The organism is Desulfopila sp. IMCC35006, assembly GCF_005116645.1.
Taxonomy (GTDB): Bacteria; Desulfobacterota; Desulfobulbia; order Desulfobulbales; family Desulfocapsaceae; genus Desulforhopalus_A.
In genome coordinates this window covers 1-57,671 of record NZ_SWCM01000003.1, presented here as the reverse complement: position 1 = coordinate 57,671, position 57,671 = coordinate 1, and the positions used below count along the sequence as shown (strand labels likewise).

General features: G+C 51.0%; 45 protein-coding genes and 2 pseudogenes. 33 read left to right on the top strand and 14 right to left on the bottom strand.

Annotated features, from left to right (window positions below):
• Window positions 1-47: 47 nt before the first annotated feature.
• The 20 genes and pseudogenes from FCL47_RS06505 to FCL47_RS06420 all read left to right on the top strand — a co-directional run bounded on the left by FCL47_RS06505 (window position 48) and on the right by FCL47_RS06420 (window position 23,049).
• On the top strand, window positions 48-1,484 hold the full coding sequence (locus FCL47_RS06505) for a sigma-54-dependent Fis family transcriptional regulator (protein WP_136812684.1): 1,437 nt from the start codon (window positions 48-50) through the stop codon (window positions 1,482-1,484).
• A 446-nt stretch (window positions 1,485-1,930) separates the two neighbouring features.
• Window positions 1,931-2,908 (top strand): CoA transferase subunit A, encoded by a 978-nt coding sequence (locus FCL47_RS06500; RefSeq protein WP_136812683.1) that lies wholly within the window; start codon window positions 1,931-1,933, stop codon window positions 2,906-2,908.
• A 24-nt stretch (window positions 2,909-2,932) separates the two neighbouring features.
• The gene (locus FCL47_RS06495; RefSeq protein ID WP_136812682.1) at window positions 2,933-3,694 is read left to right on the top strand and encodes a CoA-transferase subunit beta; all 762 of its coding nucleotides are present in this window, start codon (window positions 2,933-2,935) and stop codon (window positions 3,692-3,694) included.
• Window positions 3,695-3,914: 220 nt separating this feature from the next.
• A complete protein-coding gene (locus tag FCL47_RS06490; RefSeq protein ID WP_136812681.1) occupies window positions 3,915-5,072 on the top strand; it encodes an acyl-CoA dehydrogenase family protein in 1,158 nt (385 codons plus the stop codon).
• A 70-nt stretch (window positions 5,073-5,142) separates the two neighbouring features.
• Window positions 5,143-6,900 (top strand): carboxyl transferase domain-containing protein, encoded by a 1,758-nt coding sequence (locus tag FCL47_RS06485; RefSeq protein WP_136812680.1) that lies wholly within the window; start codon window positions 5,143-5,145, stop codon window positions 6,898-6,900.
• 166 nt (window positions 6,901-7,066) lie between these two features.
• Window positions 7,067-7,513 carry a PaaI family thioesterase gene (locus FCL47_RS06480; protein ID WP_136812679.1) on the top strand — a complete coding sequence of 149 codons (447 nt, stop codon included), beginning with the start codon at window positions 7,067-7,069 and terminating at the stop codon, window positions 7,511-7,513.
• A 103-nt stretch (window positions 7,514-7,616) separates the two neighbouring features.
• Window positions 7,617-8,387 carry an electron transfer flavoprotein subunit beta/FixA family protein gene (locus FCL47_RS06475; protein WP_136812678.1) on the top strand — a complete coding sequence of 257 codons (771 nt, stop codon included), beginning with the start codon at window positions 7,617-7,619 and terminating at the stop codon, window positions 8,385-8,387.
• A 10-nt stretch (window positions 8,388-8,397) separates the two neighbouring features.
• Complete coding sequence (locus FCL47_RS06470) at window positions 8,398-9,315, top strand: electron transfer flavoprotein subunit alpha/FixB family protein (protein WP_136812677.1); 918 nt, start codon at window positions 8,398-8,400, stop codon at window positions 9,313-9,315.
• A gap of 195 nt (window positions 9,316-9,510) precedes the next feature.
• The gene (locus FCL47_RS06465) at window positions 9,511-10,569 is read left to right on the top strand and encodes a TRAP transporter substrate-binding protein (protein WP_136812676.1); all 1,059 of its coding nucleotides are present in this window, start codon (window positions 9,511-9,513) and stop codon (window positions 10,567-10,569) included.
• Between the two features lie 66 nt (window positions 10,570-10,635).
• Window positions 10,636-11,145, top strand: coding sequence for a TRAP transporter small permease subunit (locus FCL47_RS06460; protein ID WP_136812675.1), 510 nt, complete (start codon window positions 10,636-10,638; stop codon window positions 11,143-11,145).
• Window positions 11,142-12,464 carry a TRAP transporter large permease subunit gene (locus FCL47_RS06455; RefSeq protein WP_136812674.1) on the top strand — a complete coding sequence of 441 codons (1,323 nt, stop codon included), beginning with the start codon at window positions 11,142-11,144 and terminating at the stop codon, window positions 12,462-12,464. The genes FCL47_RS06460 and FCL47_RS06455 overlap by 4 nt, the downstream gene beginning before the upstream one ends.
• 282 nt (window positions 12,465-12,746) lie before the next feature.
• Window positions 12,747-13,022 (top strand): annotated as a pseudogene (locus FCL47_RS25585) (PAS domain-containing protein); the annotation flags it as partial.
• 30 nt (window positions 13,023-13,052) lie between these two features.
• Window positions 13,053-13,457: pseudogene (locus tag FCL47_RS25580) on the top strand (PAS domain-containing protein); the annotation flags it as partial.
• Window positions 13,443-14,492, top strand: coding sequence for a sigma-54 interaction domain-containing protein (locus FCL47_RS25575; protein WP_370459543.1), 1,050 nt, complete (start codon window positions 13,443-13,445; stop codon window positions 14,490-14,492). The pseudogene FCL47_RS25580 and the gene FCL47_RS25575, both read left to right, overlap by 15 nt.
• Window positions 14,493-14,564: 72 nt before the next feature.
• The gene (locus FCL47_RS06445; protein WP_136812672.1) at window positions 14,565-14,834 is read left to right on the top strand and encodes a TIGR04076 family protein; all 270 of its coding nucleotides are present in this window, start codon (window positions 14,565-14,567) and stop codon (window positions 14,832-14,834) included.
• Window positions 14,835-15,297: 463 nt separating this feature from the next.
• Window positions 15,298-16,605 (top strand): 4-aminobutyrate--2-oxoglutarate transaminase, encoded by a 1,308-nt coding sequence (gene gabT / locus FCL47_RS06440; RefSeq protein WP_136812671.1) that lies wholly within the window; start codon window positions 15,298-15,300, stop codon window positions 16,603-16,605.
• 276 nt (window positions 16,606-16,881) lie between these two features.
• Entirely contained in the window at window positions 16,882-18,651 is a 1,770-nt protein-coding gene (locus FCL47_RS06435; protein ID WP_136812670.1) for an aldehyde ferredoxin oxidoreductase family protein, read from the top strand.
• A 167-nt stretch (window positions 18,652-18,818) separates the two neighbouring features.
• On the top strand, window positions 18,819-21,962 hold the full coding sequence (locus tag FCL47_RS06430; protein WP_136812669.1) for an NAD-glutamate dehydrogenase domain-containing protein: 3,144 nt from the start codon (window positions 18,819-18,821) through the stop codon (window positions 21,960-21,962).
• Between the two features lie 138 nt (window positions 21,963-22,100).
• Window positions 22,101-22,337, top strand: a complete 237-nt coding sequence (locus FCL47_RS06425; protein WP_136812668.1) for a hypothetical protein — start codon at window positions 22,101-22,103, stop codon at window positions 22,335-22,337.
• A 190-nt stretch (window positions 22,338-22,527) separates the two neighbouring features.
• A complete protein-coding gene (locus FCL47_RS06420; RefSeq protein WP_136812667.1) occupies window positions 22,528-23,049 on the top strand; it encodes a universal stress protein in 522 nt (173 codons plus the stop codon).
• A 137-nt stretch (window positions 23,050-23,186) separates the two neighbouring features.
• Here FCL47_RS06420 and FCL47_RS06415 read toward each other — a convergent pair whose 3' ends face one another.
• Window positions 23,187-23,990 (bottom strand): carbon-nitrogen hydrolase family protein, encoded by an 804-nt coding sequence (locus FCL47_RS06415; RefSeq protein ID WP_167496394.1) that lies wholly within the window; start codon window positions 23,988-23,990, stop codon window positions 23,187-23,189.
• 418 nt (window positions 23,991-24,408) lie between these two features.
• Between FCL47_RS06415 and FCL47_RS06410 the strand changes: the two genes are divergently transcribed.
• The 4 genes from FCL47_RS06410 to FCL47_RS06395 all read left to right on the top strand — a co-directional run bounded on the left by FCL47_RS06410 (window position 24,409) and on the right by FCL47_RS06395 (window position 33,299).
• Window positions 24,409-25,575, top strand: a complete 1,167-nt coding sequence (locus tag FCL47_RS06410) for a radical SAM protein (protein WP_205747240.1) — start codon at window positions 24,409-24,411, stop codon at window positions 25,573-25,575.
• Between the two features lie 208 nt (window positions 25,576-25,783).
• Window positions 25,784-30,250, top strand: a complete 4,467-nt coding sequence (gene gltB, locus FCL47_RS06405; RefSeq protein WP_136812665.1) for a glutamate synthase large subunit — start codon at window positions 25,784-25,786, stop codon at window positions 30,248-30,250.
• Window positions 30,251-30,259: 9 nt separating this feature from the next.
• Complete coding sequence (locus FCL47_RS06400) at window positions 30,260-31,675, top strand: FAD-dependent oxidoreductase (RefSeq protein ID WP_136812664.1); 1,416 nt, start codon at window positions 30,260-30,262, stop codon at window positions 31,673-31,675.
• A 295-nt stretch (window positions 31,676-31,970) separates the two neighbouring features.
• The gene (locus FCL47_RS06395) at window positions 31,971-33,299 is read left to right on the top strand and encodes a DUF945 family protein (protein ID WP_136812663.1); all 1,329 of its coding nucleotides are present in this window, start codon (window positions 31,971-31,973) and stop codon (window positions 33,297-33,299) included.
• A gap of 197 nt (window positions 33,300-33,496) precedes the next feature.
• On the opposite strand, the gene FCL47_RS06390 is transcribed toward FCL47_RS06395, so the two are convergent.
• The 9 genes from FCL47_RS06390 to FCL47_RS06350 form a co-directional block, all read right to left on the bottom strand.
• Window positions 33,497-34,708, bottom strand: a complete 1,212-nt coding sequence (locus FCL47_RS06390; RefSeq protein ID WP_136812662.1) for a saccharopine dehydrogenase family protein — start codon at window positions 34,706-34,708, stop codon at window positions 33,497-33,499.
• A gap of 91 nt (window positions 34,709-34,799) precedes the next feature.
• The gene (locus FCL47_RS06385) at window positions 34,800-35,858 is read right to left on the bottom strand and encodes a spermidine/putrescine ABC transporter substrate-binding protein (protein ID WP_136812661.1); all 1,059 of its coding nucleotides are present in this window, start codon (window positions 35,856-35,858) and stop codon (window positions 34,800-34,802) included.
• A 71-nt stretch (window positions 35,859-35,929) separates the two neighbouring features.
• Window positions 35,930-36,721 (bottom strand): ABC transporter permease, encoded by a 792-nt coding sequence (locus FCL47_RS06380; protein WP_136812660.1) that lies wholly within the window; start codon window positions 36,719-36,721, stop codon window positions 35,930-35,932.
• The gene (locus FCL47_RS06375; RefSeq protein ID WP_136812659.1) at window positions 36,718-37,626 is read right to left on the bottom strand and encodes an ABC transporter permease; all 909 of its coding nucleotides are present in this window, start codon (window positions 37,624-37,626) and stop codon (window positions 36,718-36,720) included. Before FCL47_RS06375 ends, FCL47_RS06380 begins: the two co-directional genes overlap by 4 nt.
• A 2-nt stretch (window positions 37,627-37,628) precedes the next feature.
• The gene (locus tag FCL47_RS06370) at window positions 37,629-38,666 is read right to left on the bottom strand and encodes an ABC transporter ATP-binding protein (RefSeq protein WP_136812658.1); all 1,038 of its coding nucleotides are present in this window, start codon (window positions 38,664-38,666) and stop codon (window positions 37,629-37,631) included.
• A gap of 328 nt (window positions 38,667-38,994) precedes the next feature.
• Window positions 38,995-39,234, bottom strand: coding sequence for a MoaD/ThiS family protein (locus FCL47_RS06365; protein WP_136812657.1), 240 nt, complete (start codon window positions 39,232-39,234; stop codon window positions 38,995-38,997).
• The gene (locus FCL47_RS06360; RefSeq protein ID WP_136812656.1) at window positions 39,231-40,973 is read right to left on the bottom strand and encodes an aldehyde ferredoxin oxidoreductase family protein; all 1,743 of its coding nucleotides are present in this window, start codon (window positions 40,971-40,973) and stop codon (window positions 39,231-39,233) included. Before FCL47_RS06360 ends, FCL47_RS06365 begins: the two co-directional genes overlap by 4 nt.
• A 74-nt stretch (window positions 40,974-41,047) precedes the next feature.
• Window positions 41,048-42,439, bottom strand: coding sequence for a putrescine aminotransferase (locus tag FCL47_RS06355; protein WP_136813035.1), 1,392 nt, complete (start codon window positions 42,437-42,439; stop codon window positions 41,048-41,050).
• Between the two features lie 186 nt (window positions 42,440-42,625).
• Complete coding sequence (locus FCL47_RS06350; protein WP_136812655.1) at window positions 42,626-43,234, bottom strand: TetR/AcrR family transcriptional regulator; 609 nt, start codon at window positions 43,232-43,234, stop codon at window positions 42,626-42,628.
• Between the two features lie 409 nt (window positions 43,235-43,643).
• Here FCL47_RS06350 and FCL47_RS06345 point away from each other — a divergent pair, with 409 nt between their 5' ends.
• Complete coding sequence (locus tag FCL47_RS06345) at window positions 43,644-45,395, top strand: sigma 54-interacting transcriptional regulator (RefSeq protein WP_136812654.1); 1,752 nt, start codon at window positions 43,644-43,646, stop codon at window positions 45,393-45,395.
• Window positions 45,396-45,671: 276 nt separating this feature from the next.
• On the opposite strand, the gene FCL47_RS06340 is transcribed toward FCL47_RS06345, so the two are convergent.
• Window positions 45,672-45,869 carry a hypothetical protein gene (locus FCL47_RS06340; protein WP_136812653.1) on the bottom strand — a complete coding sequence of 66 codons (198 nt, stop codon included), beginning with the start codon at window positions 45,867-45,869 and terminating at the stop codon, window positions 45,672-45,674.
• Window positions 45,870-46,683: 814 nt separating this feature from the next.
• Between FCL47_RS06340 and FCL47_RS06335 the strand changes: the two genes are divergently transcribed.
• Together FCL47_RS06335 and FCL47_RS06330 are read left to right on the top strand one after the other, a co-directional pair.
• Window positions 46,684-47,271, top strand: coding sequence for an acetate uptake transporter family protein (locus FCL47_RS06335; protein WP_136812652.1), 588 nt, complete (start codon window positions 46,684-46,686; stop codon window positions 47,269-47,271).
• A gap of 217 nt (window positions 47,272-47,488) precedes the next feature.
• The gene (locus FCL47_RS06330; protein WP_136812651.1) at window positions 47,489-48,091 is read left to right on the top strand and encodes an acetate uptake transporter family protein; all 603 of its coding nucleotides are present in this window, start codon (window positions 47,489-47,491) and stop codon (window positions 48,089-48,091) included.
• A 248-nt stretch (window positions 48,092-48,339) separates the two neighbouring features.
• Here the strand turns inward: FCL47_RS06330 and FCL47_RS24345 are convergent, their stop codons facing one another.
• Window positions 48,340-48,495 carry a hypothetical protein gene (locus FCL47_RS24345; RefSeq protein WP_153306354.1) on the bottom strand — a complete coding sequence of 52 codons (156 nt, stop codon included), beginning with the start codon at window positions 48,493-48,495 and terminating at the stop codon, window positions 48,340-48,342.
• A gap of 145 nt (window positions 48,496-48,640) precedes the next feature.
• Window positions 48,641-48,949 carry a hypothetical protein gene (locus FCL47_RS06325; RefSeq protein ID WP_136812650.1) on the bottom strand — a complete coding sequence of 103 codons (309 nt, stop codon included), beginning with the start codon at window positions 48,947-48,949 and terminating at the stop codon, window positions 48,641-48,643.
• A 615-nt stretch (window positions 48,950-49,564) separates the two neighbouring features.
• Here FCL47_RS06325 and gabT (FCL47_RS06320) point away from each other — a divergent pair.
• The 6 genes from gabT (FCL47_RS06320) to FCL47_RS06295 all read left to right on the top strand — a co-directional run bounded on the left by gabT (FCL47_RS06320) (window position 49,565) and on the right by FCL47_RS06295 (window position 57,109).
• Entirely contained in the window at window positions 49,565-50,872 is a 1,308-nt protein-coding gene (gabT, locus tag FCL47_RS06320) for a 4-aminobutyrate--2-oxoglutarate transaminase (protein ID WP_136812649.1), read from the top strand.
• A gap of 110 nt (window positions 50,873-50,982) precedes the next feature.
• Complete coding sequence (locus tag FCL47_RS06315) at window positions 50,983-52,752, top strand: aldehyde ferredoxin oxidoreductase family protein (RefSeq protein ID WP_136812648.1); 1,770 nt, start codon at window positions 50,983-50,985, stop codon at window positions 52,750-52,752.
• A gap of 66 nt (window positions 52,753-52,818) precedes the next feature.
• Entirely contained in the window at window positions 52,819-53,049 is a 231-nt protein-coding gene (locus FCL47_RS06310) for a hypothetical protein (protein ID WP_136812647.1), read from the top strand.
• Window positions 53,050-53,389: 340 nt separating this feature from the next.
• Window positions 53,390-54,823, top strand: coding sequence for an aminobutyraldehyde dehydrogenase (locus FCL47_RS06305; protein WP_136812646.1), 1,434 nt, complete (start codon window positions 53,390-53,392; stop codon window positions 54,821-54,823).
• Window positions 54,824-55,082: 259 nt separating this feature from the next.
• Window positions 55,083-56,504, top strand: coding sequence for an aldehyde dehydrogenase family protein (locus tag FCL47_RS06300; protein WP_136812645.1), 1,422 nt, complete (start codon window positions 55,083-55,085; stop codon window positions 56,502-56,504).
• A 152-nt stretch (window positions 56,505-56,656) separates the two neighbouring features.
• Window positions 56,657-57,109 carry a pyridoxamine 5'-phosphate oxidase family protein gene (locus FCL47_RS06295; protein ID WP_167496393.1) on the top strand — a complete coding sequence of 151 codons (453 nt, stop codon included), beginning with the start codon at window positions 56,657-56,659 and terminating at the stop codon, window positions 57,107-57,109.
• Between the two features lie 88 nt (window positions 57,110-57,197).
• Here FCL47_RS06295 and FCL47_RS06290 read toward each other — a convergent pair whose 3' ends face one another.
• A complete protein-coding gene (locus FCL47_RS06290; RefSeq protein WP_136812643.1) occupies window positions 57,198-57,581 on the bottom strand; it encodes a response regulator in 384 nt (127 codons plus the stop codon).
• Between the last annotated feature and the right edge of the window lie 90 nt (window positions 57,582-57,671).

Genomic DNA, 57,671 nt, shown 5'->3' with positions numbered 1-57,671 from the left:
TCAATCTGATGTCATTACAAATTGGTCTACCGAAATAAAGATGCGACATGGACGATAAGAACATGGACGATAAGCACAACGACGCCTATAAAGAGAAGCTGCATAATCTTGGTGAAGAATTCATCTATGGTTTGATAGATAATCCATATGAATGTCCAATAGTTATAGGTGAAAATGGGACAATTAGATTTATTAGTCGTTACAGCCAGCAATTCCTGGGGATAGACGGTAAGGATGCCATCGGAAAACATATTACCGAGGTTATAAACGGTACTCGCCTGCATGAAATACTGCAAGACGGCAAGGCCAGGATTGGTGACACGCTGTACATCGGTGGGCGCCAGCAGCTTATCTCCAGAATCCCGATTAAGGATACTGCCGGGAACCTGCTCGGCGCCGTTGGCAAAGGAATGCTTAATGAGGTGACGAGATTATGGGACCTCCAGCGAAAAATCGAACTCCTCGATGGACAACTGGAGTATTACCAGAAGCAGCTCAGTCAACTGAAAGGGGGGACTGATATAATTGGTGAATCCCCGCCTATTCAAGAGGTCAAAGACAAATCGCTGCTGGCGGCGAAAACGGCTTCGAACATTTTGATAACCGGCGAATCCGGGACGGGGAAGGAGGTTATTGCTTATTTTATTCATCAGTCAAGTCCCCGGGCCAGTGGACCTTTTATCAAAGTTAACTGCGCCGCGATTCCTCCGGACCTGTTCGAGAGCGAACTTTTCGGCTATGAGTCCGGGGCATTCACCGGTGCAAGAACCGAGGGAAAACCTGGCAAGTTCGAAATGGCTCACGGGGGCACTATTCTGCTCGACGAAATCGGCGAACTGCCTTTGTCGATGCAGGCCAAGCTGCTGAGGGTGCTGCAGGAACGAACGGTGGATCGGCTCGGCGGGACGAAAACAATACCGGTGGATTTCCGACTTATCGCGGCGACAAATCGCGATCTCAGTGAACTGATTAAAGAAGACAAGTTCAGGATAGACCTGTATTTTCGAATTAATGTTTTTAACATCCTTGCCCCAAGCCTGAGACAGATGAAAGACGACATTCCTCTGATTGCACATCATTTGCTGTCGCAGCTCAAATCGGAAATTTCCTGGGGCCCGTCGGGTATTTCCAAAGAGGCGATAGAATTATTAAAGGGGTATGCCTGGCCGGGAAATGTGAGGGAATTGCGCAATGTTATGGAAAAGGCCAGCATAATTTCCCGAGGCAATATGATCAGACCAGAAGATTTGCCTGAACAGGTTCGGCACTGCACCGATGCAGGACCTCGAACCGATGATCCTCCTTTGGAAGGCAACCTCAGGCAGATCTTGGAGGAGACCGAAAGAAAAGTGATAGAAAACGTTCTTCGGTCTGTACAGGGCAACAAGACTAAGGCTGCGGAGATATTGGGCATGCATCGAACGTCTCTCTACGATAAACTCAATAAAATCAGAAGTGCGTCAAACGTCGATCGCAACAATTGAGCCAAAGGGGATTGTTCGGATACGTAAAGAATCCGCAAAAAGACTGATAATTTCAATACTTGCTCGCAGTTCATTTCACCTCTGATATAAGATAGATAGATAGAGGTCCTTTCCCGGCAATCGCAAATAAATAATAAATTTTGATAATGCCAGCCTGAGAATGATCAGGAATAAAGTGTAGGAGAAATCCTGCAGTGTCCATTTTCTCCTACACGTAGAAAAAATCGTCTCAATCAAGCCACTTATCATACAATACCCCACCTGCAGTACAAGTAACTATGTAGGACATTTCCTACGTCCATGCATCGCTGCTTCCACCGGCCTGTATGTAATATTCGTGTAAATACCGAAGGTTAAGTGTTTAGTGCGGCTGTCTGGCCCCTGTCTTGCAAAATAGTCGTATGCGATCTAATTGAGAATATTGCACCAATGAAGGAGCCGCGCATATGAACGTTAGTCAAGGAAAAGTCATGACACTGGAACAGGCAATCGCGACCTATGTCACTGACGGCTGCCATATATCAATCGGCGGATTTACCGTGAACCGAAACCCCATGGCAGCAGTTTATGAGATCATGCGGCAGAGGAAAAAAAATCTTCACTGTTATGCCCATTCAAACGGTACAGGTGTTGATGAGCTTATCGGCGGTGGATGTATCTCAAGGCTCGAGATTGCCTATGGTGGCAATGGTAAAGCCGCACCGACATGCATCCGATTTAAATCAGCCATCCAGAGGGGAGAGATTCTGTTCGAGGATTATTCAAACTATCATATGTCGCTTCGTTTTCATGCCGGTGCCATGGGTGTCCCCTTTATCAATACATTATCAGGGCTTGGTACTGACATTCTCGAAAAATGGGGATTTTCCAGAGAACTGCGGGCAATGGATCCGAAATTACCGGATAAAAAAATTGAAATTATCGACAACCCATTCGGCAACTGGGGCGGCGCCACCAAGGTGGTGCTTGTTCCTGCCATAAACCCGGACGTTACCATCATCCATGTGCAGAAGGCGGATAAACACGGTACGTGCAGGATTGAAGGTCTGAATTTTGCCGATATTGATCAGGCGAAGGCATCGAAACATGTCATTGTGACCTGCGAAGAAATTGTCGACTCGGAGGAGTTGCGGGAAAAACCTGAATACAATCAAATTCCATTCATCCATGTAAGCGCCGTGGTCCATGTTCCGTATGGTGCCTATCCTTCTGCCTGTTTCAATTGTTACGATTACGATCCCATTTACCTCAAACAGCTCAGTACCTTTGCCAAAGACGACAAGCTCTATAAAGAATACCTGGAAACATTTGTTTACGGTGTGAAAGACCACCCAGGTCTCTTGACTCTGGTGGGAAAAGAGCAACTGAAGATGATTTCTGCAGATAAAAGAACTGGATATGCAACCGGTCTGGATCGACGATAAATTGCATTCAGGAGAAAAGACACGATGGATTATACACTGAAAGAAATGATGACCATCATGGCGGCAAGAGAGATCCGGGATGGTGATATCGTTTTCTGCGGCACCGGCATATCTATGGTTGCGGCCATGGCTGCAAAGCAAATTAATGCCCCGGACAGCATCATCTTTTTTGAAACAGGAGCGATTGATTCAAAACTGGAAGAGATTCCTATGGCCGTTGCCGACTCTCGCGTCATGTTCGGGGCGGCCTCGAACAGTGGACTGCTGGAGGCATTTGCTACCATGCAAAACCCAAATACCGGCGATCGTATCATAGGGATTCTGGGGTCCGCTCAAGTTGACAAATACGGCAACCTGAATTCGACCTGCATCGGTGATTATTTTCAACCCAAAATCCGCTTTTCGGGAAGTGGCGGGGCCTGCGATGTCGCATCTTTTGTGTCCCGATGCCTCATTTTCATGCAGCATGAAAAACGAAAATTCCCGGTAAAACTGGATTACCTGACGAGTCCAGGCTATCTGGATGGGCCGGGGGCCAGGGAGCGTGCGGGATTGAAGCCGGGCGGTCCGACAGCCGTCATCACCAATCTTGGTGTCATGTATTTCGATGATGTCACCAAGGAGATGTATCTGGCGAGCTATTATCCAGGGGTCACTCCCCAGGACATCCTCGATAACATGGAGTTTGCCGTGGATATTTCCCGGGCGATCGAGGCGGAACCGCCTTCCGACAGGGAATTGAAAATTCTGCGGGAAAGAGTCGACCCGCATAAATTGATTCTTTAATTTTGCGCGTTGGATAAATCAATGTGATTACCACTAAAGTTCAGCTTAGAAGGTCCGGAGGGATATGAGGTGCCCTTTGCACGGGACGCCATAAACCCATCCCTTGGGGCTTGACCGCAGCCATCCAGGCTGCGGAACACCCGTGCAAAGGGCACCTCATATCCCCATGTAGCTGAAGATTGGTCGTAATCAAAGAAATCAATAGAACGAGGAGATAGCAATGCAATTCAAGTTAACTGACGAACAGAAGATGATGCAGGATATGGCCAGAGATTTTGCCCAGAAAGAAATCCTGCCCACCCTTAAAGAAGATGAGCGAGAGCACAGATTTCGGCCGGAGCTCGTCAGGAAGATGGGGGATCTTGGTTTCTTCGGTTGCGCCATCCCGGAAGAATACGGCGGCAATGGCTGCGGATTTTTTGAGTCGGTTCTCCTGGCTGAGCAGCTGGCGAAGGTAAGCGGTTCCTGGCGGGTGCCGCTCAACATGCAGAACATCGGTCCCTCGGTGACCGTGAACAGATTCGGCACCAGGGAACAGAAAGAGCGTTTTATCCCGGCCTGGGTCAAGGCCGATTCCTTCGGTTTTTTTGCCATTACCGAACCAAACTCCGGCTCGGATGTGGCCGGCATGGGCACGACGGCGACGGACCGCGGCGACCATTGGGAATTGAACGGGCAGAAAATGTGGATCTCCAACGCCCATGTCGGCGATTGGGGTCTGGTGTACGCCTTTACCGACAGGAGCAAGAAATACAAGGGCATGACCTGCTTTATCGTCAATTTGAAGGATAATGAGGGGATTGTCACCGCCCCGATCGAGACCAAGCTGGGATTGCACTGCTCGCCGACCGGTGAGATTGCCTTCACCCAGGCGAGGATTCCGAAGGATTCGGTGCTGGGCGAGGTTGGTCAGGGGTTCAAGATCTGCATGTGGCAGCTCAACAACACCAGGGTCAGCTGTGCTGCCGGCGCCCTCGGTATCGGCGGCGGCGCCATCGAAGCTGCCATTAATTATGCCAACGAGCGTACCCAGTTCGGGAAAAAAATCGGCTCCTACCAGATGGTCCAGGCGCAGATCGCCGATATGGTTGCCGAGCATGAAGCGGCCAAACTGCTGGTCTATCAAGCCGCCTGGTTGAAGGATCAGGGGCTGCCCAATCAGCACCAGACCTCGATTGCCAAGCTGTTCGCCTCTGAGGCCGCCGTCCACGCCGCCAGCGAAACAATGAAAATTTTCGGCAGCTACGGCTTTTCGACCGAGTTCCCGGCTGAACGTTTTCTGCGCGATGCCCAGTCTCTTCGTGTGGTCGAGGGAACCAGCAATATTCAGAAAACCATTATCGCCGGAATCGCGCTGGGCGATGTCGAAAACCGCTGAGCAGGCCAGGGGCGCCACGATCGACCACCAGGCATAGAGTTGTTAATTAGCAGGGAGAAAGGAGACAGTTATGTCACGCAAACAAACACCATTACGACCATATTTTGCGAAAATGGCTGATATTGGTGCTGCGCTCACTGATGCGGATATAGAACGCGGAAAGGAGAACGTAGAGCTGGTCCGGGAGCAGGAACAAATCATTGCCCAGGAAGTGGAGCGGGTCAGGAACGCCGGTATCCCCGCCCGGAAAATCCATGACCGCGGCGGGATGACCGTCTATGACCGCCTGGAGTATCTGGTTGATCCGGGTACCTGGTCTGCTCTGCATACCCTCTACAATCCGCAGGACAATGAGGAAGGATGCACCGGGGTTGTCAACGGCATCGGCAAGATATCCGGTAAATGGGCGGTGATCATCGGCTTTGACAACAAGGTCATGGCCGGTGCCTGGATATCCGGCCAGGCCGAGAATATACTCATGGTGACGGATATGGCCAAACGGCTCAACGTCCCCCTGGTCTGGTTGACCAACTGCAGCGGGGTGAAGTTGATGGAACAGGAAACGGTCTATGCCGGTCGACGTTCCAGCGGAACGCCGTTTTTCCGCCACGCCGATCTCAATCACCTTGGGGTGCCGATTCTCAATGCCATCTACGGCACGAATCCGGCCGGTGGCGGGTACCAGGGCATCAGCCCAACCATACTGCTGGCCCACGAAGGTGCCAATATCGCGGTGGGCGGGGCGGGGATTGTCGGCGGCATGAACCCGAAAGGACATTTCGATGTCGAAGCCGCAAAAGCCCTGATCGAGGCGACGAAGAATTTCAAATCCAAAAGTCCCGGCCGGGTCGAGACCCATTTCGACAAGACCGCCTACTTCCGGGAAGTCCATGAATCTGAGCAGGGGGTGCTGGATGGCATCAAGGACTACATGCGGATGATGCCCGCCTACGACCCTGCCATGTTCCAGGTAGCGGCGCCGGCGGCACCGAAGTTTCCCGCGGAAGACCTGAACTATCTTCTGCCGGTCAATCAGAAGCGCCAATACAGTGCGGCCCAGATCCTGGCTCGCCTCACTGATAACAGTGAGTTTATGGAGTATCGCTCCGATTACGGCCCTGAGGTCTTTGCCGGGATAGCGAAGGTCGACGGATTCCCGGTTGCCTTCATTGGCAACAATCAGGGCTTTTTCCCCGACTATCCGAAATATGCGGGCGACAGCTACTTCGCCGTAGGCGGTAAACATTACCGAGAGGGGCTGATCAAGCAGGCCGAATTCGTCACCCTCTGCGGACGCGACAACCTGCCCATCATCTGGCTCCAGGATACCACCGGGATCGATGTTGGTGATTTGGCCGAAGAGGCCGAACTGCTCGCGCTCGGCCAGTCGCTGGTCTATTCGATTGAGCAGACGGAGCTGTCCATGATGTGCATTGTCCTGCGCAAAGGTTCTGCCGCCGCTCATTATATCATGTGCGGGCCCCAGGCCAACAACAACAATGCCTTCACCCTTGGTACGCCGATGACTGAGATCTATGTCATGCACGGCGAGACCGCTGCTGCTGCGTCCTATGCACGGCGACTGGTCAAGGAGGAAGCCGCCGGTAATGATCTTGGCCCGGTGCTCGACAAGATGAACCAGATGATCAAGGATTACCAGGATAAATCCCGGCCGGCGTATTGTGCGATGAAAGGACTCGTCGATGAAATCGTCGAGCTGCCGGCCCTGCGCAGGTACATCCAGGCCTTTGTCGGGGCGAACTATCAGAACCCGCGATCCATCACCCCCGTTCATCAGATGCTCCTCCCGCGAATTATCAAGGGTTAGAGTGTTCGAGCCAGGGGACAGTGGATGTTGCCGACCTGAGGTAACACGAGATTTTTAAATCATGATGGCAGTCGAGGGCACGAAAAAAATATCATTGCAGGGTTTGCCTGCGTGTCTTGAGGCCATGGTTGAGGGCAGATAAACAACTATCGGAGAGGACAGCGAGATGACAGAAATTGCTTTTCAAGATCAATATCCTGATGAATTTGCCAATTGTTATGGTTGCGGCAGACTCAACGAGGGTGGTTTGCAGATAAAGAGTTACTGGGATGGCGATGATACCGTCTGTCATTTTACTCCGGATTCTAAATATTCCGGTGGGTTCCCGGGCTTTCTCTACGGTGGGATGATTGCTTCCCTGCTTGACTGCCATGGGGCAGCGACTGCCTCGGCTGCCAAGGCCCGAGCGGAGAACAAACCGCTGGGGCGCTTTGTGACCGCTTCGCTGAAGGTCGATTTTCGTGCGCCGACGCCGATAAACACCGAACTGGAAATCCGGGGGAAGGTCACCGAGATCAAGGGCCGCAAGGTGCTTGTCGACCTGACACTGTCAGCTGGCGGTAAGCTGTGTGCTGAAGGGTCCGCGGTGATGGTCCAGATCCCTGAGAAATAAGCAGGAAAAAAGAATGGTGGCGAGCGACGCTAATCTGTTCCTGGCTGACTTGAAGCACATGGATAAACAGGCAATTATAAACAAATAATACCGAAGGAAGACAATGAATATACTGGTTTGTATTAAACAAGTTCCGGACATGGAATCGAAATTCAAGATCAACGGGGCAGGCAGCTGGTATGACAGTGGTGATCTGGCCTGGCGGATGAACGAATATGATGAATATGCCGTCGAGCAGGCAGTTCAGTTGAAGGAGAAAACCGGCGGCGACCTGACTGTGCTCTGCATTGGTCCTGAGCGGGTGAAGGAGACGATGAAGAAGGCACTGGCCATGGGCTGCGACCGTGGTGTCCATGTGGCCGATGACGAGTTTTTCAAGAAGGATTCTTTTTCTATTGCCGCTGTTATCGCCGAGTTTGCCAAAACCAAATCTTTTGACCTGATCTTCACCGGCATGCAGTCCCAGGACCGGGGAAGCGGGCAGGTAGGCGTGATTATCGCCGAGATGCTTGGAATTCCCAGCGTCACCACCATTGTCAGTTTTGTCTTTGACAATAATACAATTACCGTAAAACGAGAACTGGAAGGTGGGCTGAAGGCTGTTATCAAAGCGCCGGTCCCGGCACTTGTGACCTGTCAACTTGGGCTGAATACCCCCCGTTATCCGACCCTGCCTAATATTATGAAGGCAAAAAAGAAAGAGCTCCTCTCCATTCCGGTCGCTGAGCTGTTGAATGTTTCTGCCCATCAGGAAACGACATCGTTGTTTTTCCCGGAGAAGAAGGGCGGCGGTCTCGTCCTGGAGGGGGAAGCAGGAGATGTGGCCGACAAATTGATTAACATTCTGAAAGAAAAAACCGCCGTTCTGGCTTAAGGGGCATTCAATGAAGACACTACTTGTTGCAGAATATAGAGAAGGTAAACTGCAGGGCAGCGTAAATGATCTTATGGCATTTGCCCAGAAAGTCGGCTCCGACGCCGCAATGTTCCTGGTCGGCAGTGAGACGGACCTGCCAAAGTTCCAGGGGCCGCTGTATCTTGCTGATGTGAAAAACTGTGGGGAATATAACCCGGACGTGCACAAACAGCTGCTGCTGGACACGATTGCCAAGGTCAAGCCGGACATGGTTGTTTTCAGCCATTCATCCTACGGCTGGGACCTGGCGCCGCGTCTGGCTTTCGCCTTGAAGGCCTCCCAGGTCTCCGAGGTGGTGGATGTGGTGGACGGTGTGCCTGTCGCACCGGTCTGCAACTCGAAATTACGCAGGAAGGTTGCATCAAAGACACCCGTCGCCATCCTGACTCTGCAGGCTGGGGCCTTCGGGCTCTCCGAGGAATCCACGGGGGTACCTGTTATCGAGAAGATCAGCACGACGGCTACCGGCAAGGTTGAGTTCTGCGGCTATGAACAGGCCGAGATGGGCGGTGTGGACTTGACCAAGGCATCAGTCATCGTCAGTGCTGGCCGGGGTATTGGTAAGCCGGAGAATATCGCGATAATTGCCAGCCTGGCCAAGGCTTTGAAAGGTGAATACGGGGCCAGCCGTCCGGTGGTCGACGCAGAATGGGCCGAGCATAATCGCCAGGTCGGGACCACAGGACAGACAGTGTCGCCAAAACTTTATGTTGCCTGCGGCATATCTGGGGCGATCCAGCATCTTGCCGGGATGAAGAAATCCGAATTTGTGGTCGCGATCAATACCGATAAGGATGCCCCCATAGGTGAGGTCGCCGATGTTCTTGTCGTCGCTGATCTGAAACAGTTTGTCCCTATATTGACTGAGAAAATAAAGGCTTTGTAAAGGAAATGTTTTCTTTCTGCAGGGTACAGCGCAATACAAAATGGCGACAAAAAATTGCACAAGAGAAGGTGAAATTTAATTCATGGGAAGAAGGCTGAAAGAGATAAGACAGGCTCGCGGTTCGTTGTAAAACCTGCCGCAGAACGCAACTGCTTATCATCATAAATGAAACCACATTTAACAAGGGAGAACGAGATGTTAACAACCAGGAAAACCTTTTCATTAAAGTTGGTAATGGCAGTTGTAGTGTCAGTGATGCTGGTAACAGGTTTTGGCAAGTCTTTTGTGTCAACAGCCCATGCGGAAAAGACCTATAAGTTTACGATGCAAAACATGTTTTCTCTGAATCATCCCATCACGACTGCCATGAATCAATTGGCAGTCGATGTCAAAAATCAAAGCAACGGTCGGATTACTATTCAAATTCTTCCCTCCGGCGCCCTGATAAATGGACCTGAAATTTTTGAATCCGTTGGGATGGGGTCCATTGATATGGGGACCACCTGCAGCACATATCACGGTGGTATCCTGCCGGTAGCGGCCACGGCTTTCGCATTACCGGGAGATCCGAGAGGAGTGAAGGAAATTATGAATTTCATCTATAAAGATGAGGTCTTGACTTTCCTCAGAAGTGCCTATGCCACGCAAAATGTGTTTTTCGGTGCGCCCCTTGTCATGGACGGGTATACCATTGTCTCCAAAGAACCAATTACTACTTGGGATGACTTGAAAAAATTAAAAGTAAGGGCGTCGGGCTCCATTGCAAAGGTATTGCAGAAAATGGATATTCCCACAGTCTTCATTCCATTCTCTGAAATATATGTGGCCCTTTCCCGTGGCACAATTGATGCGGAGATCAGCGGAAATCATGCCGAAAGCTATCTTGGCACCACCTATGAGGTGGCAAAATTTCAGACCGTTCCGTATATCTCGGGAGCCCAGAACTGTGAAGTGATTGCGAACCTGGACAGGGTAAATGAACTGCCAGAAGATCTGCAGCTCGTCCTCAAAAAAGCCCTCCGGGATTCTTCGGCGAATGTAGTCAAGGCATTTGACGAGGAAAATAAAGAGGTTATGGCAAAATTGGCAGCCGCTGGTACCCAGTTCATAGAGCTTCCCAAAGATGTCATGGATCGATGGACCAAGACATCAATTAAGATGTGGGACGAAGAATTTACGAAAGACAAATTGTCTGCCGAATATATTGCCCTTGTTAAAAAGGATCTAAAAAGTTTGGGATATAATCTGAATTAACCCATCATATCTCCTTTGGATATCATGCCAAATGATGTCCAAAGGGGGTAACTACTAGGATTAAATATGCAATCCATCGAAAAAGTAATTCTTTTTATAGAAAAATTAAACAAGATGGTCGGCAAAATATGCTGCAATCTGCTCTTTGTCTTCATGGTTCTGATGGTCTATGAAGTCATTGCGCGGTATTTCTTTGAAAAACCGACCATCTGGGCACACGAACTGTGCGGATATCTGTTTGCCGCCTATGTTGCCCTTACCGGTGGTTGGGTCCTGCTGGAAAAAGGGCATGTTGCCGTGGATATTATCTACCAGTATTTCCCGAGAAAAGTAAAATACACAGCTGATATCATCGTCTCCATCGTCTCCATGCTTATGTTCATTGTTCTCTTCTGGCAAGGATATAAATTTGCCTGGCATGCTTTTGCAACCGGCCAGCATTCTCATACTCTCTTTGGGCCGATATTGTGGCCTGTCAAAGCGATGCTCCCGATTGGCTGCGTGTTTTTCATTCTTCAAATTTTCGCGGATTTTGGCAAAACTGTTCTGGAATTTAAAAAAGGGAGCGCGCAATGAATCCCGGTATAATCGTATTACTCATGTTTGCGGCAGTCGTTGTTCTTTTCGTGCTGCGGACACCGGTTGCCATTACCCTGGGCAGTGTGGGAATCATTACTCTGTACCTGATAAATGGACCGAGATTTTTGCAGATGCTGCCACCGTCCATCTTTCAAAGCATGACCAGTATCATTCTTTTGGCCATCCCCCTGTTTATTTTTATCGGTTGCCTGTTGGAAAGATCAGGCATTGCCGATGAAATTTTTGAAATGATTTACATGTGGCTTGGGCCGGTTCCCGGTGGACTTGCCATCGGAACCGTTTTGATCTGCGTCATATTTGCGGCCATGGTCGGTATTGTGGGTGCTGCAACGGTTACTATGGGTCTCATTGCCCTGCCGGCCATGTTGAAAAGAGGCTACAAAACCTCCCTTGCCATTGGCTGTATTTCCGGAGGCGGTGCCCTGGGCTTTTTAATTCCACCCAGTGTGACCATGATTGTCTATGCATCTCTCTCCAACCTTTCTATCGGGAAAATGTTTTTAGCCGGTATTATCCCGGGATTCTTACTGGCGTTTCTGTTCATTGCCTATATTCTGATAAGAAGCCTGATAAATCCTCGACTTGCCCCGCCAATTCCGGTGGAGGAAAGGGCCAGCTGGGTACAAAAATGGGCATCAATTAAAAACCTTTTTATGCCGTTTCTGCTCATCTTTTCCATCATGGGGACTATTTTTTCAGGACTCGCCACACCGACCGAGGCTGCTGCCGTCGGAGCTGTGGTGGCAATGGCGATCGTTCTGCTTCGAAAAAGATCTCTGAAGGAATGCATGGGGCTTGTCTCCACTGCCGCCGAAAATGCTACTTTTCTGACCAGTATGGTGCTGTGGATTATCGTCGGATCTCTTGCTTTTTCTGCTGTAGTCAATACGCTGGGACTCCCCCTGCTGTTAAAAGATCTTATAGATTCCATCGGGATGAACCGCTGGTCCGTGCTCATTGCCATGCAGATCAGCTTCTTTCTGCTGGGAATGGTGATGGATGATCTTCCCATCATTATGATCACGGTTCCTGTGTATGTTCCGTTGATAACCCTGCTCGGATTTAACCCTCTCTGGTTCGGCATTCTTTTTATCGTCAATATGCAAATGGCGTATCTCACGCCGCCCTTTGGTTTTGTCCTGTTCTATATGAAAGGTGTGGTGCCCCCGGGAGTTTCAATGGGAGATATATATAAATCTGTTTGGCCTTTTATCGGTCTCCAGGCGCTGTGTCTGGTCCTCATAATGATTTTTCCCGAAATAGTTCTGTGGCTTCCTGCTGTTGTCGGTATGTAAAAACTACCCGGTTCATGATTATGATGTGAGAAAGGTGAAAATTCTTCATAGCCTTTTTTGTAGGTACTTTTTTCTTTGTGATTGCCACTATACCTCAGCTATATGGGGTTATGAGGTGCCCTTTGCCCGGGACGCCATAAACCCATCCCTGGGAGCTTGACCGCAGCCATCCGGGCTGCGGAACACCCATGCAAAGGGCACCTCATAACCCTCTTGACCTTCCAAGCTGAACTTTAGTGGTAATCAAGTTTTTCTTTATAAGTGTCTTTCGATAAAGAGTAGGTGACTACCTTGATTAAAGCAATCAGTGACCAAGAGATTGTTGCTTCTTTCAGCAGTGGAATTGTTGTGACCGACTGTCAGGGGATTATCAGCCATATCAACCGGCAGAGTGAAAAAAAACTGGGGATTGTTGCAAGTGACCTGATTGGTAAGAGCATTGCAGAGGTTCTGCCTTTTTTTCACGCCTGCATAACGGAGTGTTTAGAGAGTGGCAAACCTCTCATGAATCAATTGATCGAGGTGGTTCAGGGGCAATTGGTTGTCAATGTCAATCCAGTATTGCGCGACCAGGTAATAGTCGGGGCAATCCTCAATTTTCGCGCCTCGGATACCTTCGAGGCCTCTGCCAGAAAATCTGATTCCTATCGGGAATTGAACCGTCAGCTTGAAGCTATTATCGCAGCTTCCTCCGATGGTATATGGGTCTGCGATGCAAAGGGCTTTGTCGTCACGATTAACAGTGCGTCGGAAAAACTCAATGGCATCAAGGCAAAAGATGTCATCGGTAAAAATGTTTCTGAGCTTCTCGATAAGAAGAGCTTTGATCAGCTGGTGACCACCAAAGTTATCGCCAGCGGCAGGCAGGAAACTATCGTTCAACACATTAAAAAGACCAACAGGGTTCTGTTGTGCACAGGAACCCCTGCGCGGGACGAAAATGGCCGTATTGCGCTCATCGTTGTCAATGAGAGAGACATGACGGAGCTTGAAAATTTGCGCAAAAAATACGCGCAAAGTCAGAAGATTACTGAAAAATTTAAAGAGGAATTGTCGGAGCGGACATTAAGAGAACTCGAAAATAACACCATTATTGCCGACAGCATCCCAATGAAACAAATTATCCAGAAGTCTTTGAAGCTTGCCCATATTGGTGCCTCTAATATTTTGATTCTGGGGGCGTCGGGAACCGGAAAGGGGTTGTTGGCAAAATTTATCCACAAAAACAGCAACAGGCGAGAAGATCCTTTTGTCGAAATTAACTGCGCAGCAATTCCGGAAAATCTTCTGGAAGCGGAATTATTTGGTTTTGAAAAGGGTGCTTTTACCGGGGCCGCGGAAATAGGTAAGGTTGGTTTGATTGAATTGGCCCAGGGAGGAACCCTGTTTCTTGATGAGATCGGTGACATGCCCATAAACCTGCAGACAAAGCTGCTCAAATATCTCGATGATAAGCAATTCAGGCGTCTCGGGGGAACAAAATCTATAAATGTTGAATGTGCCACTATTTCGGCGACTAACCGGGATTTGCGGGATCGTGTGCAAAACAGCCTGTTCAGAGAAGATTTGTATTACCGTCTCAGTAGTTTTACCTTGGAAATCCCGTCCTTGTGTGACCGCAGGGACGATATTCCGCGGCTGGTCCGCTTTTATCTGGAAAAATATAATAAAAAATATAACAGATCGACCCACATCAGTTCCAAGGTTGTCGCACAACTGCAAAATTATTCCTTTCCCGGTAACGTCCGCGAGTTAAAAAGTTTAATAGAAAATGGAGTTGTCCTCAGCGAGGACGCATCGTTGGATAGCTACTTTGCAAACATTGAAAAAAAAAGCAGTCCGTTCCTTCCTGTCCTCGATATGCCGGCATCGTCAAAGCCCATAGATTTGTCCGAAACCCTTCGTGAAGTTGAAAAACAACTTCTTGTCAAGGCGAAACAGCACTGTGAGACAACCCGACAGATGTCTCTCTATCTCAATATCTGCCAATCAACTGTGGTAAGAAAATTGCAAAAGCATGGCCTGTAAACAATCGGGTGTAGCGTCTTATGGCGACCGCATCCAGGGGTGAAACATTTAAAATCTAACTGGAGCTGCACCATGCATCTTGAACCGGATAAAGAGGTTAAGATCGAAGTAACTCAATGCGAGTGCCATCTCATGAAAAAAGGGGACTGTCTTTATCTGAAGGGGCCTATGGTTGACAAAGATAAATCGGATACCATATGTGTGACTGCGCTTCTGGCGATCTATCCCTGGATCATGACGGCCCGGTTTGGTGTTGAATCGAAAAATCTGGAATTTGATCAGGGATGTTATAGGGTCTGGTGTCCCGAAAAATTAGTGGAGTTCAGTATCCGGCCGGTTTAACCGATGAGCCACCCCTGGTGGTGCGGCTGCGGCACAGCCATATAATACCACGACAAGAGAACACCGATGCGATAACGCATCAATTTCCGCTGCTGTTGGAACCGAACCCCGCGAAATTGACATCGGGGCATCTGACAGGAAGTCTAGGTTCCTTCATGAAAATACATCTGATTCGCTCTAATTATTTGAAACAAATAGTATAATCTCCTGTCGCTTTGCGAGCCGGCGTATCTGTCGGTTTCTTTGATGCAATTGTGCATTGATATAAAAATAAGTAAAAACAGTATGATATAGGTTTTTGATGCATTTCGGCATCGATTCTGGCTGTGATTTTGGCCCTGTGTGCCTCTCTTCCTGTTATGTTATGGCGGTTTTATCTATGTTCTGCGGTTTGGTATCTTTTTTGCTATTACCGTTTCAAGCATATGAGCCGTCAGATAAAAATCAAAACAAGGGGTAGAAAATGGCCAATACAAAAACCAATGCAGCTCTCCAGGAGCGTCGCAATACTGTCATCGCCAAAGGTTTCGGCAGCTCCACAAGCAAGTACGTTGCCCACGCTAAAGGGGCCGTTATTACCGATGTAGAGGGCAACGAATATATCGATTTTGCCGGCGGTATTGCGGTGATGAACGTAGGTCACTCCCACCCGAAGGTTGTTCAGGCGATTAAGGATCAGGCGGAAAAATTTACCCATACCTGTTTTATGGTTGCCCCCTATGAATCGCCGGTTGCGCTTGCTGAAAAATTGTGTGACGCAGTCCCCGGGGATTCCAAAAAATCCGTCATGTTTGTGAATAGCGGCGTTGAAGCTGTTGAAAATGCAATAAAAATTGCCAGGTATTACACTCAGAAAACGGCGATCATTGCCTTTGACAGTGCTTTTCATGGCCGCACCTTGATGGGCATGTCTCTTACCTCCAAGATCAAGCCATATAAACACGGCTTTGGCCCATTTGCTCCGGAAGTTTACCGTATGCCCTACGCCAACTGTTACCGCTGCCCCTTCGGCAAAGAGCACCCCAGTTGCAATATTGCCTGTGCAGACCATCTGGAGGATTTCCTGATCAACTATGTTGGTGCCGCACAGACAGCAGCAATCATCGTTGAACCGGTTCAGGGTGAAGGCGGGTTTATCGCTCCTCCCAAGGAGTACTTTCAAAAGCTGAAAACTCTCTGCGAGAAAAACTCCATTCTTATGATCGCTGATGAAATTCAGTCTGGGATGGGCAGGACCGGGTATATGTTCGCCATGGAATATTATGGCGTTGAAGCCGATATCACGACCGTTGCCAAGAGTCTCGGTGCCGGCATGCCGATCAGTGCAGTCGTAGGCAAAAAAGAGATAATGGATTCCGTACACCCCGGCGGAATTGGCGGAACCTATAGTGCTAACCCGATTGCCTGTGAAGCAGCTTTGGCTGTTTTTGATATATTTGAATCAGAAAACCTGCTTGCCAGGGCAAAGGTCCTGGGCGAAAAACTTCACTCCACTTTAAAGGCATTTCAGGAGAAACACGCACTTGTCGGCGACGTTCGAGGTCTCGGTCCCATGATTGCTATGGAACTCGTTTCTGACCGGGAGGCAAAGACACCTGCGCCTGATAAGGCAAAGCAGCTTGTAGAGTTCTGTCTAGACAGAAATCTTATCATTTTAGCCTGTGGTACGTATGGCAATGTTATCCGGTTATTAATGCCTCTGGTGATTAGTGAGGAGCAACTGACCAAGGGGATGGAAATTGTAGATAATGGGCTGACTGCAATCAGTTAATCCCCTCTTCGTTGCAGGGCGTGGGATGTACCCTGGAGTCTGTCGGCATGCGGATTTCGCAAGTCCGGCAGAATCCAGGGGAATTCTTGTCTGCACTTCACGAAAAATTTTTGGGTGGGAGGAGGCGTTCGATCGCAGTCTGCCATCAACTTCCCGTTTATCTGCAGAAAGCAGGGAGCGGAACCGTTCCCCCGAAAATTAACAGGGCTGTGAAAAATAACTGACTGTTCAGTTATTCATCTAGCTTTGTATTACTTATGATCAGCGAGGTAATAGATGTTTGGATACTATAATCGGATTTTGACGATCAATCTCAGCACCAGGATTGCGACCATAGAACCAATTGCGGATGAGGTGCTGACGGAATGCTTCGGCGGTAAGGGATTGGCCACCCGGCTGCTCCTGGAACGCAATAAGCCGGGCGTCGACCCTCTATCGCCGGACAATCATCTTATTTTCGCAACGGGTTCATTCTGTGGCGGGCGTCTGTGGGGCGGGAGCCGTTATGGTGTCTACACCAAATCCCCGCTCACCGGTTTTTATGCCGAGTCCTATTCCGGCGGAAAGGTTCCTGAAGCCATAGACTCTGCCGGCTTTGATGCAATCATTTTAAGCGGCAGGTCCGAGTCGCCTACCGTGCTGAGCATCACCCCTGAAGGTGTCGAGTTCCACGATGCCGGTGATTTGTGGGGAACTGACTCCATTACTGCTGAAGAGCAGGCCGTTGCGCGCTTTGCCCCGAACAGCGAAGGCTATCGAAAACCGGGCGCCGTGTCTATCGGGCCTGCCGGGGAAAATCTGGTGAAATTCGCCCTGATCGCCAATGATAAGTGGCGCTGTGCCGGCAGGACAGGAGCGGGCGCGGTGATGGGCGCAAAACTCGTCAAGGCCATTGTTTTTCAAGGGGATAGAAAACGGGAATATTTCGACCCAGATGGTGTTGCTCAGTATGCCCGGGAATTTGCCAGCAAAAACAGCCAGCTCCCTGGAGTAAAGGGATATAAGGCCATGGGCACCACGATGATGGTGACCCTGATGAATTCTGTTGGCGCCTTTCCCGCCAAGTACTGGAGCCAGGGCTCCTGTGAACACTCGGAGCAGATCAGCGGTGAGCGGTTCCATAAGGAACACGATGTGCAGCCGCACGCCTGCGCAAAGTGCTTCATGGCCTGTGGGCGTATGGCAACGATCAAAAAAGGACGGCACACAGGCTTGAAGATTGAAGGGCCAGAGTATGAAACTATTTACTCGTTCGGTGGTCTCTGCATGGTTGACGATATGGCCGAAATTGCCCATCTCAATGACCTTTGCGACCGATTGGGCATGGACACGATTACTGCTGGTAATCTTTGTGGCCTGGCAATTGAGGCGAAAGCCAGAGGCAGGATTGACTTTGACATTGAGTATGGCAACGCCGACCAGATCGCGACCCTTGTGCAAATGATGTCGGCCCGTGAAGGTATCGGAGAAGTTCTTGCCAACGGTATCATCTTCGCCTCGCAGCTCTGGGATTTAGAGGATATTGCCGTCCATGTAAAAGGACTCGAACCGGCCGGTTACGACCCGCGTACCCTGAAAGGAATGGGGCTTACCTTTGGTACCTCGCCAAGAGGTGCATGCCATTTGCGAACAACCTTTTACAAACCGGAACTTTCCGGCCTCATCCCACCGGAGCAGATCGAAAACAAAGCTGAAATGCTCATAGATTATGAAGATAGGCTGAATATTTTCGACACCCTGGTACTGTGCCGTTTTTACCGGGACATGTATACATGGGAGGAGCTTGAAACGATTCTGTCGCGTGTGACAGGACAATCAAGCGACAGGGAAGATCTGCTGCGAGTTGCGAAAAACATAATCAACATGACCCGGGTGTTTAACCTGCAGGAAGGGCTCCAGGTTCAGGACGACCGATTGCCCAGACGTCTTACCAAAGAGGCTCTGCCTTCGGGGAAATCTCTTTCGGAAGACGAAATGGAATATATGCTTCAGGATTATTATCGATTGAGAGGTTGGAGCGAGGCTGGAATTCCCGGCAAAGGGTGAGAACGCTCTCTGCCGGTGGCTGTGAATAACACCTGCAGATTGCATCCCGGTATACGTGAACAAAGCCGGGATAGGGTTCTGTGCCGATGTGGAACCTTCGCTGTATGGTTTCTTAGGATCGCGTTTGCCACAATAATGATCTGGTCTGTACTCCAAAGGAGGGTACTATGAACAAGCCTGTAAGCATCCCGGAAGCCATCACCCGCGGAGCCGATATCATCAATAAAGCGCAAAATGTCGGTCTGGCTCCGCGCATGCTATATGAAGCAGTTATTGATCTGTCCTCAAAGGGACTCATCACCGCCAACTGTATCAATATGGCTGCGGGAATTCTGTTGCAGGATCTCGGCCTTCCCCTCTATTTTTTCCAGCATATCCAGAAAGACTCATTGATCAATCTCCTTGAGTCCATTGCCACAAGCATTAAGCTGGTCGATGGCAAAGTTGTTCTTTTTGGCCGGGTTGCCCATATCGATTTCGATCTTGCGCAGGGAAACAATAAGCCGCGGGAACGGGTCAGGATAGCCACTGAAAACACCCGAGACAATATGGAGTCGGTGCTGGAGGAGCTTATTACCGGACATCGGCGGGATTATTATTACAGCCCGGAGAGTAAATACTATACCTATCTTATCCGTCCTGAAACCGTGACCGATTTCGCCACAACGCAGTTTACCGGGTCGAAATTTCTCTTTGCCCTGGCGGGCGATTTTGAAGAAATGCCGGAGCCGACCAGGAAAAGATACGAAAGATTCCTGGCAAACCATGAAAAATCCGTTTCACCGCTCATTGAGGTCTTCAACCTGCCGGAGACCGGAGAGACACGGTTGATGTTCAACAGCGATTTTGAGAGACCTCAGCTGCCTTTGTTGCGAAAACTGCTCGCAGACCATGATCTGACGCTCTTGCGGGCCTATTGGGAGCCGTATCTGGTTACGTCTTCCGTTCCTTCTTCGGTATGTACACTGTATCTCCAGGGAGAGCTGTCCCGGGACAAAGAAGCTGCATTGCTTGCCGATCTCCGATCAGTTCTGGCATTTGCCATAAACGGTGCAAAAGATCTTTATTTACAAGGAAGCATTACCTTTAAAGAAATGCTCTTTGCCGGCAATGCCATCGATTTCACCCACATGTTTATTTTTAAAGAAAGTGAAAATGCGACGGACCGTGACATACTCGGGAGCCTGACGAGCAAAGACCACCGGGACGCTTTCGCCAAGCGACTGCAAAGTTCCAATAAGTCAACATACGGGAGTTCGCTGATTGAAAGTACGGTGGCAGGTAATGCGGATCTCATCAAGTTTCTCTATGAAATTTTTGCCCGGAAGTATGACCCGAGGTCCTCGTCCAGGATAAGCCCGGAAAAAATTGAAGAGAAATGGCAGGAATTCGATAAAATTATCTCTTCACGGTTCATCGACTTCAATCTGGGCTACGACATATTTACATTCATGTTCAAGATCGTCACCAGTACCCTGAAGACGAACTTTTACAAGGATGAAAAACGTTCGTTCGCCTTTCGTTTTGACAATGCCATTCTCGATCCACTGGTGTTCAGCCAGTTTATACACGGTATCTTTTTTGTGAACGGCCATTACGCCTGTGGCACACATATGCGGGCCGAAGACATCTCCAGGGGAGGATTGCGGCTCCTGCGCATCTCGCCGTCCAATCATGAAACCGAGCTGGATAACGCCGTCCTGCTCAATTATGCCCTCGGGCCGAAAGCGCAGCGTCTGAAACATAAAGACATCTGCGAGAGCGGTTCCAAAGGTGTGGTTGTTCCGCATCCGCAGTATGCCCGTTATGGCATGGAATCTTTGTATGATTACACCGAAGGTATCATGGATCTCATGCTGCTCGACGATTCTATTATCGATTATTACGGCAGGCCCGAGCTCATTTTCTTTGGACCGGATGAGGGAACTGCACCACTGATGGATGCTGTTGCCCTGCGCGCCAGAGAACGCGGATATCCCCACTGGCGAACGCTCACCACCGGGAAAAGTTTTGGTATCCCCCATGACACCTTCGGCCTTCTGGATACTGGCGAACTCTTTGGTCTCTACGACGAGGGTGAGGCAGGGGTCGACCTGCAGATTGATGGGGCGTCGGTCATCCTTACCAACAGCATGGATGCAATCTACGACAGAATTGGCGGACGAATAGAATTAAGCGGGATGACAACCACCTGTATAATGAGCTCGTTTCGCACACTTATCTCGCATTATAACTGCAGGGAAGAGGAGCTCAACCTGATGATTACGGGGGGGCCTGACGGTGATCTCGGCGCAAATGAAATACAGTGTTACAAAGGCAATATCTGTCTTGTGATCGATGGGGGATCGGTACTTTTTGATCCTCTGGGTATCGACAAAAAAGAGTTGATGAAAATCGCCTTTATGAGAAACTCATCGCCACGGGCCAATTCTACCAGCTTCCCGCTGGAAAAATTGAGTGCAGAAGGATTTATGGTTCCGCTGGCGGCCAAAAATATCCGCCTTCCGGACGGCACATTTATCGAGGATGGGGCGCTTTTCCACCGAACCTTTATAACCAATGTTAAAAACAGAAAGTATATCAGCCAGGCCAATATTCAGGCATTTATCCCGTGCGGCGGGTATAAGGACACTGTCAATCAGCGCAACGTAAAGCAATTTGTTGATATTTTCCAAGAGCTTAAGTTTGTCGTTGAAGGTGCAAATGTCTTTTTTGACGATGTGGCAAGACGCTATATCGCCACAGCAACCGACATTAAGCAGATAAAAGACTCCACGGCCAATAAGGGCGGGGTTTTCAGCAGTTCCATCGCGGAGGTTCTCACTGGCTTTCTGTTTCAGGATACCTATGAAGAAGAACTGCTCAATGACACAAAAACGAGATGGGCGCTGATAAAAGATATCATCCACCTGGTCGAGCGCTATTCCCGCCTGGAAACAGATCTGCTGCTGCAAATCCATGCTGCAGATGCCAAGATTCCACTTTTCGACCTCTCCGCGAGAACCAGCGAACAGATATTTGCCTTGCAGGATGTCCTGGTGGGGCGGTTAGACAAGATACTGGCAGATGAAGATCTCGTCTGGCTGGTAATGACCCATTACGTGCCGTCGGTGCTCATCAGTAAACTTGGTCGGGAAAGGATTATGGCTATTTTTAACACGCCTGATTTGCAGGCATATCGTGATGCGATTGTGACCAAGAAACTCGCCTCCATGGCGTTTTATCGGTTCGGTAAAAACTGGGAGAGGTACCTGAAGGAACTGGAAAAGGAATTTCCCGGGCCACTCTACAAGGCACTGCAAAAGGAATAGACATAAATCCCCCGGATATCTTGCTCATCAGGTTTATCCATAGTGAGCTTTGATGAAAAAGATCTCTTTTTATGACATAGGCAATATCTTTCTGAATCAACAGCACCTGGATCGGAAAAAAGACAACCACGGGAGTAAATGATGTACAGAGCAAATCAAATCAAAAAAGTGTTGGAGTTATTAGCTGAGAATGTTGCAACAAAGGTTCAGCCTGACCTTGTTGATTCCGTGCAGATTGCCAACGAGTTGCAGTTGACGGTTCCAGAAACCAAGCAGCTACTCAAAATCATGCACGACATGGGGGTGATAGAAAGTAATATGGACGCAGAATATTCTATCATAACCAGACTGGGCCTCAATAGGCTGGATGCATAAAATTCAGTGTTGAACTGGAGTGCTTCTGGACTGTTGTGTTGATCAATCAGCAGGATGGTTACTTCCGAGTCTCTTTCTGGTAATGGGGAATCTGGCTGTTTATGGATAGCCGTTTTTAAATGCCCCCTTAGAAACCAACAGGGATCTTGCCGAGGTGCTGTGTATTCATGATAACAAGAGATGAAAAATTATGTTAAAACCAATCCGGTCTATTTTGTTTGCCACAGATTTAACACCAAATTGCCAGCAGGCACTGGACTTTACGATTGCCATAGCTACCTGTTTTAAGGCCACTATCTATATGTTGTATGTAATTGAAAAATTACCTGATCGTCTTGTGAGTGGAAAATTGCGGGGTCTGATTGGTACGCATCAATGGAAAAGCCTGATTGAATCCCACCAGATGACGGCACATAGATCACTTCTCGGCAAGCAATCTACTGACAGTCATGTCAGGGAGGCGGTTCGTAATTTCTGCCAACAGGCAGGGATTGGCGATGATTCCGGTGATTTCAAATCCCGGGAAATTATAATCAGCGATGGTGAACTTATAGAAGATATCCTGAAAAATGCCGAGAAAAATGAATGTGATTTGATTGTGCTTGGTGGCCATAAAAACGTGTTTGCCAACACCTCTCTCGGCGGTACCGTTAAAGGTGTGTTGAAAAAGAGCAAAATTCCAGTAACAGTCGTTCCATCAGGATTGTCCTGAGCTGATTCAATAGTCAGGGCTGTGCGGTTTTGATAACGTGTTGTCGGTAAAACCTTTTCGCGGTAGAAATCCTCAAGAGCGCCAGCGCTGGAGCTGTCGCTTGGGAAAATTACCCGGCGGCTGCGTCTGTTGTTTGCTCAGTCATTGAACACGTTCAGGCGTATATGGCTGAGAGAAGGTAGCTTTTCCCGAACTTCTCTGATGCGGGCGTGTAAGATCTGAGAGGTGACCAGGGCTTCCCCTTCTCCTGACCCGGCAAGCATGACGCCGAAGGGGTCGAAGATTGTGGTTCTCGCCGCAAACGCGGGACCGCAAAGGTTCGCGCCGCAGACATACATAGTGTTCTCAATGGCCCGCGCCTGCAACAGGGTCAGCCAGTGCTCTTCCTTCATCGTTCCGGCGTACCAGGCCGAGGGAACAAGCACCGCTTCCGCCCCTCGGAGCGCAAGATTTCGGAATAACTCAGGAAACCGAAGGTCGTAGCAGATAGCAATCCCCAGGACTATTCCTTTGAGAGTGAATACCGGCGGGGGGGTATCACCTCCCAGCATGAGGTCAGATTCGCGAATACTCAGGGCATCGAACAGGTGGACCTTATTGTAACGAGCCAATAGCGCGCCATCCGGGGCAATCGCTATGACAACGTTGGCGGCCCGTTGCGCATCACCCTGGACTGTTTGCCAGATACCGCAAATTATCGCGACGCGATGTTCTGCAGCCATTGCCGACAGGGCGCTGACAAATGGGCCGTCGATCGGTTCGGCAACCGCCGTCAAAGAGATCCCTTTCTGCGGCAAGGCCATAAACATTTCAGGGAAGACGATCAGGTCGGTTTCGCGCGCAACGGCCTGCTGGATGAATCTCCGGGCAGTTCGGAGATTTTCCTGCGGGTCCCGGGTGACGCTGGTCTGAGCCAGACTGACGGTAAGTTGAGTGGTCATTGTAGTACTCCTCGATCTCGCTGTGTGCTGCCTTGCCATGGAAGGGGATATGTCTGCCGCACATATCTTGCCTGTCATCATAAACCCGAACTGAGACGGTCGAGTTGCCGTGCATTCAGTATAGACAGAATAAGAAGTGTTGTCATCATGACGATGGCGGCGGGGGGGAAATGTCTCCACCGCCAGTTATCCTTGCCTCAGCGGGATGGCTACCCTGCGCCCAGGCAATGGATGTGCCACTCCGCAGTCAGGCCGTTCCGCAGCGCACCATGAATATATAGGCAACAGGCCCAGGCGCAGTTTCCGCAACCGCAAAGGGCGCATCGATCTTGTATGATTGATGCGCCCTTTGTTGTTTTTCGGCAAATTACGCCTTATAGTGACATCTGGTTTTGCAAGGCATAAGAAGGGAGCGAGCATGCACGCATCAGTCAAAATGGATAATGATTACCGGGGATTTGAACAGGGCCCGATTCGTCCGCCCAGTGAGGCCGGCAGCCTGCTTATCCGCATCACCCGAAATTGCCCCTGGAACCGGTGTACCTTCTGCCCGGTGTATAAAGGCAGTGCATTTTCCCTGCGTCCCGTAGACCATGTTCTGGAAGATATTGATCGGGTGCATCGTTATGTCCTTGAAATAAGAGCATGTGTTGCCAGAAAAGGCAAGGTCGCCCAGGCCGATGTTGATCGACTTCGCCTGCTTGACGGAAAAGGCGATCACGCTGCACTGAACGCTGCGCTGAACTGGGCCAGGGCCGGGATGGAGTCGATATTTCTTCAGGATGCCAACAGTCTGATCATCAAGCCGGAGCAGCTTCTTGCCATCCTGCACCACCTGCAGCATTGTTTTCCCTGGATAAAGCGGATTACCTCCTATGCCCGCTCCCATACCGTCGCCAGAATCAGCGATCAGGATCTGCAGCGGATGGCGGCTGCAGGGCTGTCGCGCATCCATATCGGCATGGAGACGGGCTCGGATAAGGTGCTTGCCCGGATAAAAAAAGGGGTGGATAAAACGACGCATATTAAAGCCGGCCAAAAGATAAAACAGGCGGGAATGGAGCTGTCCGAATATATTATGCCCGGTCTCGGCGGCAGGGATCTTTCAATGGAGCATGCTCTGGAAAGCGCCGATGCGCTGAATCAGATCAATCCGGATTTCATCCGGCTGCGGACCCTGGCCATCCCCAATCATGTCGAGCTGTATGATGACTATAGCAGTGGGGATTTTCAAAAATTAGGCGATGTGGAAACAGCGCGGGAGCTGCTGGTCTTTTTCGAGGCATTGACCGGGATTACCAGCACCATTAAAAGCGATCATATTCTTAATCTGTTCGAGAACCTGGAAGGGCAATACCCGCAGGATAAGGAAAAGATGGTTGGTATTATTACGCAGTTTCTGGAGCTGGACCCAACCGAGCAGATGTATTACCAGGTGGGCCGCAGGATAGGGCTGTTCAAAAGCCTGGAAGATCTGCAGTCGGCATCGAAACGACACCAGGTCGAAGATGCCTGCGCCCGGGCCGGTATTCGTCCGGACAATGTCGATGAGGCAATTGACCAACTGATGAAACGTTTTATCTGATGGTTAATTAAAAAGCCTGATCTCCTTCGTTGTAGGTTTTTGGCTGGTTCCCGACATACTACTCGTATAGTCGGAAACCAGCCAAAAACCTACGCCTCGTATATCAAGCTTTTTACTTAACCATCCTGAACTTGAAGTTTTTATATGTTTATCTTATTGAAAAAATGCAGAAAAATACTCGATGTCTCTCACGTCTTAAGAGGATAGAATGGGCCTAAACAATCGGCATTTAGAAAAAGACAACTGTGGCTTTGGCTTGATGGCTCATATGGGCGGTGAGGCCAGTCACCGGCTGGTGCGAACGGCGATTGCCTCTCTGGCACGGATGGCCCATCGGGGAGGTATTGCCGCTGACGGCAAAACCGGCGACGGTTGTGGTCTGCTGCTGCAAAAGCCCGATAATTTTTTTAAGTCCATCGCCAGGGAAGAGGGCTGGAATCTGGGCGGCAGGTATGGCGTCGGCATGATCTTTCTCAGTCCCAGCGACGCCCTGGCAACGGTGGCGAAGTGGGCCATTGAAGAGGAACTGGCGCGGGAGAGCCTGACCGTTGTTGCCTGGCGTGATGTCCCTGTTGATCCGGAAGTGCTCGGTGATCTTGCCCTGAAAACCTTGCCGCAGATCGTGCAGGTGATTTTTAACAGCCCTTTTGGCTGGGGATCGAAGGATCTTGAGCGGCGCCTGTATATGGTCCGCCGCCGGGTGGAAAAGCGGGTGACCGATGATCCCGATTTCTATATAGCCAGTCTGTCCAATCTGGTGATCATCTATAAAGGACTGTGCCAGCCAGTCGATCTCCCTTTGTTTTACCCGGATCTGGCCGATATCCGGATGCAGTCGGCGATTTGTCTCTTTCATCAACGTTTTTCCACCAATACCCTGCCCAGGTGGTCGCTGGCACAACCGTTCCGGTATTTAGCCCATAACGGGGAGATCAATACCATCACCGGCAACCGGCAATGGTCGCGGGCCCGGTCATATAAGTTCAGGTCGCCGCTGCTGCCGGATATGGCCGAAGCCGCACCCTTTGTCAACACCACCGGTTCCGACTCCTCGTCCCTTGATAATATGCTGGAGCTGTTTCTGGCCGGTGGGATGGATCTTTTCCGGGCGTTCAGGCTGCTCATCCCGCCTGCCTGGCAGAACCATCCCAACATGGATGAAGACCTCCGGGCCTTCTACGACTTTAACTCGATGCACATGGAGCCGTGGGACGGGCCGGCTGGCATCGTCATGAGCGATGGGCGTTTCGCCGCCTGCGGCCTTGACCGCAACGGGCTCAGGCCGGCCCGCTATGTGGTGACCAAGGATAACCTTATCACCCTCGCCTCCGAAGTGGGCATCTGGGACTATACCCCGGACGAGGTGCTGGAGAAAGGACGGGTCGGGCCCGGGGAACTGCTGGTGATCGATACTCTTTCCGGCAAGCGCTGGACCTCCTGGGACATTGACAGGGAACTGAAGAGCCGATATCCCTATAAGCAATGGATGGAAAAATGCTGCCAGAAGCTTGTCTCTTTCGATCAGGATGAAACGCTTGCGACCGGGGCCAGGTCCCTTGACGATGACCGCCTCCTCTGTTATCAGAAACTGTTCGGCTATACCAATGAGGAGCTGGAGCAGGTTATTAAAGTGCTTGGCGCAACCGGGCAGGAACCGATATCGTCGATGGGCGATGATGCCCCTATGGCGGTGCTGTCCACCAAAAACCGCAGTCTCTACGACTATTTTCGACAGATGTTCGCCCAGGTGACCAACCCGCCAATCGATCCTTTGCGGGAGAGGCATGTCATGTCGCTTGCCACCTGTATCGGCCGCGAACAAAATGTCTTTGACGAAGCGCAGAGCCATGCCTACCGGGTGATGTTTCAGTCGCCGGTGCTTGTCTACAGTGATCTGCAGCAGCTTCTGCAGCTCGATCAGAATAATTACCGTCATGTCGTCCTTGATCTTAATTATGCGCCGGAGCTCGGGCTGCAAAAGGCCATTGAAGAACTGTGTCATGCGGCCAGAAAAGAAGTAGAGCAGGGCGCGGTGCTGCTGGTCCTGTCGGATCGGCATATCACCCCGGAAAGCCTGCCAATCCCGGCGGCAATGGCCGTTGGTGCGGTGCAGCGGACGCTGGTTGAGAGTCATTTGCGCTGCGATGCAAACATTATCGTGGAAACAGCCAGTTGTCGTGACTCGCACCATTTTGCCGTGCTCATCGGCATGGGTGCAACGGCGGTCTATCCCTATCTGGCCTATGAGTCTCTTGCCCAGCTGGTCGATGCAGGTTCGATGCCGGTTAGTCTGCGCAAGGCCATGACCAATTATCGGCATGGCATTGACAAGGGACTGTTGAAGATACTTTCAAAAATGGGCATCGCCACCATTGCCTCCTACCGATGCGCCCAGCTTTTTGAGGCAGTCGGCCTGGCGGGTGAAGTGACCAGGCTCTGTTTTAACGGGGTGACCAGCCGTATTGAAGGGGCCGATTTTGCCGATTTTCAGGAGGACCAGCAGCAATCGGCCCGCCTTGCCTGGAAAAGGGCGCATAAACCCCTGGGTCGAGGCGGACTCTTTAAATACATCCACGGCGGCGAATACCATGCCTATAATCCGGATGTGGTCCAGGCCCTGCAAAAGGCGGTGCGTACCGGTCAGTATGCCGATTATCAGCGCTATTCCAGTTTTGTCAATAATCGGCCGATTGCCTGCCTCCGCGATCTGCTCCAGCTTAAAAAAGATGGTGTCGCCATTTCTCTTGACGAGGTGGAACCGGTGGAAAATTTCTTTGGCCGGTTCGACTCCGCCGCCATGTCCATCGGTGCCCTGGGGCAGGAGGCGCATGAGGCGCTGGCTGCCGGCATGAACCGGCTGGGCGGTTTTTCCAACAGTGGGGAAGGCGGAGAAGATCCCACCCGCTTCGGCACCGAGCGGGTCTCGAAAATAAAGCAGGTTGCGTCCGGGCGTTTTGGCGTCACCCCGCATTACCTGATGAACGCCGAGGTTATCCAGATAAAAATGGCCCAGGGGGCAAAGCCGGGCGAGGGTGGCCAGTTGCCCGGTCATAAAGTGACGGCGCAGATTGCCGCGCTGCGCTATTCGGTCCCGGGGGTAACTCTGATATCCCCGCCGCCGCACCACGATATTTACTCGATTGAAGATCTGGCCCAGCTCATATTTGACCTCAAACAGATCAATGACAAGGCGCGGATAAGCGTAAAACTGGTCTCTGAACCGGGGGTCGGCACCATCGCCACCGGGGTGGTCAAGGCCTATGCCGATCTGATCACCATCTCCGGCTACGACGGGGGAACCGGGGCCAGCCCGCTCACCTCGGTAAAATACGCCGGCAGTCCCTGGGAACTCGGGCTGGCCGAGACCCAGCAGGCCCTGGTGGCCAACGGGCTGCGCCATAAAGTGCAGCTGCAGGTCGACGGGGGCCTGAAAACCGGTCTCGATATTATAAAAGCGGCCATTCTTGGTGCCGAGAGTTTTGGTTTTGGCACCGGGCCGCTCATTGCCCTTGGCTGTAAATTCCTCAGGATCTGCCATCTCAATAACTGTGCCACCGGTGTTGCCACGCAGGATGAGACACTCAGAAAGGAATACTTTGCCGGGGTTCCGGATATGGTGATGCACTATTTTCGGTTTATGGTACAGGAAACAAGAATGCTCATGGCCGAACTGGGAATTGCCAGGCTGACCGATCTGATTGGCCGGACCGACCTGCTTGAAGTGCTGCCCGGCATTACGGCCAAACAGAGAAAACTGGATTTGCGCCCTATTCTGGAATCCGTTCAGCCTCCGCCGACCAGCACTCTTTTCTTCAGGGAAGCCAATGTCCCCGAGGATCCGGGGAGACTGAATATCCGGATGGAAGAGCGCTTTCGGCAGGCGGTTGAAACCATGTCCGGCGGGGGTGGAAGTTTTACCATTCGCAATACCGACCGGAGTGTCGGGGCGCGGCTGTCCGGAAAGATTGCCGCCCTCCATGGTAATAACGGCATGAAGGATGCTCCTGTCCATCTGCTTTTCAACGGTACCGCCGGACAGAGTTTCGGGGCCTGGAATGCCGGCGGCCTGCATATGGTGCTCACCGGCGATGCCAACGACTATGTGGGCAAAGGAATGGCCGGAGGTAAGCTGGTTATTCGTCCGCCGCTGGGGGTTGCCTACAGGAGCCACGAGGCGGTGATCATCGGCAACACCTGTCTTTATGGAGCGACCGGGGGATGGCTTTTTGCCGCCGGCCGGGCAGGAGAAAGATTTGCGGTCAGAAATTCCGGGGCAAAGGCGGTGGTCGAAGGAATCGGTGATAACGGCTGCGAGTATATGACCGGCGGTATTGTTACCATTCTTGGCGAGACCGGGGTCAATTTCGGTGCGGGGATGACCGGTGGCTTTGCCTATGTTCTCGATGAATCCGGTACTCTTGCTTCGAAGATGAATCCGGAGCTGGTTGATATCAACACCCTGGAAGATCAGGCCGTGCTGCAGGAGCATTTGCGGGGAATTATTGACGCCCATTTTCAGGAAACGGGCAGTGAGCGGGCCGAGCGCATCCTGACCGGTTTTGATGGGCAGTATATGAGCCTTTTCCGGCTGGTCAAGCCAAAGACATCTGATCTTGCAAGTCTGCTGGGACATCGGGGAACCTCGCCAAGCGAGACCCTGGCCGTTGTTTTTTAAGGGGAAATTATGAGCCAGAATTTATTCCAGTTTATCGAGGTCGCGCGGGTCGATCCCCAGAAAAAAAGGATCGAACGGCGCCGCCATGAGTTCGTCGAGATCTATCATCCATTTCAGCAATCCCAGGTGCAGATGCAGGCGGATCGCTGTCTTGACTGCGGTAACCCCTACTGCGAATGGAAATGCCCGGTACACAATTATATTCCCGACTGGCTGCAGCTGGCCAACGAGGGTCGTATTGTCGAGGCGGCGGAGCTCTGCCACCAGACCAACAGTCTGCCGGAGGTCTGTGGACGGGTCTGTCCGCAGGACCGACTCTGTGAAGGTGCCTGCACCCTGAATAACGATTATGGGGCGGTAACCATCGGCAGCATTGAAAAGTACATTGTCGACACCGCGTTTCAGATGGGCTGGCGACCCGACCTGTCCAAGGTTATACCCACCGGCAAGCGGGTGGCGGTGGTCGGTGCCGGGCCTGCCGGTCTGGGGTGTGCCGATGTGCTGATCCGCAACGGCGTGCAGCCGGTGGTTTTTGACCGACATCCGGAGATAGGTGGATTGCTGACCTTTGGTATTCCAGCCTTTAAACTGGACAAACGGGTGATGGAGATTCGCCACAAGGTTTTTGCCGGGATGGGCATCGAGTTTCGCCTGGGGGTGGAGATCGGCCGCGATCTGCCCTTTGCTGATCTGCTCGCCGAGTACGATGCGATCTTTATCGGCACCGGCACCTACACCTCCATGCGAGCCGACCTGGTCAACGAAGATGCTGGCGGGGTATATGCTGCGCTCGATTATCTTATCGGTAACGCCGACCGCCATCTGGGGTTGCAGCGCGATCGCTATCCCTATGTGGATATGGCCGGAAAGCGAGTGGTTGTTTTGGGCGGCGGCGATACTGCCATGGATTGTGTACGTACGGCGGTTCGTCAGGGGGCGATTGATGTCGTCTGCGCCTATCGACGGGACAGGGTAAACATGCCCGGATCGGCCCGGGAGGTGCAGAATGCCGAGGACGAAGGGGTTCGTTTTCTGTGGAATTTGCAGCCTCTTGGTCTTGTCTGCCGGGAAGATGGGCATGTCAGCGGCGTGCAGGTTGTCAACACCCGGCTTGGTGATGCCGATGAGCGCGGACGGAGAAAGCCGGAACCTGTTGCCGGCACAGAGGCGGTCCTCGATGCCGACAGCGTGATCATGGCCTTTGGCTTCAGGCCAAGTCCACCCGATTGGCTCAAGCACAATGATATCGTTGTCAACGACCGACAGCTCATCACCGCGCCTGCATGCGGAACAATGCCCTTTCAGACGACCAACCGGAAGGTCTTTGCCGGAGGCGATGCCGTGCGCGGTTCCGATCTGGTTGTGACTGCAATTGCCGAAGGACGCACTGCTGCAGAGTCAATTCTTCTCTACCTCGATGTCTAATTCTGGCAGGACGATCCCGTTTTTGTGCATCTCCTCGTATTTTGCAGCATATGGTAGATATTTTTGAGTTTTTCTTGGAAAATTGTTGTGCCCGATGCAGATACCAGATAGTGTGATGCGCAAATTTCGAAAGACACACTCCCCCTAGGAAACGGACAATACGCCAGGATACATTTCAGGTCTCGCTTGCGTGACGCAGTTGCCTTGGTGGTAAATTCAAATTATTAGTTTTACATGTGCTTTTCCTTTCTGCGCTTTTGGCAGGCTTTCAGGAGGAGGGCACCATGGAGCAGGTATGAAAAAAATCGTTGTCGGTAGTCTTTTACTCCTCCTTGTTGCGGGGGTGGGGATCCCGTTCGTGAACGGGCTGGCAATGGAAAAAATTGTCAAAAAATCTTTTGCCAATCTCAACAGCATGTATGCCGATACCGGCTCAGGTGTCTCCATCGAGATACTGCGTTATGATCGACATTTTTCTTCGACGGAAATTGAGTGGGACATAAAACTCGGACCGCTGAAGGCGATATACGGGGTTGACGAGATAACTTTTGTCGATCGGGCAGAGCATGGATATACCGGTATTATTTCGAAAACAAGCCTTGAAAAAAATAAATGGTTTACCGATTTTGTCAGCACGAAACTTGCCGGGAAAAATCCATTGGATATTTCCACCGAATACAAACTTTCCGGCGAGATTAAGTCAACCATTACCCTGGCGGCCTTTTCTCTGCCGGTGGACGGTGAAGTGGTCGCAATCAAACCAGGCAAGGCAATTTTTACCTGGGAGGAGGCTTCGAAGAATTTTTACTCTGATACGTCCTGGCAGGGATTTTCTGTTGCGGATAAAATGGCGGTGGATGGCATCTCCGTCAGCTCCAACCTGGAAAAGATTTCCACCTATCTGTGGGATGGTACCCTCTCCTATGGGTTGAAAAAAGGGCAGATTAACGGCGATGCCAATGAACAGCTCCAACTCGTAGATTTTAAAGGCGACTACAGCCTGGATATCGATAAGGAAGAGAATACCGTATCGGTTGTGGCAACCTTTGGTTTTGATGCGCTGCAGACCGGTCTGGAAAAAATTGACAACGGTTTCGTCCGACTCGGCGTTATCAACATGGATGCTCAGGGATTCGAAGAGTTTATTAAGCTGTATACCGAAATGGCCAACACGGTCTTGAATGATTTCGCGGCAGCAGGGGATGATCCGGCAAAAATGAAAACGATTCTCCGGAACCAGGTGAGCAGGACGCAGTTTCAGATGTTGACGGCCTACGAGCGTTTATTGAAAACAGGGCTGGAATTTCAAATTTCCGATCTCCATGCCAAAATGCCTGAGGGAGAAGTAAAAGGTGATGTGGCGGTGGGTCTGAATAAAGACATGACCTTTGCCCAGTTTATCCCCCTTCTGCAGCAACCGGAATTGCTGCCGGAGATTTTTTCCCTGAACTCCGAGATCGTTCTTCCGGCGGACCTTGTTGGTGATAACCCGGTGTTTTTGTCACCGATGTATCCGGGAATGCAAACCGGTTTATTTGTGAAAAACGGTGACACACTCACGCATAAGGCGGAAACCAGAGATGCCAAACTTTATCTGAACGGTCAGGAGGTTCAGTTTCATTAAGCGGCGGGCTTTGATGGCGCCGTAAGGATCCTTGTCCGCTTGCATGTGCCGGCAGGGCGTGTCTCCACGGACAATTTCTCTCTCATTTTGGCGCACTGATTGTCGTAATGACAGAAAAATTGTCTGCGAAGGCGATGCCTTTTCGAAATCTACGCGTCGTACTTCGGCATCCTGGAACTGGACGTCTTACGACGCCGTTAACTCTGGTACTCGTCGACGGTGATGTTTAAATCAGCCAGTTGTCTGAAGACGTAATCGCGACAAGCGACATCCAGCTGTTCCGGCACTATGAGACCTGTTTCGTGGCAAAGCTGCTCAACCATCATCGCGCTGAAAACCGCGGCGCACTGACCGGTTGAGTACGATTCGTGGGTCATTTTGGCTTGAGAGAATGCCTCTATCAGGCCGGGGAAGTTGGTATAGCAGTCAATCTGTTTATCCTGCCCGCCGAGCTTGCCCTTGACGCGAACCAGAAAAGCTCCCTCATCCTGAATGATTCCTTCATCAATGACCGCCTGAATTTCTTCTGCAAAACGGGGCGCCCGTGGAATCTGCTTCATCAGCAGTTCGAATGGTACTATCTCAACCCCATTGACGTTGACTTTTTCTTTGCTGAGCAGGCCGACTTTATAGAGATGTTCGGCCAGTTCCACCTGTGGACCGCCGTATTTGAACTCGATGTTTCGAACGCCTTTCAGAACCGAATCCGCCAGCAGTCCCATGGTCACCGGTTCGTCATGTTCATGGTCGACCATACGGACCTCGTGATCAATACCCCGAAACGTCATCTTAACCGGCCGGCTGAACGGGACGTCGGTGACAATCTTGCCGTTTTCCATGCGGAAGGTCTTGTACATCATATCCCCCAGGGCGACTTCCGGTGACCACCAGAAAGGAATATAGCGCTTGCTTAAGAAACCGTCGTAAAAATAGATGCCGATGGAATCACAGCTGTCGAGTTTTTCCACGGATCGGCGCACGATGACATTGGCGAGGCCGGGCGCGATGCCGCAGCCGACCAGGGCCAATAATCCTTTGTCCTTAAACCTCTGGTGCCACTCGGAAAACAGCCACTGGTAGGTTTCGACAAAGCCTCTTTCTTCCATGGGGCCCGACAGGTCCATATAACCGGCCCCAACGGTAAGGGCGGCCTCCATGACATTGAGGTTATATTCCAGCGGTAAGCCATTGATAATCAGGCTGCATCCTGCAGCGGCAGTTATGATCGAAGCGGTTTCATGGGCATCTACCTGTATGGCCTCCGCTTTTGACAGCGAACCACTCAGCCTCTCGCTCAGAAGCCGGTCATAATCGGCGCAGACAATCTGTTGTACCTTGGGGTGTGTATCGAGGTGTTTTGCGATGGTACTCCCCTGAGCACCCAGCCCGATAACGAGGACTTTTTTCATTACTCCATTCTCCTTCAGACATCTATTTTAAGTGGATGGCAGGAACAATTTTTCCCGCCCTCCCGCAGGCAGGAGGACGGGAAGTATTCTGTCAGTGTGATTTGATTCTGGTCCAGGCCTCGTCATACAGTCGCATGGCGGCACCAATATCGGTTATGGCGTGGAGTTTGGCATTCATCTCCGGGGTCGGGTAGATTTGCGGGTTTGCCCGATCCGACGGCGTGATATAGGGAAGTGCCGCCTCGTTCGGGGTGGCGTAGCTGTTGTAGTTGGACAGTTCAGCCCCAACCTTCGGTTCGAGAATCCAGTTGATCCATTTATGCGCGGCATCCGGATGTGGTGCCTTGGCCGGAATAGCCATTACGTCGACCCAGAATTCGCCGCCCTCCTTGGGGACAACAAAGCCGAATTTGTCGGGATTTTCGCGGACATCGCGGAGTGCGTCACCGTTAAAGACGACCGCGACGTCGGCTGTCCCGGCGACAACGTCGTTTTTCCCGCCGACGCCGGTCTTGAATCCCAGGCATCCCTTGCTGTTTTTGGTCTTGATCAGGAGCTCAGAGGCCTGTTTGATCTGTTCCGGCTTGGTGGAATTCATCGGATATCCAAGAAAAAGCAGGGCCTGGTTCATCGAGCTGCGGATGTCGTCCATCAACCAGAAGGAACCGGGCTGCTTGGCAGGGTCATAGACGATCGACCAGCTGTTTGCCGCTTCATCGGAGACCTTCTTCCTGTTGTACATGATGCCGATCGTTCCCCACTGCCAGGGCACGGTGTATTTATTGCCCTTGTCCATGTCCATTGTTTTGAACCGGCTCATGAGATTGCCGAGATTAGGGATCTTCGACTGGTCGAGCGGCTGGATCAGGTTCAGTCCAAAGATGATCGGCAGAACATACGACGAAGGAATAATGATGTCATACTGGCTGACGCCGCCAGCCTGGAGTTTGGCCAGCATATCTTCGTTGCTTTCGTACAGGTCGATCAGAACCTTGATGCCGGTCGCCGCTTCAAAGTCGGTGGAGAATTTTTCCTCATCCATGTATTCCGACCAGGTGAAAATACGCAGCTCCTTGTCTTCGGCAAAAGACGAGCTGATGCAGAAGAGTATCGGCAGCAGCGACACGACCAGCAGAAACAATTTTTTCATGGGGTTCCTCCTTGTGCTTGGTTGAATAAGAGTTAGGACTTGTGGTGAGATTATCATGGATGCTTTTCTGGTTATTTTTTTCGTGAAATACGTTCGGCCAGGACCACCAGGATTACGGTGATCAGGACTATTATGGTCGACAGGGCATGTATCTGCGGCGTTACCCCGCGGCGTACCGCCGAGTAGATGTACAGTGGCAGGGTCTGCGATGTCGGACCGGAGGTGAAGAAGCTGATGACAAAGTCGTCAAGAGACAGGGTGAAGGCGAGCATCCCACCCGCGACGATGCCCGGCAGCAGCAGCGGAAAAATGACCCGGCGCATCACGTACCAGTTGTCGGCGAACAGGTCGCGGGCGGCCTCTTCCAGATCGGTGCCGATGGAAACCAGACGACTGCGCACCACCAGGGCGACAAACGCGATCTGGAAGGTGATGTGGCCGATGGTCATGGTTACCATCCCGGGTTGAAACACGTCGGAAACCGAGCGGAGAATGGCGAAGACCACCACCAGCGAACCGGCCATGACGATATCGGGAATAACCACCGGGAAATTGAGCATAAGCCCGAGAAAACCGTTGGTACGGCTCCCCCAGGGAAAGCGGCTGATGCCGATGGCCAGCAGGGTGCCGATAACCGTTGAGACCAGAGTCGAAACCACCGCCAGCGTCAGCGTGTTCCAGGCTGCCTCCAGGATGTAATTGTTATGCAGCAGCCCGGTATACCATTTCATAGTGAATTCCTGCCACACCCAGCCGTGCTTGGCCGAGTTGACCGAGAAAACCGCAATACCGAACAGCGGCAGGTAAAGCATGCCGATGGTGAAAAGAGAGATTGACTGTAAAACCAGATGACGTTTTTTCATATAATATCCACCGTATTCCCTTTCCGGCGATAGATCCGCATGGAGAGAAGGGTCAGCAGCATCAGGGCCATGCTGATGGCGGCACCGAAAGGCCAGTCGCGGCTCGTGCCGAACTGCTGCTGAATGAGATTGCCGACCAGCATATACTTGGCACCACCGAGGAGGTCAGGCACAACAAACGTTGCCATGGTCGGCACCAGCGTCAGGATGATCCCGACCGTGAGGCCCGGTGCAGTCTGGGGAAGTATCGCCTGCATGAAGACGCGGTACCTCGAGGCATAGAGATCCTGGGCGGCTTCAACCAGCGCCCAGTCCATTCTTTCGACACTGGAATAAAGCGGAAGGGCCAGAAAGGGTAAATAATCGGAAATCATCCCGATATAGACCGCAAAAGCACTGGGGTACAATGACGAACCATCCGGGATGAAGCCAAGAAAGGTGGCGAATCTGGCAAAGGGCAGGTCCGGCGACAGCAGCAGGAACCAGGCATAGGTACGGATGACTATGTTGGTCCAGAACGGGATAATAAGAATAACCAGCCAGACAAACCTGTTGCGGGCGGGACGTGAGGCTATGAAAAAAGTTAAGGGGTACGACAACAGGATGGAAACCAGGGTCGTGACCAGCGAGACGACGACTGAACGGCCAAGTATTAACAGGTAGTCAGGGGTCCAGCCGAAGGAGCTGAATCCGGCCAGACGTTTGTAATTATCAAAGGAGAAATTCCAGATGACCTCGCCATAGACGCCTCGCTCGGCAAAACTGAGCACGACGAAAATGAGCGATGGCAGGACCAGAAAAGCGGTCAGCCAGAATATGCCGCTGGAGAGAAAGGACATGCCCCTTCGGGTCAGGGCCCTTTCGGTGGTCATTTCACCGTGCCAGAGAATAGTGTTTTGTTTCATCCTCAGCCCTCCAGCACAACCAGTTCAGCCGGGGGAAGCTCCAGCCAGACCTGATCTCCGATCTTGAAATTTTTGAAGGCATTAGTCCGAACCCTCAGCGCTCCGGGAGACATGGTGAGATCGAAATTGGTGCCGCGATAGACTATATCCTGGACGGTGGCATGGACGCCGTTTACGCTCGGCTCGCTGCCAACCCGTATCCACTCCGGTCGGATGGCAACGAGCCCCTCCGGCCATTCCGGCTGCTTGTTCAATGACAAAAAGCCTACCTCCGTCTCGACGCCGCCATTCACACGCCGGGCCTGCAGGAGATTCGCCGCGCCAAGAAACTCGGCGACAAACCGGTTGCGGGGGAAATCATACACTTCAAGCGGGGTGCCGCACTGGACGACCTCGCCGGCCTCGATAACCGCAATCCTGTCGCTGCAGACCAATGCCTCGGCCTGATCGTGGGTGACCAGGATGAACGTGGTTCCGAGCCGGCGCTGCAGACGACGCAATTCCTCCTGGACCTGGGCGCGCAGCTTGGCATCGAGAGCCGACATGGGTTCGTCGAGCAGCAGGATGTCCGGTTCATTCACCAGGGCCCGGGCGATGGCCACCCGCTGCTTCTGTCCGCCGGAGAGCTGCTCCGGGCTGCGGTTGCGCATCGGGTACATTTCCAGCAACTCCAGGGTGTCGCTCACCTTTTTACGCACCTCCTGCTCGGGGAACTTGCGTGAACGAAGACCGAAGGCCACATTCTCGAAAATTGACAAATGCGGGAAGAGCGCATAACTCTGAAAAACCGTATTGACATTGCGCTTGGTAGCGGGCAGGGCCGTGATGTCTTTTCCGGTCAGGATTATCGCCCCCGAGCTTGGCTGTTCCAGGCCGGCAATAATTCGCAGCAGCGTGGTTTTCCCACAGCCCGATGGGCCGAGAAGGGTAAAGAACTCCCCCTGGCGGACCTCCAGATCGACTCTTTTAAGGGCCGTGACCGAACCAAAACTTTTGGTAATATCGCGGATAATGAGATTTTTTTGCGGTTGATCATTCATTTCGACATATCCTTACGTAAAAAGTGACACTCTATCGGTCCCCGGATCCCTGCCACGCCAGGTGCGCAGAAAAAGATAGCAAAATCAGTGCCATCTCCGCTGATTCAAATTATCCGTGTGCATAGCTGCTGTTTGAATCTTAACAAGCATCGATAGCTGGAGTAAAAATTCATAATTGTTTATTTGTTCTGGTCTGCATTTCAAATATGTAAAATGCAGACGCATTCTGCTCTATAGCTCTTCTCACCGTAAGAAACGAGAAAAGAAGCGAATCGTCTCACATTCGTGCGATTTTTTCACGGTGCTGACCGCGGGCTGGCCCTGTTGGTCAACCGCCATTGAGCGGTTGGAAAAATTTTATCTCAGCACCTTCGGGCAGGACATCTTCCGCTTTTGCCAGCATGCCGTTTATGGCGACAATAGCGACATGTTCCTGAGGTAATTTTACCCGTTCCACCAGGTCCGCCACTGTGGTATTTTCGGAAATATCCACAATGAGGCCACTATCCGGGTAGAGACCCGGGTAGTGGGCCGGCAGCGTTCCGTAGAGTTTCAGGCGGATCTTCATGAATCATTTCTTAAAAAGTTGAAAGTAGAATCCATCTCCGCCGCACTCACTTTGACGACCACATTGTGTGGCGGCAATGGCTCGTTGTAGAACATGGGCGGGAGTCGATCGTCTTCTCGGGTCAAGCCCGCCATTTTGTTAAATGCCAGCTCTGCTTTGATGACCCTTTGGCCGAGTTCGGTCCAGTCGTTCTGACCGAACGCCTGCCCTGATTTGGCGCTCATCATGGTAAAGACATTTTCGATCCCCTCCGCGGTTGCCAGTCCTGACTGGGCAAAATCACATATTCCGGCAGTGTCTACCGCCGCCATATGGATCTGGGTATTGCGGGAAATTTCCACTTGCCCTGCAGCTTCGAGAGCATTGACTGTTCCGCCAAAGGCTTCGAGGTTTTTATCGACAACCCAGCCCGCAGTGTGGTCTGCACCCATCGGCGTCGTCGCATAGGTGACGGCCATTCCCTGGATTGCTCTTGGATCATATGCGGCCATTCCCTGCCCTTTAACCGTCGGGATACGGTCATGGTGGAAGTGTTTGCCGACCGCGCCAGGGCCGTTGCCGATAATCCGGCCCATTTCAGTGCCGGCAGCCGCCTCTTCTACCAGCCGAATAGCGGCGTCGGCGTCACCAAATGATGCGTATCCGGCGTCAAAGGCTACTGCCAGGGCCACCCCGGTGTTCATGGTATCAAGCCCAATATCATCGCAGAGAAAATCAAGTCTGGCGATCGCGTCCAGGTTGTCATTGCCGATCATACCGCCCATGGCCCAGATGGTTTCATATTCGAGCGATGAGGTCACATAGTCACCCTTTTCGGTGACGAACTCATTGGAACAGTCAATTATGCACTGTGAGCATCCCTTGTGCTGCGTTTTGCCGCCACGTTCTCTGATGACGCGGGCCATGGTTTCGCCGCTTATTTTATCGATACCCGCAAACTGGCCACTGCGCGCATTTTTGGTTGGGAAGGCGCCGGCTGCGTTAATTGGCTCGACGAGTACCGCTGTGCCGAATTCGGGAAGAATCTGGCCACTGAATTCGTCCGCCCGCACCGCCTTGGCATAGGCGGACGATGCTTTCTGGAAGCGATCCTGGTCGGCAATTTCGATCGGGGTCTTCCCCTGGCGATCGACGATGAGAGCTTTCAGGCCTTTGGCGCCCATGACTGCCCCGAGACCGCCGCGTCCTGCAGCCCGGCATGGCCGTCCATCCAGGTCGGTTGACTGGATCGATGCGGAGAGAAGCTGCAAATCACCGGCTGGGCCGATGCAGGTAATGCTTTTTCTGTCTCCGTATTGTTCCTGGAGTTTTTTGGTGAGCGCATATGTTCGCATGCCTTTTAAGGCATCGGCACTGATCAGGGTTGCCCTGTTTTCCGCTTCGATATTGAGGCAGAAATATTTGCCGGCAGCCGCTTTTCCTTCGATGATGACTGCCTTGATGCCAAGCCTGGCGAGCGAGTAGGCGACAGTTCCCCCGACATTGCTTTCCTTGATGCCGCCGGTCAGTGGACTTTTTGCCCCGACGGAGAGTCTCCCGGTGTTGATAAGAGATGTGCCGGTAAAATATCCCGGAGCAAAAATGAGTTTATTTTCTTCTCCAAGCGGGGCGGCTGTAGCGGGTACTTCGTTGTTGATCATAATCGAAGTCAGGGCCCGTCCCCCAAGTATTGCGTACTCTTCTGCAACGTTTTCCCACTGTACCGATTCAGTGCTCATGTTCACTCTAAGAAATTGCATGGCTCCCTCCATTTTTGCTGAAAAGAATCCCGGATAGATTTTTGTTTACCGGGGATACGTGTTGACGAAAACGGCTATCGCAGGCTCGCAAACGTCTCTTCCAGTCGCTGCAAAACAGTATCGAGCAGCGCGTAAGGAATATTGAGCGCCGGCTCAAGCCTGATGACCTTGGCATTGTTAAGGGTTCCGGCGGTCAGTATCCCGCGACTGAAGAGGCCGGACGCAACTTTGAAGCCAATCTCATCGTTTGGAAAGACCATGCCGAGGAGCAGCCCGCGTCCGCGAATTCCACTGAGGATGTGGGGATATTTCTGTTGCAGTGCCGACACCTTCTTCTTCAAGTATTCGCCTTTCTCCGCTGCCTGACCTGCAAGATCTTCTTCCAGAAGAACAGTAATCTGCGCGAGTGCGGCAGCGCACGCGACCGGGTTTCCGCCGGTGGTGGTGGTGTGCATGAAGGGGTTGGGTTCCATGCATTCCCAGATTTTAGCCGTTGAAAAGAAAGCAGACATGGCGATAACCCCGCCTCCGAGAGCTTTGCCGAAACACATGATGTCCGGAGTCACGCCCCAGTGGTCAACTCCGAAAATTTTACCGGTACGGCCAAAGCCGGTCTGTACCTCGTCGGCTATCAACAGTACTTCATATGTATCGCAGATTTGACGGAGTCTTGGCCAATAGTCGTCCGGTGGTTCAATGGCGCCGGCTTCCCCCTGGATGGGTTCGACCACAACTCCGGCGATTCCGTCACCGACTGCCTGGGCGTTTTTGAGTATCTGCTCGACAGCGTCGGCGTCACCAAAGGGAACCTGCCGCACGCCGCTGAGCAGCGGGAGCAGGGGTTCGCGATACACTGCTTTGCCGAGAAGCGACAGGGCGCCGAGAGATTTTCCGTGGAAACCTTTTAAGGTGGAGACAAAGCCGCTTTTGCCGGTATACAGCTTGGCCAGCTTCATTGCTCCGTCGACAGCTTCGGTGCCGCTATTGGCAAAGAATCCGTATTGAATGTCACCTGGCGTCAATTTGGCAATGACTTTGGCCAGATGTGCCCGCAGGGGGTCAAGCATCTCCTGGCTGTATTGCGGACTGCGATCGATCTGAGCCTTGGCTGCAGCGACAATCTTGGGATGACGAATGCCGGGGGAATACAGTCCGAAGCCACCCAGCATATCAATATATTCGCGACCCATGACGTCCTTGAGGATTGACCCCTGTCCCTGCCAGTCGGTCAGGGCGAAATCGTCTGTTTCGGTGACGGACTTACGGTATTCCAGAAAACCCTTGTTGATATGGTTGGCGAAGTTCTGATACGTCGATTCCGCCACCCATTTACGCTCAGCATCCGTTACTTCAGCCTCCGGGGTTTCAATAAGAGCAACCATTTTTTTTGCTTCATTGAAGGCGGCATCAATATTTCTGGTGGAAGGTGTCTGGCTTGTATCTGTGTTGGTGTCTTCTGACTTCATCACGTCTGAAATCTCCTCTTGGTTGCTTCTTGGGATTGTTTATTGATAGCTGTCTTTGTTGGCGAGCCCCATTACATATTTTACAGCGTTGCCGCTGAGAATAACGAACCTGAAATTTATTTGAATGGTTGGTTAATTTTGTGTCGTAATTCGTTGCTGTGCATAAGTGCTGGTGCAAACGTGATGCTATATCAGTTTATTTTTCAACACTGCCAGGGCAGATTGTTTGGCGGTCTCAGCAAATTCGGCAAAAGGTTTGTCGTGACCGAGAAACTGTGCATGAAATTCCAGGCCCTCCATAAGCGTTACAATGAAATCGGCTGCCTTGCGCACATCGTTGACCTGGATGATGCCTTTGCTGTTGAAAATGAGAAATTCGTCATACAGATAATTGCGCAGCCATTGAAACATCTCTCGAAATAAAACGGCGACGTTTGCGTCTCTGAAGCTCTGGTAGTAAAAGCCAAAATGGACACCCGGATCAACGGTGCGTGACCACTTGTAGCTGAATATCATATTGATAAGCGCCGTGAATCGTTCGGCGTCGTCTTCGATATGGTCGAATGTAAGCAGATGCTGTGATTTGAATTTGCCAATCATCAACTCGATAAGAGCAAGCCGCAGGTTCTCTTTATTTTTGAAATAATGCAGGATGAGGCTGGGGTGAATCCCCAGATGGCTGGCGATCTTGCCGATAGATGTCCCTTCCAGGCCTTCCTCGATGAGAACGCGATAATACCCTTCGAGGATTTCGGGCTTACGCAGTTCAGCATTCTGGTTTTTTCGACCGGCCATAGGAGAGATCCTGAGCTTTGAGTAAGGAAGTGAACCGTCCACTACAATGTTGTCATGTTTTTTCAATTAATCTTTTCATTTTTGTTTGTCAATATTATTTGGCAGAATTGTTCACCAATCATTCAATAATTTGTATTTTTATACATCCGTTCTTAATTGTCTGTTATGCAACAATATGTTTGGGAACAATTGTTTTGCTGACGCCGGCAGTATGCATGGCATTTATAATCCATCCGCTTTGGATTATTGCTTCTTGCCGGTTTATGGCTCCAGCCTGCTTTTTGGCGCCAAAGGACAATATTGTAAACTTCAGCTGGCTCGTGTATGGATAGGTAGCCCCGTTAACGGGAAATAGGGTTGTGACGTACTGAAGTGGCTTGAAAGGAACCAATTACTCTCCAGGGGACCGATGAAAAGAACATTGGCGGAACTGATTGAAGACCGGGATATCTTGCATTGTCTGAGCAGTGGTGTTATCGCCACGGATCATTTGGGCGTGATCACGCATCTCAACCCCCGGAGTGAGGCAAAGCTGGCTATCGCGGCAGCGGATTATATCGGCAAAAACATTCGCGAAGTTTTGCCTCTTTTTTACCCATTGGTGCGCGAATGTCTCGCCTGCGGCAGATCCGTTCTCGGTCGGCAGATCACCCTGGAGCAAGGGAATCTTGTCGTTCATGTCAGCCCGATTTTACGTGGCCGTAATCTTCTTGGGGCGGTGTGCAATTTTCAGGAACCGGACACGTTCGAATTGGCCGCCAGGAAATCGGATTCGTATCAGAAATTGAATCGGCAGCTTGAAACTATCATTTCTGCATCTTCTGACGGGATATGGGTGTGTGATGGCAGAGGCGTTATTGTTTCCATAAATGCAGCTTCTGAAGCATTGAATGGAATACGGGCCAAGGAAGTCATTGGGCGCAATATCAGGCAGCTTCTGGATAACAGCATCTTCGACCAATCCGTTACCACCAAGGTCCTCGCCAGCGGCAAGCAGGAAACGATTGTTCAGCGCGTCGATAAAACCAAGCGTACCCTCGTGTGTACAGGTACTCCGGCGCGTGACGAGGAGGGGAATATTGCCCTTATCGTGGTGAACGAAAGAGATATGACCGAGCTGGAAACCCTGCATCGCCAATTTGAACAAAACCGGAAGCTGACAGAGAAATATAAAGAAGAGATCGCCGGGTTGACCCTTCGGGAGCTGGAGCAGAATACCATTGTAGCCGACAGCAACGTTATGAAGCATATCCTGCATAAATCGCTGAAACTGGCTCATATAGGTGCCTCGAATATCCTGATATTAGGGGCTTCAGGCACGGGGAAAGGGTTGCTCGCCAAGTCAATTCACAAGAACAGCAACAGAAGAGACAATCCGTTCATCGAGATAAATTGTGCCGCGCTGCCGGAAAATCTTCTGGAGGCGGAGCTCTTCGGCTATGAAAAAGGCGCATTTACCGGGGCCTCTGAAGCCGGCAAGGCGGGGCTGGTTGAGCTTGCCCAGGGGGGAACCCTTTTTCTTGATGAAATCGGCGATATGCCGCTTGGCCTGCAGACCAAGCTGCTCAAATATCTCGATGACAAGAAATTCCGCCGTCTAGGCGGCACAAAGGCCATCAATGTCGAATGTGCGACCATATCAGCCACCAACAGAAACCTGCAGGACCTGGTGAGAAACAATCTGTTTCGGGAAGATTTGTTTTACCGGCTGAGCAGTTTTACCCTCGAGATTCCGTCGTTGCATCAACGCAGGGACGATATCCCCGGTCTGGTGCGATTCTACCTCGAGAAATATAATCGGCAATATAACAAGTCGATGTATATCAGCTCGGCGATGATCGGCATGCTGCAGAATTATTCGTTTCCGGGAAATGCCCGGGAATTAAAAAATATCATCGAAAATGGTGTCGTTCTCAGTGACGAAACCAATATTGATGCCTTTCTTTTAGCGAGTATCCAGAAAAACAGTAATTCGCTGTTCTCTTCGGGAAAGATTGGCTCATTTGCCAATCCGGTGAATTTTTCCGATGCCATGAATCAACTGGAAAAACAGCTTCTTGTCGCCTCGAGACAACACTGCCGGACAACCCGGGAAATTGCCGATTTTCTCAAGATCAGTCAACCATCGGTGGTACGGAAATTGAAAAAGCATGGACTGTAGGATTACCGCTGCGGCACGACGTTTTGCGTGTCATCTGCTTGCTGTGGTGCTTTGTCGGGAAAAAATCTGGTGCAGATTGCGGTGGGGGAAGGGGCCAGGTGAAAATTTGATTTGGTACCGTTCGGCATGGGATCGCCGCACCGGTGTATCGCCGGTCGAAGCAGAGAGAGGTGCACTGACAATTGCACGAGTTTGAAAAAAGTGGGAGATTGGACTGGGCATCGTTTTTTCCACTCTCCCGGATTGTGTACTTGTTGAAAAGTAGTCGAAATACTCTTATAGCACTCGGTTATTCATTAAATATTTCACAAATTTTCGTTTTGCATTCTGGTACTCGTTTCTGCTGTAATAATTAAAGTTTTCCTCAATATCAAAAAGGCTCTGGTAGTATTCCGCCAATTTTTGTAAGCCGTTTTCGCTCTTGGTGTGGTCCATCCCTTTGGATTTCGCTGTTGCTTCAGAAAAATTCTGCATAGGAATCCTCCTCTTTCTTTGTAGCTGCCGCTCGCTCTGTCGTTCCTTCTGGCGGAGCATAAACACTGCTGTCAGATCAGGAGCAAACGTCAGAGATGCAAAGCGCTGAGCTGCTTGCTGTTTGTGCCGAGAAGACGCAGCGTTATGTTCCAGTTTTCATATCTGCATGTCCTCTCTGCTTTATCATCTAGCAAGAACTATTCCTAAAAGTACTTCGTTGTCGTATAGCTGTGACGGCTGGGTGTTGGGCCTGATTTTTACCCTGTCGTTCCTGTTGCAAATAAAAAATTCCGGTTAACGGATCCGGGTTTCCACCAATCCGGAAAATCGGAAGAGGCTCAGGGGTTGACAAGTAGGGCAGGGCGGATCTCGGATGAACAGCGGGAGAAGCATAATGAACAAGGCACTTGGGCGGCATGCCAAAAGCGACAAATATAACGAAAGCCGTCATCATAACTGACACTGCCGATAACGCCCAGTATGAAAGCCTTCTGCTTCATCCTGTTACGGCGGCCATTGCCCGCCGTCATTTCTCATGGCGTCAGGTGCTACAATATTGGTTGTATTACAATTTTGGTTGTAAGTTCTCCGGAGCCACTGCTGGTGAGCGTCTCGGAGAAATATTGACCAATGATACAATTTATGTTGTAGGGTCGGTAACTATCTGGAAAGACGTATGTTCTTGTTCTTGTGTCGTTATATGAAACCTTTATGCATCGGCATCTAATTTGCAAATGATGTGTTAAAATGGTTGTAACTTCCAGTAATTGTGGCTGATTAAGCAATATCCAGTGTTTTGTTAGAGGAGTTGCTCATGTCTCGTGAAAAAAATACGCCTTCGGGTAACCCTGCTGTTGCAGGTCTAGGCGGTTTCGGTCTCACTGCAATTATTTTGCAGTTTCATAATCTCGAGCTTTGCAGCTTCGGTCCCGTTGTCGCATGTGGGCTGATATTCGGTGGACTGGTTCAGCTTGTCGCCGGCTTTAACGAACAAAAAGGTGGGGACAATTTTTATTATGCATTTTTTACAGCCTATGGCACCTTCTGGATTGCCTACTGCATCATCCTGCTCTTCAATAAACTTGATATTTACCCGTCCAGTACGACTGATATTGGCTACTTCCTGGTTGTCTGGACTCTTTATACGATCATCCTCTGGTTCGCCTCTCTGTATATCCATGGCGCAATGTCGATCACATTTACGCTGTTGGTTCTTGGTTTCATCCTTCTGGATCTCGCTCACTTCGGATACCCGTCAATGAGTAAGGTTGCCGCCTATGTGCTCATTTTTTGCGCCTTGAGTGCCTGGTATATGATGGCCCATGTGATTTTTCTGGAGATCTTCGGCCGTGATGTGTTGCCGGTGGGGGCTCCCTGGCTTGATTCTCGGCCGGTAGTTTAAGCTCACGCCGGAATCCGACAAGAGATGCGGAGGAAATGTTCACGAATTTGGGATCACCGAAAATTTAACACCAAAACGCTGGGAGGAATTGTTTGTTTCGAAACCAAAAAATGTATGCACAGTGTGTAGCACTACTTGCAGTCTTCTGGACGTCAACAGGTAGATAAAACATCCCACATAAGTGGGAAACAGTAATCACATTATTAAGGAGAACGAAATGGCTGATGCAACACCCATGGGAAATCCGGCAGTTGTTGGGCTGGCAGGCTTTGCCACGACCACATTATTGCTTCAATTCCATAATCTTGGCTTATGCGGCACGGGCGTGGTTTTTTGTTGTGCTCTTGCTTTTGGCGGTGGCGCTCAACTTATGGCCGGTCTTCAGGAGTTCAAGGCCGGAAACAATTTTGGGTACAGTGCCTTTTCTTCGTACGGAGCCTTCTGGATTGCCCTGGCGCTCATTTTTCTGGTGCTGGATCTGCAAGGCGTGAAAGATACCTGGATTGGTGCGCACCTTAATATCGGCGCTGGCGACCTCGGCTGGTTCCTGGTGGCGTACACCGTCTATACCGTGATTTTATTTATCGGCTCATTTGCCGTCCATACGGCGATGATATTCACATTCGGAACACTTGTCCTCGGCTTTATCGGTCTTGATCTGGAAATCCTGGCTGGGATGAAAAGCATCAAAACGCTTGTCGCTCTTGATCTGGTTGCCTGTGCATTTGGTGCATATTACATGATGGCTCATGTCATATTTTTACAGGTTTTCGGCAGAGACGTTCTGCCTGTTGGCAAGCCATGGGTTAAAAAAGGATAATTTGCGGCCTTGAGTTTCCTAGTCGGAAAGAAAGTAGAGCGTTCTGGTCAGCTTCCTTCGGGGTGTTTATGTCTGGTCGCTTGACAGTTTTACGTAAAAAAATGATTTCTGCGTGTAAGACCGACTCAGCTATTGTTTGAGTCGGTCTTTTTTTTTGCTGCCAGGCCAATAGACAAAATTGCCGGCAGAGTATGACCGGTTATTTCCGGTCAATGGGAGCCATGTCTGATCTTGCTTGGTTGCCCCACCTAAGGACCGTAGTCGAAATCACAATCTCGCGCGCAGATTTCTTTTTCGGTGGCGCATTTTTCCTTGTTTTGTTCTGCAAGCTCGCAGGTGGCGTGCTTCATCTCACACTGTTGTATGCAATCCTCGTGCTTTTGTAGAGTATCGTTATGTATCATTTTGCATCTCCTGCCGCTATCGTTTCAGCCTCGCTGCGAGACTGAGACGGTAGCAGTCGAGAAAAAGTAATCCGTTCTCTGGGGCATCCTGTCAAAAGAGCGGAGAAGGGTGATGAGAGGCGTTAGCCTGGGCATCGTTGGCTGATTAATGGACACTGCTTGTGTATGTACCATGATATTTGGCGTACAGGTCATGCAGCCTTCGGCGCATGTTCCTGAGTGTCCGCGAATAGTCGTCTGCTGCCCAGCGGGGTTCGCTGATTGAATACAGGTCTTTCGCCATCTCATCGAGGGACAGTTCAATTGCCCTGCACCATTCTCCGGTGCAGATATCGTCGATTTCACGCGACTCCTCAAAATCGGCTTCGATCTTCTTGAGGCAGTCATTGAGATTTTTCATATAGGCACGGTGCGTCATCTGAAACGATTCGACCATTTCTTTTTGTTTTTTCATAGTCTGACCTCCCGATTATGAAAATAGAAAGTAAGAACATTTGGCGGAACATTTACTCACCTCGTTTCCCGTAACTCGGTTTAACTCGGTTGTTATTAAGATAATCATTGTTCAATGTCGCGCAAAGCCACTCTTTGTGCCTCATGGGTACAGATGACTGGTGCACAGAGGGTGAGCGTCTGTTTTATGCATGGGCTGGAGGCCAATGTGTTTACCGCCTCTGGTCTGTTTTGATTCATTTTTGATTCAAAAACTTTTTTGCCTGTCGATTCGTCTTTGTTGGTCATTTTGTCATTCAGCGATTTCTGTTTCTGGTTGCTGGCGTAATTGCATGTTATTAAACGTTATTTATGTTTGCGTTTATTTTGGGGTTAGTTTACGCTTTATGGCGTAAACTTTTTGATTCATTTAAGGATCGGATTATTGTATTTTATTTCAGATAATTATGGAGAATTGATTCGTTTATGTATCGAAGCTTTGCGTCGTCGGCCTCTCCATTCCGGTCTATCTCTCTGTTTTGGCATCCTTTCATGAAACATATAAACATGGTATCTCTTTTGCTATTCTAGCCGCAGCTATTTCATCTCTCAGTCAACTTTACGCAAGGAACGCACAATGGATAATTTACATACCAATAAAGCTCTGCACGAGCTCAGAAGTAAGGTTATTGCTCAAGGCAATGCAAGCGGTACGGACAAATATATCGCCCACGCCCGGGGCGCAATCATTACTGATGTGGAAGGCCAGGAATATATTGATTTTGCCGGGGGAATTGCGGTGATGAACGTTGGCCACTCCCATCCAAAGGTGGTGCAGGCGATTAAGGACCAGGCGGAAAAATTTACCCACACCTGCTTTATGGTGGCTCCGTACGCATCGCCGGTCAAGTTGGCGGCAAAACTCTGTGACGCTGTCCCCGGGGATTCGCCGAAAGCCGTAATGTTTGCCAATAGTGGTGCGGAAGCGGTTGAAAATGCGGTTAAGATAGCAAGATATTATACCAAGAAAACGGGAATCATCGCTTTTGAATGTGCTTTTCATGGCCGCACCTTGATGGGTATGACGCTCACCTCGAAAGTGAAACCATACAAGCTTGGCCTCGGTCCCTTTGCCCCCGAAGTTTATCATATGCCTTATGCGAATTGCTATCGTTGCCCCTTTGGCAAGAATTACCCGGATTGCAATGTCGTCTGTGCCGATCATCTGGAAGAATTTTTCATCAGCCATGTAGCTGCCGAACAGACCGCAGCTATAATTATTGAACCAATCCAGGGGGAAGGCGGCTTTATTGCTCCTCCCAAAGAATATTTTAAGAAATTGAAGGCAATTTGCGAGAAAAACGGCGTTCTGATGATTGCCGATGAAATTCAGAGCGGCATGGGGCGAACCGGGCATATGTTTGCCATGGATTACTATGGCATCGAGGCGGATATTACCACTGTCGCGAAGAGTCTTGCCGCTGGAATGCCGCTCAGCGCCGTGGTCGGTAAAAAGGAAATTATGGATTCCGTTCATGCTTCAGGCATTGGCGGCACATATAACGGCAATCCGATAGCCTGCGAGGCCGGACTTGCAGTTTTCGATATCTTCGAGACGGAGGACCTGCTGGGCCGTGCCAAAAAACTGGGCGAAAAACTTGAGGTAATTCTTACCGGCCTGAAAGAAAAACATACGCTGATAGGTGATGTGCGCGGTGTAGGGCCGATGATGGCCATTGAACTCGTGCATGACAGAAAAGATAAAACACCCGCCCCGGACAAAGCAAAAGCTCTGGTTAAATACTGCCTGGAGAGAAATCTTATGATTCTGGCCTGCGGCACATTCGGCAATGTCATCCGCTTTTTGATGCCTCTGGTGATTACCGATGAGCAGCTCGAGCAGGGGATGCATATTGTGGATAACGGTCTGACGGCGATCAGGTAGTATTTATTTGATGCAGGCAACGCCTCGGAGGGATACGCATTTTTACCTCCGAGCAACGGAGTTGTCTGCAGCTATGAATGACAGCAGGAAAGACACCAGCGAGGTAACAGATGTTTGGCTATTATAACCGGATTTTGACGATTGATCTCAGCGCCAGATCGGCAACTATTGAACCCGTGGCAGATGAGGTACTTGCAGAAACTTTTGGCGGCAAGGGGCTGGCTACGCGTCTGTTGCTGGAACGAAATAAACCGGGTATTGATCCTCTGTCACCCGGCAACCACCTGATTTTTGCGACCGGGTCTTTCTGCGCGGGGCGAATCTGGGGGGCTAGCCGTTATGGCGTCTATACGAAGTCTCCGCTTACCGGCTTTTATGCGGAGTCGTATTCTGGCGGCAAAGTCCCTGAGGCCATCGACTCGGTCGGCTTTGATGCCATCCTGCTGACCGGCAAATCTTCGAGCCCGACTGTTCTGACCATCACGCCCGATACTGTCGAATTTCATGATGCCGGCAGCCTGTGGGGCATGGATTCGATAGCCGCGGAGGTCGAAGCGGTCGAGAAATATGCCCCAAACACCGCCGGCTACGGTAAACCAGGAGCGGTAACTATCGGGCCTGCCGGGGAGAACATGGTCAAATTCGCCCTGATCGCCAACGACAAATGGCGCTGTGCCGGTCGGACGGGAGTTGGCGCGGTAATGGGGTCCAAGCTGGTCAAGGCGCTTGTTTTTCAGGGTGACCGAAAACGGCAATATTTTGATCCTGCAGGCGTTGCCCAATACGCCAAAGATTTTGCCGGCAAGAACAGCCAGCACCCCGGGGTGAAAGCCTATAAAGCAATGGGGACGACGATGATGGTGGCCCTCATGAATACGGCGGGGGCTTTCCCGGCAAAATACTGGAGTGAAGGATCCTGTGCCCACTGGGAAAAAATCAGTGGTGAAAAATACCATAAGGATCACGACATCAAACCGCACGCCTGTGCTAAATGCTTCATGGCCTGCGGCCGCCTGGCAAAGATTAAAAAAGGTCGCCATACAGGCCTTGAAGTAGAGGGTCCCGAGTACGAGACCATCTACTCTTTCGGAGGGCTCTGCATGGTGGATGATATGGCGGAGATCGCCTATCTCAACGACCTCTGCGACCGCCTGGGCATGGACACGATTACCGCCGGCAACCTTTGCGGGCTGGCCATAGAGGCGAAAGCTCGCGGCAAGATCGATTTCGTGGTCGAGTATGGCAACGTTGATCAGATTGCCACGCTCGTCAAGATGATTTCCGCCCGTGAAGGTATCGGTGATATTCTCGCCGATGGCATTATCCCTGCATCCCGGGCCTGGGGCCTGGAAGATATTGCCGTTCATGTGAAAGGTCTCGAGCCAGCCGGATATGACCCTCGCGCCCTAAAAGGCATGGGGCTGACTTTCGGTACCTCGCCAAGGGGCGCCTGCCATCTGCGAACGACCTTTTACAAGCCGGAACTCTCCGGCCTCATTCCGCCGGATCAGATTAAAGACAAGGCGGCAATGCTGATCGAGTATGAAGATCGGCTGAATATATTTGACACCCTGGTACTGTGTCGTTTTTACCGGGATCTGTATACCTGGGAGGAGCTTGAGGCCAGTGTCTATCGAGTGACCGGTCAGCCAAGCGGTAAAGCGGATCTGCAGAAAGTTGCCCGAAATATTGTAAATATGACCCGGACCTTCAATCTGCAGGAAGGCCTGCAGGTCGAGGACGACCGGTTGCCCAGACGTCTGCATAAAGAAGTCCTGCCCACGGGAAAGTCGCTCACCTCGGCAGAAATGGAGTACATGCTGCAGGATTATTATCGCCTGCGAGGCTGGAATACGGCGGGAATCCCTGCTCAGGGATAACAGCGGCACGCTTTAACGAGAGAAATGTTTCAATGGTTTATTAAGACACAATAAAAGAGAAATACTATGTCGATATTTGCTAACAAAAAGCAGGTTCTTGAAATATTGGTGGAAAATCTGAAAAATTCACAGCCGGAGGTGGTGAATTCCGAGCATATAGCCAATAAACTGAAGATGAGCGAAAAGGACACCTGTCAATTGATGAAGATAATGCATCAGATGGGTATTGTCATAAGTGATAGTGATGGCCAGAGATCGCTTATCACCAGAGAAGGACTGCAATGCGTGAATCAATAGCACTTTCCTGCACCGACACTGGGGCTGCAGGGCAATGGACCGGCAGATATCGGGAGTCTGTCTGCCGTCCATGAAAGCCCTGGAGTCTTTCCCTTCCGCGGGGAACATCCCCCCACTGCTTGCCTCGCTGTAATTTATAGTTAGAATGTGGTGTTGTTCATTTGTCATTACCCCTCTGCCGTGTGCGAATGGTAAAAGGCTTATAAACAAACAACGGAGTGCCGCGTTACACACCATGGGCAATCTGGTTTCAATGATCAGAGATACCAGCAGTTTCGCTGTTTATTCAACTTTTCGCTATTACCCCTTGAAGGGAAAAACTCGGGATAAGGAGAATCTTATGGACAAGGCAATGTGGATCAATGGATGTTGGACAGCAGGCCAAGAAGGTCGGGAGCTCCCTGTTGAAAACCCGGCAACGGGCGAGATTATCGACAGGGTGGTCAATGCGACCCAGGCAGATGTAGCAGCGGCTGTCGCTGCGGCCAAAGAGGCGTTTGCCGATGGTCGCTGGTCCGGCAAAGCCCCCCGGGAACGCGCCCTGGTCTTGTCCCGTATGGCCGATATCGTCGAACGGCGTCAGCAGGAAATCGCCAGGATAGAATCGGAAGATTCCGGAAAACCATATGATTTTGTCGTCCTTGGCGCAGACCTGCCTTTCTGTATTGATAATCTGAGGTTCTTTGCCGCCGCGGCTCGTGATACCGGCGGCAATCGAGCTGGAGAATATGCTCCCGGCTATACGTCAATCTATCGTAAGGAACCGTGCGGGGTTACCGCCGGTATCACGCCGTGGAACTATCCCTTCATGATGGCCATCTGGAAGGTGGGGGCGGCGCTTGCTGCCGGCTGCACCTCGGTTATCAAGCCGGCCTCGATAACCCCCCGATCCACTCTGCTCCTCGGCGAGATTGCGCAGGAAGCAGGGTTGCCCGATGGGGTTCTCAATATCATTACCGGCAACGTCGGCAGAGAACTGGTCAGCCATCCGGATGTCCGTCTTGTCAGCTTGACCGGCTCTTCGGAAACCGGCAAAGCGCTGATGAAAAATGCTGCCGATACGCTTAAGCGGGTTCATCTTGAATTAGGCGGAAAGGCGCCCCTGCTGGTTTTCGGGGATGCGGATATCAAAAGAGTGGCAGAGAAGGCGACTTTGGCCGCCTTCTTCAATACCGGACAGGACTGCACGGCCGCGACTCGGGTCTTGGTTGAAGCCTCCAGAGTGGCCGAGGTGACTGAAGCGCTGGTTGAGGCGGCAAGAACATTTATCATTGGCGACCCCTTTAGTCCTGAAACCATGCTCGGCCCCTTGGTCTCCGCCGAACATCAAAGCAAAGTGCTTGGTTTCGTAGAGCGGGCCAAAGGGTATGGCGCAAAAATTCTTTGCGGCGGAAAGGTGCCGAAATCCTGGGAAAAAGGCTATTATTTCGAGCCGACCATCATCACCAATGTCGATCAGCGGGCTGAAGTCGTCCAGAAAGAGATCTTCGGTCCGGTCCTCACTATTCAATCTTTTACTACTGAAGAAGAGGCCATTGCCATGGCCAATGATGTCGATTTCGGTCTCGCCTCATCGGTGTTTACCACTGATGTCGCCCGGGCAATGCGTGTTTCCGCCCGCCTGGAATTTGGCACCGTATGGATTAACGATCATCTCCCCCTTGCTTCGGAGACCCCGCATGGAGGTTTCAAGCAATCCGGATTTGGCAAAGACCTTTCCGCCGAGGCGGTTCATGACTATCAGATAACTAAGCATGTTATGATTGCGGTTTAGTGAATTAGAAATAATTTTCTTGGGCAGTCTACAAGAAAATTATTTCGTGAATGAACTTATCCCGCAAATCTTTTAGGCGGGATTAGTGTGTCTGTATTCGGCATTTGTTCTTGTGCTGTTTACAAGAAAATTATTTCGTGAATGAACTTACCCCCGCACAGCACGGGGACTGAAAAGAGCACCCCTCAAAGGGGGCTATAAAAGTCTGTACCCGGCCTATTTCCCATTTACCGGGTTAAAGCCCTAAGGAGAAATATAAATGAAAAAACTATGGATAAACGGTGAATGGCTTCCAGGTGAATCGAGCGTTGTCATAACAAGTCCGTATGACGGGGCGAGTATCGGCGAAGTTGCCGTTGCTTCCAGGGCTCAGGTTGCTCTGGCCGTCCAGGCTGCTGAACGTGCCAAGCCCGCAATGCGGACTCTGTCGGCCTACGAACGGGGGGAAATCCTTGATAAGGTGGCCGATCTGTTCAAGGAGCACCGCAATGAAGCGGCCGCCATTCTCAGTGCTGAAGCAGCCAAACCGATAAATGCAGCCTTGCTGGAGATAGACCGGACCGTACAGACTTACCATTTTGCGGCCGACGAGGCCAGGCGTCTTGCCGGCGAAATGGTGCCGATCGATGCGGCCCCCGGCGGCAAAGGCCGGTTTGGTTTCACCCTCCAGGAGCCTGTAGGCATAATTGGTGCCATCTCACCGTTTAATTTCCCGTTCAATCTGGTGGCCCATAAGGTTGGACCGGCTATTGCCGCCGGGAATACCGTCATCCTGAAGCCTGCCAGCCAGACGCCTTTTTCCGCCTATTTTACTGCGGAGATGTTTCATGCAGCGGGCTTGCCGGCGGGGGCGTTAAATGTTGTCAGCGGCAGTGGCGCGGTCATCGGTGAGGCCCTGGTGGAGGATGAGCGGGTGGCGATGATTACCTTTACCGGCAGTCCGCCGGTCGGCAGGCAGATCAGGGCCAAGGCGGGTTTGAAAAAGGTAACCCTGGAACTTGGCTCCAACTCGGCGGTGATTATTGATCAGGGGGTTGAGATCGACGGCCTTGTCGATCGTTGTGTGGTCGGCGCCTTCTCTTTCCAGGGGCAGATCTGTATTTCGTTGCAGCGAATCTTTGTGCACCGGAGCCTTTATCCTGAACTGTGCAGCAAAATGGTGACGGCAACCAGCAGGCTTCATGGTGGAGCCCCGGGTGAGACTACCACCGATTATTCCGCCCTGATCAGTGAAAAAGACGCGCGTCGGGTCCATCAATGGATTAAGGATGCCGAGGCGGCCGGTGCGACGCTTCTCTGCGGCGGTGAACTCACCGGCAACATGGTTGCCCCGGCTATTCTCACCAATGTGGCGAGAGGTGTAAAGGTATCCTGCCAGGAGGTTTTCGGGCCGGTGGTGGTAATTTCTCCTTTTGATACGCTGGATGAGGCCATTGATCAGGTCAACGACAGTGTCTACGGCCTGCAGGCGGGGATATATACCCCTCTTCTTGACAACGCCCTGCATGCTGCGAGAAAGCTTGAAGTCGGTGGGGTGATGATCAACGACATCCCCACATTCCGCGTCGATCAGATGCCTTACGGCGGGGTCAAGGAGAGCGGTATCGGCCGTGAAGGGTTGCGCTATGCGGTGGCGGAAATGACGGAAATGAAGCTGGTGGTCGTTAAAGCCGGCAGGTAAATCATATTTTGAAATCTGATTGCCCCTAAGGCTCAGCTACTGAACCAGCCCGCATCTTTTTATTTCGACGGGTTGAGCTTGCGGGGTAATCCTGTTTTTGAATGCCAGTCTGGCGTCAGGAGACTACGATGCGGCGAAAGGATAAGGAGATAATGGATACAAATAAAATTTCCCGGATTATTAAAGAGTGCCAGGTTTGCAGATTGGCATTGTCCAAAGATGATATGCCGTATCTCGTCCCCGTCTCGTTTGGCTATGATGGCACGATCCTCTATTTTCACACCGCGCTTGCGGGCAAAAAAACGGATATTCTCGCCGTAAATAAAAATGTGTGCTTTGAATTCGAGTCAGGAGTGCGTGTTCTCCAAAATGAGAAAAAAGCCTGCGACTGGTCGTTTTCTTTTCAGACCGTGATTGGCTTTGGCAAGGTCGAAGAACTGCTCTCTTCTGAAGATAAAATTAAAGGGCTGACCCATATTGTGGCGCAATATTCGGAGAAAGAGTGGAGGCTCGATACACTTCCTGTAAACGGCCTCCGGGTCTGGGCAATACACATCGAAAGTATGACAGGCAAACAGTCACCGGACGATGGCGCTATAGACTGAATGCAAAATGACGAGATCGGCATCATTCTGTTGCCGGGATCGAAAAAGGGTACAATGAATACGCAGAGTTGCGCAGGCATATATCCATCTAGTGCTTCTTGAATATTTCCAGGAGATCTGCCATCTGATAGGGTTTCTGGATGAAACCTGCAAGACTTTTGCCGGCAAACCGCGCAGAGATCTCCCACTCGCTGTATCCACTGGAAATGAATACTTTCACCTCTGGATCTATCCTGCGAAGCTCGCGGAAAGCCTCTTCGCCGGTCATGTGGGGCATGGTGAGATCCATGACCACGAAAGCAATCTCCCTGCGGTGCTCACGATAAACTGTCACTGCCTCCCTGCCGTCCCAGGCGGTGATCACCGAAAATCCCATTTTTTCAAGCATCGAACGGCCCACTCCCAAGACGGTTTCTTCATCGTCCACAAGAAGCACCACTATGCCGAGTTTTTGACTATGCCGAGTAATCAAATTTCACCTTGAAATATGAAGGACTCGTTAATAATCAACTCGGCATAGTCTGATGTGATTCAAAGCCCGCTCAAGAACTGTAACAGTTTA

Coding starts and splice junctions, on each gene's coding strand:
- FCL47_RS06505 (WP_136812684.1), top strand. CDS start 48: ATGGACGATAAGAACATGGACGATAAGCACAACGACGCCTATAAAGAG.
- FCL47_RS06500 (WP_136812683.1), top strand. CDS start 1,931: ATGAACGTTAGTCAAGGAAAAGTCATGACACTGGAACAGGCAATCGCG.
- FCL47_RS06495 (WP_136812682.1), top strand. CDS start 2,933: ATGGATTATACACTGAAAGAAATGATGACCATCATGGCGGCAAGAGAG.
- FCL47_RS06490 (WP_136812681.1), top strand. CDS start 3,915: ATGCAATTCAAGTTAACTGACGAACAGAAGATGATGCAGGATATGGCC.
- FCL47_RS06485 (WP_136812680.1), top strand. CDS start 5,143: ATGTCACGCAAACAAACACCATTACGACCATATTTTGCGAAAATGGCT.
- FCL47_RS06480 (WP_136812679.1), top strand. CDS start 7,067: ATGACAGAAATTGCTTTTCAAGATCAATATCCTGATGAATTTGCCAAT.
- FCL47_RS06475 (WP_136812678.1), top strand. CDS start 7,617: ATGAATATACTGGTTTGTATTAAACAAGTTCCGGACATGGAATCGAAA.
- FCL47_RS06470 (WP_136812677.1), top strand. CDS start 8,398: ATGAAGACACTACTTGTTGCAGAATATAGAGAAGGTAAACTGCAGGGC.
- FCL47_RS06465 (WP_136812676.1), top strand. CDS start 9,511: ATGTTAACAACCAGGAAAACCTTTTCATTAAAGTTGGTAATGGCAGTT.
- FCL47_RS06460 (WP_136812675.1), top strand. CDS start 10,636: ATGCAATCCATCGAAAAAGTAATTCTTTTTATAGAAAAATTAAACAAG.
- FCL47_RS06455 (WP_136812674.1), top strand. CDS start 11,142: ATGAATCCCGGTATAATCGTATTACTCATGTTTGCGGCAGTCGTTGTT.
- FCL47_RS25575 (WP_370459543.1), top strand. CDS start 13,443: ATGACGGAGCTTGAAAATTTGCGCAAAAAATACGCGCAAAGTCAGAAG.
- FCL47_RS06445 (WP_136812672.1), top strand. CDS start 14,565: ATGCATCTTGAACCGGATAAAGAGGTTAAGATCGAAGTAACTCAATGC.
- gabT (WP_136812671.1), top strand. CDS start 15,298: ATGGCCAATACAAAAACCAATGCAGCTCTCCAGGAGCGTCGCAATACT.
- FCL47_RS06435 (WP_136812670.1), top strand. CDS start 16,882: ATGTTTGGATACTATAATCGGATTTTGACGATCAATCTCAGCACCAGG.
- FCL47_RS06430 (WP_136812669.1), top strand. CDS start 18,819: ATGAACAAGCCTGTAAGCATCCCGGAAGCCATCACCCGCGGAGCCGAT.
- FCL47_RS06425 (WP_136812668.1), top strand. CDS start 22,101: ATGATGTACAGAGCAAATCAAATCAAAAAAGTGTTGGAGTTATTAGCT.
- FCL47_RS06420 (WP_136812667.1), top strand. CDS start 22,528: ATGTTAAAACCAATCCGGTCTATTTTGTTTGCCACAGATTTAACACCA.
- FCL47_RS06415 (WP_167496394.1), bottom strand. CDS start 23,990: ATGACCACTCAACTTACCGTCAGTCTGGCTCAGACCAGCGTCACCCGG.
- FCL47_RS06410 (WP_205747240.1), top strand. CDS start 24,409: ATGCACGCATCAGTCAAAATGGATAATGATTACCGGGGATTTGAACAG.
- gltB (WP_136812665.1), top strand. CDS start 25,784: ATGGGCCTAAACAATCGGCATTTAGAAAAAGACAACTGTGGCTTTGGC.
- FCL47_RS06400 (WP_136812664.1), top strand. CDS start 30,260: ATGAGCCAGAATTTATTCCAGTTTATCGAGGTCGCGCGGGTCGATCCC.
- FCL47_RS06395 (WP_136812663.1), top strand. CDS start 31,971: ATGAAAAAAATCGTTGTCGGTAGTCTTTTACTCCTCCTTGTTGCGGGG.
- FCL47_RS06390 (WP_136812662.1), bottom strand. CDS start 34,708: ATGAAAAAAGTCCTCGTTATCGGGCTGGGTGCTCAGGGGAGTACCATC.
- FCL47_RS06385 (WP_136812661.1), bottom strand. CDS start 35,858: ATGAAAAAATTGTTTCTGCTGGTCGTGTCGCTGCTGCCGATACTCTTC.
- FCL47_RS06380 (WP_136812660.1), bottom strand. CDS start 36,721: ATGAAAAAACGTCATCTGGTTTTACAGTCAATCTCTCTTTTCACCATC.
- FCL47_RS06375 (WP_136812659.1), bottom strand. CDS start 37,626: ATGAAACAAAACACTATTCTCTGGCACGGTGAAATGACCACCGAAAGG.
- FCL47_RS06370 (WP_136812658.1), bottom strand. CDS start 38,666: ATGAATGATCAACCGCAAAAAAATCTCATTATCCGCGATATTACCAAA.
- FCL47_RS06365 (WP_136812657.1), bottom strand. CDS start 39,234: ATGAAGATCCGCCTGAAACTCTACGGAACGCTGCCGGCCCACTACCCG.
- FCL47_RS06360 (WP_136812656.1), bottom strand. CDS start 40,973: ATGCAATTTCTTAGAGTGAACATGAGCACTGAATCGGTACAGTGGGAA.
- FCL47_RS06355 (WP_136813035.1), bottom strand. CDS start 42,439: ATGAAGTCAGAAGACACCAACACAGATACAAGCCAGACACCTTCCACC.
- FCL47_RS06350 (WP_136812655.1), bottom strand. CDS start 43,234: ATGGCCGGTCGAAAAAACCAGAATGCTGAACTGCGTAAGCCCGAAATC.
- FCL47_RS06345 (WP_136812654.1), top strand. CDS start 43,644: ATGAAAAGAACATTGGCGGAACTGATTGAAGACCGGGATATCTTGCAT.
- FCL47_RS06340 (WP_136812653.1), bottom strand. CDS start 45,869: ATGCAGAATTTTTCTGAAGCAACAGCGAAATCCAAAGGGATGGACCAC.
- FCL47_RS06335 (WP_136812652.1), top strand. CDS start 46,684: ATGTCTCGTGAAAAAAATACGCCTTCGGGTAACCCTGCTGTTGCAGGT.
- FCL47_RS06330 (WP_136812651.1), top strand. CDS start 47,489: ATGGCTGATGCAACACCCATGGGAAATCCGGCAGTTGTTGGGCTGGCA.
- FCL47_RS24345 (WP_153306354.1), bottom strand. CDS start 48,495: ATGATACATAACGATACTCTACAAAAGCACGAGGATTGCATACAACAG.
- FCL47_RS06325 (WP_136812650.1), bottom strand. CDS start 48,949: ATGAAAAAACAAAAAGAAATGGTCGAATCGTTTCAGATGACGCACCGT.
- gabT (WP_136812649.1), top strand. CDS start 49,565: ATGGATAATTTACATACCAATAAAGCTCTGCACGAGCTCAGAAGTAAG.
- FCL47_RS06315 (WP_136812648.1), top strand. CDS start 50,983: ATGTTTGGCTATTATAACCGGATTTTGACGATTGATCTCAGCGCCAGA.
- FCL47_RS06310 (WP_136812647.1), top strand. CDS start 52,819: ATGTCGATATTTGCTAACAAAAAGCAGGTTCTTGAAATATTGGTGGAA.
- FCL47_RS06305 (WP_136812646.1), top strand. CDS start 53,390: ATGGACAAGGCAATGTGGATCAATGGATGTTGGACAGCAGGCCAAGAA.
- FCL47_RS06300 (WP_136812645.1), top strand. CDS start 55,083: ATGAAAAAACTATGGATAAACGGTGAATGGCTTCCAGGTGAATCGAGC.
- FCL47_RS06295 (WP_167496393.1), top strand. CDS start 56,657: ATGGATACAAATAAAATTTCCCGGATTATTAAAGAGTGCCAGGTTTGC.